Annotated in this window: 35 protein-coding genes and 1 other annotated feature; of the genes, 17 read left to right on the top strand and 18 right to left on the bottom strand. The window is 44.5% G+C overall.

Annotated features, from left to right (window positions below; genetic code table 11):
• Positions 1-588: 588 nt before the first annotated feature.
• From clpB to rluD, 3 genes are all read right to left on the bottom strand, one after another.
• Positions 589-3,162 carry an ATP-dependent chaperone ClpB gene (clpB, locus tag R7R78_RS21385; protein ID WP_005381873.1) on the bottom strand — a complete coding sequence of 858 codons (2,574 nt, stop codon included), beginning with the start codon at positions 3,160-3,162 and terminating at the stop codon, positions 589-591.
• Positions 3,163-3,306: 144 nt separating this feature from the next.
• Entirely contained in the window at positions 3,307-4,035 is a 729-nt protein-coding gene (gene pgeF, locus R7R78_RS21390) for a peptidoglycan editing factor PgeF (protein ID WP_005381874.1), read from the bottom strand.
• Between the two features lies 1 nt (position 4,036).
• Positions 4,037-5,014, bottom strand: a complete 978-nt coding sequence (rluD, locus tag R7R78_RS21395; protein WP_005381875.1) for a 23S rRNA pseudouridine(1911/1915/1917) synthase RluD — start codon at positions 5,012-5,014, stop codon at positions 4,037-4,039.
• Between the two features lie 136 nt (positions 5,015-5,150).
• Between rluD and bamD the strand changes: the two genes are divergently transcribed.
• From bamD to yjjX, 5 genes are all read left to right on the top strand, one after another.
• On the top strand, positions 5,151-5,879 hold the full coding sequence (gene bamD, locus R7R78_RS21400) for an outer membrane protein assembly factor BamD (protein WP_005381876.1): 729 nt from the start codon (positions 5,151-5,153) through the stop codon (positions 5,877-5,879).
• Positions 5,880-6,027: 148 nt separating this feature from the next.
• Positions 6,028-7,509 carry a lytic transglycosylase F gene (locus tag R7R78_RS21405; protein ID WP_309474001.1) on the top strand — a complete coding sequence of 494 codons (1,482 nt, stop codon included), beginning with the start codon at positions 6,028-6,030 and terminating at the stop codon, positions 7,507-7,509.
• Between the two features lie 325 nt (positions 7,510-7,834).
• Entirely contained in the window at positions 7,835-8,161 is a 327-nt protein-coding gene (gene hpf, locus R7R78_RS21410) for a ribosome hibernation-promoting factor, HPF/YfiA family (protein ID WP_005381889.1), read from the top strand.
• Between the two features lie 108 nt (positions 8,162-8,269).
• Positions 8,270-8,391: a sequence feature (Phe leader region), on the top strand.
• Between the two features lie 12 nt (positions 8,392-8,403).
• A complete protein-coding gene (gene pheA / locus R7R78_RS21415; protein WP_017636154.1) occupies positions 8,404-9,582 on the top strand; it encodes a prephenate dehydratase in 1,179 nt (392 codons plus the stop codon).
• A 24-nt stretch (positions 9,583-9,606) separates the two neighbouring features.
• Entirely contained in the window at positions 9,607-10,140 is a 534-nt protein-coding gene (yjjX, locus tag R7R78_RS21420) for an inosine/xanthosine triphosphatase (RefSeq protein ID WP_005381891.1), read from the top strand.
• 111 nt (positions 10,141-10,251) lie between these two features.
• Here yjjX and trpR read toward each other — a convergent pair whose 3' ends face one another.
• Complete coding sequence (gene trpR / locus R7R78_RS21425; RefSeq protein ID WP_005381892.1) at positions 10,252-10,560, bottom strand: trp operon repressor; 309 nt, start codon at positions 10,558-10,560, stop codon at positions 10,252-10,254.
• Between the two features lie 13 nt (positions 10,561-10,573).
• On the bottom strand, positions 10,574-12,520 hold the full coding sequence (gene sltY, locus R7R78_RS21430; protein ID WP_406707385.1) for a murein transglycosylase: 1,947 nt from the start codon (positions 12,518-12,520) through the stop codon (positions 10,574-10,576).
• A gap of 364 nt (positions 12,521-12,884) precedes the next feature.
• Here sltY and ettA point away from each other — a divergent pair, with 364 nt between their 5' ends.
• From ettA to R7R78_RS21445, 3 genes are all read left to right on the top strand, one after another.
• Positions 12,885-14,552, top strand: coding sequence for an energy-dependent translational throttle protein EttA (gene ettA / locus R7R78_RS21435; protein WP_005381894.1), 1,668 nt, complete (start codon positions 12,885-12,887; stop codon positions 14,550-14,552).
• Between the two features lie 230 nt (positions 14,553-14,782).
• Positions 14,783-15,142, top strand: a complete 360-nt coding sequence (locus R7R78_RS21440) for a PilZ domain-containing protein (protein WP_031781006.1) — start codon at positions 14,783-14,785, stop codon at positions 15,140-15,142.
• 39 nt (positions 15,143-15,181) lie between these two features.
• Entirely contained in the window at positions 15,182-16,183 is a 1,002-nt protein-coding gene (locus R7R78_RS21445) for a M23 family metallopeptidase (protein WP_005381900.1), read from the top strand.
• A gap of 77 nt (positions 16,184-16,260) precedes the next feature.
• Here the strand turns inward: R7R78_RS21445 and tyrA are convergent, their stop codons facing one another.
• The 3 genes from tyrA to nagZ all read right to left on the bottom strand — a co-directional run bounded on the left by tyrA (position 16,261) and on the right by nagZ (position 19,677).
• The gene (gene tyrA / locus R7R78_RS21450) at positions 16,261-17,388 is read right to left on the bottom strand and encodes a bifunctional chorismate mutase/prephenate dehydrogenase (protein WP_138938943.1); all 1,128 of its coding nucleotides are present in this window, start codon (positions 17,386-17,388) and stop codon (positions 16,261-16,263) included.
• Positions 17,389-17,409: 21 nt separating this feature from the next.
• The gene (locus R7R78_RS21455) at positions 17,410-18,486 is read right to left on the bottom strand and encodes a 3-deoxy-7-phosphoheptulonate synthase (RefSeq protein ID WP_005381904.1); all 1,077 of its coding nucleotides are present in this window, start codon (positions 18,484-18,486) and stop codon (positions 17,410-17,412) included.
• Between the two features lie 207 nt (positions 18,487-18,693).
• The gene (nagZ, locus tag R7R78_RS21460) at positions 18,694-19,677 is read right to left on the bottom strand and encodes a beta-N-acetylhexosaminidase (protein WP_064369000.1); all 984 of its coding nucleotides are present in this window, start codon (positions 19,675-19,677) and stop codon (positions 18,694-18,696) included.
• Between the two features lie 99 nt (positions 19,678-19,776).
• Between nagZ and R7R78_RS21465 the strand changes: the two genes are divergently transcribed.
• Positions 19,777-20,889, top strand: a complete 1,113-nt coding sequence (locus R7R78_RS21465) for an anhydro-N-acetylmuramic acid kinase (protein WP_225474216.1) — start codon at positions 19,777-19,779, stop codon at positions 20,887-20,889.
• A gap of 36 nt (positions 20,890-20,925) precedes the next feature.
• Positions 20,926-21,855, top strand: a complete 930-nt coding sequence (murQ, locus tag R7R78_RS21470) for an N-acetylmuramic acid 6-phosphate etherase (RefSeq protein WP_225474217.1) — start codon at positions 20,926-20,928, stop codon at positions 21,853-21,855.
• Between the two features lie 51 nt (positions 21,856-21,906).
• On the opposite strand, the gene R7R78_RS21475 is transcribed toward murQ, so the two are convergent.
• Positions 21,907-22,179: a hypothetical protein gene (locus R7R78_RS21475; RefSeq protein ID WP_005381911.1), complete on the bottom strand. Its 273-nt coding sequence runs from the start codon at positions 22,177-22,179 to the stop codon at positions 21,907-21,909.
• A gap of 114 nt (positions 22,180-22,293) precedes the next feature.
• The gene (locus tag R7R78_RS21480; protein WP_047103915.1) at positions 22,294-22,635 is read right to left on the bottom strand and encodes a DUF2799 domain-containing protein; all 342 of its coding nucleotides are present in this window, start codon (positions 22,633-22,635) and stop codon (positions 22,294-22,296) included.
• A gap of 280 nt (positions 22,636-22,915) precedes the next feature.
• Here R7R78_RS21480 and R7R78_RS21485 point away from each other — a divergent pair, with 280 nt between their 5' ends.
• The 4 genes from R7R78_RS21485 to R7R78_RS21500 all read left to right on the top strand — a co-directional run bounded on the left by R7R78_RS21485 (position 22,916) and on the right by R7R78_RS21500 (position 27,569).
• The gene (locus R7R78_RS21485; protein WP_225474218.1) at positions 22,916-24,400 is read left to right on the top strand and encodes a carbon starvation protein A; all 1,485 of its coding nucleotides are present in this window, start codon (positions 22,916-22,918) and stop codon (positions 24,398-24,400) included.
• A gap of 193 nt (positions 24,401-24,593) precedes the next feature.
• Positions 24,594-26,264, top strand: coding sequence for a sensor histidine kinase (locus R7R78_RS21490; RefSeq protein ID WP_225474219.1), 1,671 nt, complete (start codon positions 24,594-24,596; stop codon positions 26,262-26,264).
• A 31-nt stretch (positions 26,265-26,295) separates the two neighbouring features.
• On the top strand, positions 26,296-27,024 hold the full coding sequence (gene btsR, locus R7R78_RS21495) for a two-component system response regulator BtsR (RefSeq protein ID WP_005381917.1): 729 nt from the start codon (positions 26,296-26,298) through the stop codon (positions 27,022-27,024).
• A 71-nt stretch (positions 27,025-27,095) separates the two neighbouring features.
• Positions 27,096-27,569: a low molecular weight phosphatase family protein gene (locus R7R78_RS21500; RefSeq protein WP_017636163.1), complete on the top strand. Its 474-nt coding sequence runs from the start codon at positions 27,096-27,098 to the stop codon at positions 27,567-27,569.
• 46 nt (positions 27,570-27,615) lie between these two features.
• Here the strand turns inward: R7R78_RS21500 and ispH are convergent, their stop codons facing one another.
• The 6 genes from ispH to murJ form a co-directional block, all read right to left on the bottom strand.
• Positions 27,616-28,581, bottom strand: coding sequence for a 4-hydroxy-3-methylbut-2-enyl diphosphate reductase (ispH, locus tag R7R78_RS21505; RefSeq protein WP_005381920.1), 966 nt, complete (start codon positions 28,579-28,581; stop codon positions 27,616-27,618).
• A gap of 24 nt (positions 28,582-28,605) precedes the next feature.
• Positions 28,606-29,037 (bottom strand): FKBP-type peptidyl-prolyl cis-trans isomerase, encoded by a 432-nt coding sequence (gene fkpB, locus R7R78_RS21510; protein WP_005381922.1) that lies wholly within the window; start codon positions 29,035-29,037, stop codon positions 28,606-28,608.
• A 144-nt stretch (positions 29,038-29,181) separates the two neighbouring features.
• On the bottom strand, positions 29,182-29,688 hold the full coding sequence (gene lspA, locus R7R78_RS21515) for a signal peptidase II (RefSeq protein WP_005385948.1): 507 nt from the start codon (positions 29,686-29,688) through the stop codon (positions 29,182-29,184).
• A gap of 73 nt (positions 29,689-29,761) precedes the next feature.
• Positions 29,762-32,590 (bottom strand): isoleucine--tRNA ligase, encoded by a 2,829-nt coding sequence (gene ileS, locus R7R78_RS21520; RefSeq protein ID WP_154204833.1) that lies wholly within the window; start codon positions 32,588-32,590, stop codon positions 29,762-29,764.
• Between the two features lie 64 nt (positions 32,591-32,654).
• Complete coding sequence (gene ribF, locus R7R78_RS21525) at positions 32,655-33,590, bottom strand: bifunctional riboflavin kinase/FAD synthetase (RefSeq protein WP_005381933.1); 936 nt, start codon at positions 33,588-33,590, stop codon at positions 32,655-32,657.
• Between the two features lie 69 nt (positions 33,591-33,659).
• Positions 33,660-35,222 carry a murein biosynthesis integral membrane protein MurJ gene (murJ, locus tag R7R78_RS21530; protein ID WP_213868501.1) on the bottom strand — a complete coding sequence of 521 codons (1,563 nt, stop codon included), beginning with the start codon at positions 35,220-35,222 and terminating at the stop codon, positions 33,660-33,662.
• Between the two features lie 305 nt (positions 35,223-35,527).
• Here murJ and rpsT point away from each other — a divergent pair, with 305 nt between their 5' ends.
• The gene (rpsT, locus tag R7R78_RS21535) at positions 35,528-35,788 is read left to right on the top strand and encodes a 30S ribosomal protein S20 (RefSeq protein ID WP_005381938.1); all 261 of its coding nucleotides are present in this window, start codon (positions 35,528-35,530) and stop codon (positions 35,786-35,788) included.
• 304 nt (positions 35,789-36,092) lie between these two features.
• On the opposite strand, the gene R7R78_RS21540 is transcribed toward rpsT, so the two are convergent.
• Positions 36,093-36,401, bottom strand: a complete 309-nt coding sequence (locus R7R78_RS21540) for an ArsR/SmtB family transcription factor (RefSeq protein ID WP_005381940.1) — start codon at positions 36,399-36,401, stop codon at positions 36,093-36,095.
• 288 nt (positions 36,402-36,689) lie between these two features.
• Positions 36,690-37,580, bottom strand: coding sequence for a transcriptional activator NhaR (nhaR, locus tag R7R78_RS21545; RefSeq protein WP_005381942.1), 891 nt, complete (start codon positions 37,578-37,580; stop codon positions 36,690-36,692).
• A gap of 386 nt (positions 37,581-37,966) precedes the next feature.
• On the opposite strand from nhaR, the gene R7R78_RS21550 reads away from it, so the two are divergent.
• A complete protein-coding gene (locus R7R78_RS21550) occupies positions 37,967-39,112 on the top strand; it encodes a Na/Pi symporter (RefSeq protein WP_025768431.1) in 1,146 nt (381 codons plus the stop codon).
• A 147-nt stretch (positions 39,113-39,259) separates the two neighbouring features.
• Positions 39,260-40,402, top strand: coding sequence for a flavohemoglobin expression-modulating QEGLA motif protein (locus tag R7R78_RS21555; protein WP_025768430.1), 1,143 nt, complete (start codon positions 39,260-39,262; stop codon positions 40,400-40,402).
• Positions 40,403-40,571 lie beyond the last annotated feature (169 nt).

Genomic DNA, 40,571 nt, shown 5'->3' on the forward strand with positions numbered 1-40,571 from the left:
AGCGTTCAATCTGAGCCATGATCAAACTCTTCAATTTAAGATTTTGTTCGGCTCAATGAATACTGAACATTACATAAGTAATGTTTGAATTGACTGTGCTCTTATTGGTTTTCACTTTTGAAAAGTAAAACAAAACAGCTCAAGGCTGCTTCCCAATTCGAATGGTCACTTCGTATCATTGAAACCTAATTTTAAGCCGAAGCTTCTAATTGGATTATCATCAACGAGTGCCCACACAGATTGATAGGTCTATATTTTTAAAGAGCACACTTCGAAGTTACCTTCAAAGTGGACGGCTATTTTAGCTAGATAACTTATCGTGTCAAACACTTTTTTAAGTTATTTATCTGCGAGTTAATTTTAACTCACTAACCGTAGTTGTTTAGGTTCCGCTTCACTTGCTTTCCCGTGACAACGGAGGCGCATTATAGGGAGTTCATTAAAGAACACAAGTGCATTTTTTAAAAAAACTCACCTTTTTAGTTTATTCGTATAGAAAACAGACAAAAGACTCTAAAAAACTACAGAAAAGGGGCCAAACGGCCCCTTTAGTGTGATTTTTATCTCAATTTTACTGTATCCATACAATTATTGATGAGCACAAATTTGGTCATTAGTAACAATTAGCTGCACTGTCTTGTCTGGAACGATTTCACCAGAAAGAATTGATTTGGCTAACGGGTTCTCGACATTCTGCTGAATTGCACGTTTTAAAGGACGCGCACCATACACAGGATCGAAACCAACTTGAGCGATCAAATCGAGCGCTTTGTCGGAAACTTCTAGTTGATAGCCTTTTTCCTCTAGTCGTTTCGCCAAACGTTCCAATTGAATAGAAGCAATGGACTTAATGTGCTCTTGACCAAGTGGATGGAACACCACGATTTCGTCAACACGGTTCAAGAACTCTGGGCGGAAGTGTTTGCTAACCACATCCATCACTTCACTCTTGATACCTTGATAGTCTAATGTTGCGAAATTCTCTTGGATACGAGATGAACCCAAGTTAGATGTCATGATCACAACCGTATTACGGAAGTCAACAGTACGACCTTGACCATCCGTTAAACGCCCATCATCGAGAACTTGCAGCAGAATGTTAAATACATCCGGATGCGCTTTCTCTACTTCGTCTAACAAAATTACCGAATACGGCTTGCGACGAACCGCTTCAGTTAAGTAACCACCCTCTTCATACCCGACATAGCCTGGAGGTGCACCAACCAACCTTGCCACTGAGTGTTTCTCCATGAACTCAGACATATCGATACGGACCATCGCATCTTCACTGTCGAACATAAAGCTCGCAAGTGTCTTACAAAGCTCTGTTTTACCCACACCAGTTGGACCTAAGAATAAGAAGGAGCCAATTGGTCGGTTTGGATCAGAAAGCCCAGCTCGACTACGACGAATGGCATTCGATACAACAGAGACCGCTTCGCTTTGACCTACTACACGATTATGCAGCACGTCTTCCATGCGAAGTAGTTTCTCTTTTTCCGCTTCTAGCATCTTGGATACCGGAATACCGGTTTGCTTAGAAAGTACTTCTGCAATCTCGTTGTCGGTTACTTTATTACGCAATAGCGTCATTTCCTGCATTTCAGCTTGGGTTGCAAGATCTAACTGCTTCTCAAGTTCAGGAATACGACCATATTGAAGCTCCGACATACGGTTTAGATCGCCAGCACGGCGAGCAAACTCCATGTCCATACGAGCTTGTTCAAGCTCAGACTTAATATGTTGAGTACCAGAAAGAGCTGCTTTTTCTGTATTCCAAACCTCTTCTAGCTCAGCATACTCTCGCTCTTTTTCATTGAGTTCTTCATTAAGCGCTTTCAAACGCTTTTCACTCGCTTCATCGTGCTCGTTACTTAGTGCTTGTTGCTCAATTTTGAGTTGGATAATTTTACGCTCAAGCTTATCCAAGGACTCTGGCTTAGAGTCAATTTGTAAACGAATGCTTGAAGCCGCTTCGTCGATTAAGTCGATCGCTTTATCCGGCAACTGACGGTCGGAGACATAGCGATGTGACAAGCTCGCCGCAGCAACAATCGCTGGGTCAGTAATTTCGACGTGATGATGAAGCTCATAACGCTCCTTCAAGCCACGTAAAATCGCCACGGTATCCTCAACGGTCGGCTCATCCACCAGCACTTTTTGGAAACGACGTTCTAATGCTGCATCTTTTTCGATGTACTGACGATATTCATCCAATGTTGTTGCGCCAACACAGTGCAGCTCACCACGAGCTAATGCCGGTTTTAGCATGTTGCCCGCATCCATTGAGCCTTCACCTTTACCAGCACCGACCATAGTGTGTAGTTCATCAATGAAGAGGATGACGTTGCCTTCTTCTTTAGCAAGTTCATTCAATACTGATTTTAAACGCTCTTCAAATTCACCACGGTACTTAGCACCAGCAACCAGTGCGCCCATGTCTAATGACAGCACACGGCGACCACGCAGACCTTCAGGTACTTCGTTGTTAACTATGCGCTGCGCTAAGCCTTCAACAATTGCTGTCTTACCTACGCCTGGTTCACCGATAATCACAGGGTTGTTTTTAGTACGACGCTGCAATACCTGGATAGTACGACGGATTTCATCATCACGGCCGATAACCGGATCCAATTTACCTTGCTCTGCACGTTCGGTAAGGTCTATGGTGAACTTTTCCAATGCTTGACGAAGCTCTTCTGCATTCGGATCATTGACCTTTTGACCACCTCTGATCTTTTCGATTGCCTGGCTGACTTTTTGCTCTGTTAAGCCGATCTCTTTGAGCAATTGCCCCAATGGTCCGCGATCTTCTAAAGCGGCAAGCAGGAAGACTTCAGACGAGATATAGGAGTCTTGACGCTTTTGCGCCACTTTGTCACACAGGTTAAACAATGTGCCCATCGAGCTAGAGAGCTGAACATCCCCACCGATGCCACTGACTTTTGGTAATCGATCTAACATTTCACTCAATTTAGAGCGTAAATGCGTTACGTCCACATCCAGCATAGTAAGCAATGGACGAATTGGACTGCCATTTTGATCAAGCAAAGCCACCATGAGGTGAACTGGCTCGATATATTGATGATCGCGCCCTAACGCTAGTGATTGAGCATCAGAGATAGCGATTTGAAACTTACTTGTGAATCGATCAAGACGCATATCTACCTTCCTAACCTCAACTAAAGGAAATTCTTTTGACAGTTAGAAAGATGGATACTCGGGTGGGGAATTTCAAGGGAGTGAATGAATAAAGATAGCTTTGCAAAAATAGTAGTATGCATCTTAGCACTTTGGTGCTTATAGCTAGTCTTCGATCCAAATAAAGGTTGCTTGTCGACCAGTCTTACCATCACGGCGATAAGAGTAAAAAGAGGCTTTATCTTGGTAAGTACAAAGTCCAGAATCAAACACTTGTGTCACACCAGCCCGGTTTAGACGTTGCGTTGCCAGCACCGACATGTCAGCAAACCATTTACCGTCGATATCGCGTGGAGCAAATGCTTGATTCGCCTGTGAATCAAAATCAACAAAAGCTTGCAGAACATCTTCACCCACTTCGAAGGCTTGAGGGCCAATGGCAGGGCCAAGCCACGCTATCACTTCACCAGAAAACAACGCTAACGCATTTTCGACAATGCCATTTGCTAAGCCGCGCCAACCTGCGTGAACAGCGGCTACTTGCGTACCTTGTGTATTAGTCAATAATACAGGTAAACAATCGGCGGTCATCGCTGAACAAACAACATGGCTTGAAGAAGTAAATACACCATCCGCATCAAGCACCTGTGTTGTTGGTTCATTTGCTTGAGCCACAACGGTTGAATGCGTTTGGTTTAACCAGATTGGCGCATTTGGCATGCTTGCCTGTTGCGCCAACCAAGCTCGGTTCTTCTCTACTAAAGACAAATCATCCCCAACGTGAGTACCTAAATTTAGCCCTTGGTAAGGGCCTGTCGAAAATCCGCCTATGCGTGTTGAGGCGAAAGCTTTGACATTTTTAGGCGCTGGCCAATTCGGAATGATCGTCTTCATATTAGAATTCTTCCGGTAAGCCGTGCTCTTCTGTATCTTGACGAAGCGCTTCAGTCATCACAACCATGTCATCAGGCACTGGAGCATGAAACTCAAGAACTTCGCCCGTAATTGGGTGCTCAAAGCGCAGCATTACTGCGTGCAATGCTTGGCGATCGAAGCCCCGGATCATTGCCGTTAGCTCTTCAGACGCACCTGTCGGGATGCGAGCACGTCCACCATATGCAATATCACCGAGCAGCGGATGCTGAAGATAAGACATGTGCACACGAATCTGGTGCGTACGACCCGTTTCTAGACGCAAGCGAATACGCGTGTGTTCGCGGAAGCGTTCAGCAACACGGTAGTGCGTTACTGCTGGTTTGCCCATTGGTGCTACCGCCATAAGCGTGCGCTTAGTAGAGTGACGACCAATAGGTTGATCCACTTTACCGCCCGCAGTCATACGACCAATAGCGATCGCTTCGTACTCACGAGTAATATTACGTTTTTGCAGTGCGCGAACCAGACGAGTTTGTGCAGGAACGGTTTTCGCCACCACCATCAAACCCGTTGTGTCTTTATCCAAACGGTGCACGATACCTGCACGAGGTACTTCTGCAATATCAGGGTAATGATGCAACAACGCATTAAGTACAGTGCCATCAGGCGTACCAGCGCCCGGATGAACCACAAAGTCACGAGGTTTGTTGATAACGATAATATCTTCATCTTCATAGACGATATCTAGCGGGATATCTTGCGCTTCCCAGCGTTCTTCATCTTCTAACTCGGCTTGCAATGTAATTTCCTCGCCACCCATTACTTTGGTACGAGGTTTAGTGACAACTTCACCATCAACTTGAACTTTCCCATCAAGCAGCCACTCTTTTAGGCGCGAGCGAGAGAAGTCCGCGAATAATTCGGCGATAGCTTGGTCTAAACGTTGACCTAACTGGCTATCTTTTACGGTATTTGTTAATACAATCTGCTGAGCCATATCGAACTTTTTTAAAAACTGTGAGACTAATGCTCACGACTGTGAAAAAATAGACTATTACGTCATTGTATCTGTTACTGGAAAGAAAGTAACGGCAGCTTAAGAAATATTTAGATTCAAGGAACAGACTCCTGATATGAAACGTCAGACTTTAACAGGCCTTTTAGCGGTATCCCTTCTGTTTGGATGTGCAAGCAAAGAAGAAATCGTTCCTGATGTGCCGCCTTCGGAACTGTATGCAGACGCACAGATTTCTCTTCAAAGTGGTAATTGGCTTTCTGCAATTGAGAAACTGGAAGCATTAGACTCACGTTACCCATTCGGTGCCTACTCAGAACAGGTGCAGCTTGACCTAATCTATGCGTACTACAAAAACGACGACCTTGCTTTGGGCTTGGCAACCATTTCTCGCTTTATGCGTTTAAACCCAACCCATGAAAAGATGGATTGGGTGCTGTACATGCGAGGTCTAAGCCACATGGCGCAAGATCGTAACTTTATGCATGATTTATTCAGCGTAGATCGAAGCGATCGCGATCCTGAACCGGTAAAAAAAGCGTTTGATGACTTCAAAAAACTACTTCAACGCTACCCGAATAGCCCATATGCAGAAGATTCACAAAAACGTATGGTTGCGCTGAAAAACCGTCTAGCGAACTATGATTTAGCGACTGCTGACTTCTACCTTCGCCGTGAAGCTTGGGTCGCTGCTATTAATCGCAGCCAAGAGCTACAAAAAGCGTATCCAGACACAGAAGCTGCACGTAAGTCACTGACTATCCAGCTAGAGGCCTACAAGCAACTTGGTTTGGAAGACGCCGTAGCAAGAACCGAAAAGCTTATCGAGCTCAACCCTGTGAAGTAATTGAACTTGCTTTAAACTGAACCGCCACCGTTTTTACCGTGGCGGTTTTTTATTACTCTCAATAGTGTATTCAGCCCTTTCTTGATGATCTTCCTAGCTCCACATATGCTTAAAGTTCTCCTCCCCCCTTTATAAAAAGGATGTGAACGTGACGATATCTAAGCTTTGCGCAGTTATGCTGCTCCTATTGTCTGCTTCCGTTTGCGCACTGCAAATCTCGCCGCTCAAACAGCCTCCTTATACTGGGGACCTCGACGTCATCAAGGAGAAGAATGTACTGCGCGTCTTAGTTTCTGCTGATTTAGGCTTTTACTACATTGAGGGCGGCACACCAAAAGGCATAGGCGCGGAATTGCTGGCGCATTTCGAAAAAGACCTTCGTAAACTCAAACCAAAGCTTAACGTACAAATTATTCCTGTTGCCCGCGACCAGCTACTGCCAGCCTTAGAAAACGGTTCAGGTGACTTAGTTGTCGCCAACCTGACTATTACCGACACGCGCAAACAGAAAGTGGAGTTCAGTTCACCCATCCTCACTGGTATTCAAGAGTGGGTAGTGACAAACAAAAGCACACCAACGATGACGAAAATCGAACAATTGAGCGGCAAAGAGATTTGGGTGCGCGCCAGTTCTAGCTACTTTGAAAGCATTCAGACACTAAATAAGAAACTAAACAAAAAAGGCTTACCGCCTGTTATCGTGCACTTTATTGAAGAAACACTTCAAGATTATGAGCTGGTCGGAATGCTCAACAATGGTTACGTCAAAGCCATTGTTCTCGATAGCCATAAAGCCAAGCTTTGGCTGAAAGTGATGGATGATATTCGGGTTCACAAAAAAATCCCTATCCGCAAAAATGGCAAAATTGCTTGGGCAATGCGAGAAAATAGTCCCAAATTAAAAGCCGTCGTGAATAAGTTCATCCAGAAGTCTCGCTCTGGGACACTACTCGGTAACGTTATTTACGGTAAATACATCGATAATACGGGATGGTTGAACAGAGCTCTTAACCCTAAGAAAATTGCTCAACTAGAAAAACTCGCGGCGCTATTTTCACGCTATGGTGAGAAATACGATATCGACTATTTACTGATCGCTGCAATCGCTTACAAGGAATCAGGATTTAATAACGACCTAGTTGGAAGTCGAGGTGCCGTTGGCATAATGCAAGTCCTACCTAGCACCGCTCAAGATCCGAATATCAATATCAAAAATGTTCGACAATTAGAAAACAACATTCATGCTGGAGTGAAATACTTAGCTTTTTTGCGTAAGCAGTACTTCAGTGATCCTGATATTACTGCACAAAATAAACTCTACTTTACATTGGCGGCTTACAATGCGGGCCCCGGCAATGTAGAGCGTATTCGTAAGCGTGCAGCCCAACAAGGTTACGATCCTAATGTTTGGTTTAATAACGTTGAAGTCGTTATGCGGAAAAGTTTAAGCTCAACGGTTGGGTACGTCACAAGCATTAATCGCTACTACATAATATACAAACAACTAGAAAGTTTGGACCAAGTCAAAAGTCTAGAAAGGGTTTCACTAGCCCCAAAAGACCCCATTTTCATGATACCGCTACGAAAAGTCAGCCAAATGCCAGACAGTAAAAAGCCGCTTGTACAGTAAGCGGCTTTTTAAATGGATTCATTGGAGAGACTCAGTGATCGTCATCACACCTTACGTGTAGTTAAATTTTAACCACCTCAAATATTAGGCCGTAAAACTTCCCTAAAAACGAGGCCGTTTTCAGCTGAGTACTCTATCCAATCTACGGATTTACTAACCGATAACAAGCAATTTCACGATAAATCTCAGAAGTTCTTGAGTGAGATCACATTCATTTTTCATCATAAAAAACCCGAGCAAAATAATGATCTGAATCACATTTTTTTATGCTTAAAGCGGTAATCTGAACTCAACCCATGAGGGATGCAACAGAGGAAAAACACTTATGACAATGAATATCACTGGCAAAAACATCGAAATCACCTCTGCAATCCGAGCTCATATTGAGAGCAAATTTAAAAAACTGGAGAAATGGCAAGTAGACCTAATTGGTTGCCAAGCAACTTTCAGTGAGGAACCAAACAAACAGAAGAAATTCGAAGCGGTTATCAAAGTTCCTAAAGGCCAGCTCATTGCCTCAGCAACTCACGAAGATCTTTACGCAGCTATCAACGAAGTGGAGCAAAAACTAGAACGACAATTGAACAAGCTGACCCACAAACCTGAAGCTCGACGTGCAAGTAAGCCTGAGCTAGTGGAAGAAGAAGAGTAAACTGAACAGATTGAGGAAATAGCGCCGAAAGGCGCTATTTTTTTGCTTGACGCTCTCCCCAGCCTTGCTTATTGTGTTTAAACACTCATAAATTAAGCACTATTTATGCATTTAACCTCACTGTTTATTTTTGACTTCTTTTTCCTCCCATAGTTGGAGGGGCGAACTCGTTTGTGAAAGAAAAGTCAAAAACAAACAGAAAGCCTCCCAAATCGGGAGGCTTTTTTATAAGGAAAGAATTGATGACTGACCAACCTATTTCCCTCGAAGAAATTCGTTTACGCTTGAATGAGTTGGATGACCAACTTCTCAGCTTATTGTCTGAGCGCCGTAAACTCAGCATTGAAGTAGCCAAAAGCAAAGTACAAACCTCAAAGCCTGTTCGCGACGCCGTCCGTGAACAGCAATTATTGGTCAAGCTGATTTCTAATGGCCAAGATAAATACGAACTTGACGCGCAGTACATCACCAAACTTTTCCATACCATCATTGAAGACTCAGTTCTGCTTCAACAAAGTTATCTGCAAAATCTCGTTAACCCACAGCAAAGCCGTAAGCCACTTGCTCGCGTCGCTTTTTTAGGAGCCAAAGGCTCTTATTCGCACTTGGCAAGTCGCGAATACTTCAGTCGTAAAAATACGGAGCTTATCGAGCTCAACTGCGAGCACTTTAAAGAAGTGACTCAAACGGTTGAATCTGGCCATGCTGATTATGGCGTTCTGCCAATCGAAAACACCAGCTCAGGCTCTATTAATGAAGTGTATGACTTACTACAACACACGACGCTTTACATCGTTGGAGAGCTAACTCAACCAATCGAACACTGCTTGGTTGCGAAAAAAGACATTCGTCTGGAAGATATTAAAACGCTGTATTCACACCCTCAGCCACACCAACAGTGCAGTGAGTTTTTAAGCCGTATGAAAGGAGTAAAGCTGGAGTCCTGCGCGAGCACAGCAGATGCAATGCAGAAAGTCCAAGAGATGGATCGTGATGATGTAGCTGCAATTGGTAATGCATCAAGCGGTAAGCTATATGGCTTGCAAGCAATTCAAGGCAACATCGCAAACCAAACCGAAAACCATACTCGCTTTATCGTGGTTGCTCGTAAACCGGTTGAAGTTTCTACTCAGATTCCAGCAAAAACCACATTGATCATGTCGACCTCCCAAGAGGCAGGCTCATTGGTTGAAACACTATTAGTGCTGCAACGTTACGGCATCAATATGACCAAGCTAGAATCACGCCCAATTATGGGGAACCCGTGGGAAGAGATGTTCTACGTAGACTTGACATCACATCTTGCTTCGACAGAAATGCAACAGGCACTTGAAGAGCTAACAAAAATCACTAAGCACTTGAAAGTATTAGGCTGTTACCCGAGTGAGAACGTAAAGCCTACGCAAGTAAAATTGAGTTAATAGACACCAGTGAGTAAAAAGATCATGGCAACCCAAAAAGTCGTAATCGCATCGCTAAACCCAGCCAAAATTAATGCAGTTCAAAGTGCATTTCGTAATGCATTTCCGCATCAAGAGTTCAACTTCGTTGGCATCAGTGTACCGAGTGAGGTCGCAGATCAGCCCATGACGAATGAAGAAACTCATCGTGGTGCGCTAAACCGCGTTAAAAACGCAAAAGTAGAGATGCCAAACGCGGATTACTATGTCGGTCTCGAAGCGGGAATTGAAGCAAACGTGACGTTTGCTTGGATGGTGGTTGAATCAGAGACTCACCGCGGTGAATCTCGTTCTGCAAGCTTAATGTTGCCGCCAAAAGTCTTGGAAAAACTCAAGGATGCGAATGAGTTGGGAGATGTAATGGACGAAGTGTTTGGTACTGATAACATCAAACAGAAAGGTGGCGCTATTAGCCTGCTAACCCAAAACCAGCTAACTCGAAGCTCAGTCTATCACCAAGCCTTGATTCTGGCTTTAATTCCATTCACAAACCCTGAGCACTTTCCTTCAAATTTATAACACTCAGCCTAGTCTCTAGATACGCAAAAAGGGCGGATATTTCCGCCCTTTGTAATACGTTATCTTAGTCACTTGTAACACCAAGGCCTAAAAGCAAATTGGATATACTGTCTACTTAGATACCGCAACTTGTTCTAACAAGACTTTCAACTTGTCTTTTTCTTCATCAGATTTCGACTTTAGTTCGTTAGAGCCTCGAGTAATGGTGGCAATGCCCACACCAAGCATCTGACTGATCTGACGTTGAGATAATTCTCCTTTAAGAAGTTCGTTAATTATATTAACGCGTGATATTAATGACTCTCTCTCATCACGTGACATCAGCATAGTTAACAGCATGTCATCTTGCTGGGTGCCCATACTTGTTCGAATTAGCTCAATAATCTGTTGCCAGTCTTTGTACTCGGGTTCGTGCGACATCAAGTTACCTCACTCAATACTTGGTATTGATCTCATGTTGATTCAAGAACGCGCCATCGATACCCAAAAGATCACGATAGTATGTTTCAAACATCAAGATGTTTTGCACATAACCGCGCGTCTCTTTAAATGGAATTGCCTCAATAAAGGCATAAGCATCCACTTTTCCTTGGGTACGCTCTCGCCACGTTTTTACTCTGTTAGGACCTGCATTATAAGCAGCAAGAGCAAAAATACGATTATTATCGTAATCCTCTAATAAACCTTGCAAATAATGGCTACCAATTTCGATATTTTTTCCTACATTGTAGAGATCCTGCGTACCTTGATAACTCAACTTATATTTACGTGCCGTGTACTTCGCCGTCGCAGGCATGATCTGCATAAGACCACGAGCGCCAACTGGAGAGCGGGCTTCAACATCTAACGCACTTTCCTGTCGAGCGAGAGACATCATCGTGACGGGATCAATGTTGTGCTTTTTCGCATAAAAGTTAAACCACCAGCGGTGTGCTATTGGGAACCTAAGTTCGATATTATCCCACATCTGCGCTTGAATACTCGCGGTCACCGTTAGGTGATGCCAACGTTTAAATGATGCATAAGCCGCCAACATCGCCTTTTCATCTTTCCCTACGCGGCGCAGTAAGTGTGCCCATTCACTCTTCGCTGCTGCGATTTTATCCGTCGCGATCAACTCTTCGATACGAGCTAACGAGTCTTGATAGGGTTGAACAACTTTCTTATCCAACTTAACCGTATGCGTTGGGTATTTGATTGATTGCCCGATTGCATTGGCGGCAGCCACACTGTAGAAGTTTCGTTGCCCAAGCAGAGTTGCTAAACGCTGTTTCCCCGCGATGTCATCACCTAACGCTATTTCACTTCTTCCAAGCCAATATTGCCAGCGTAGCGTGGCTTGTTCTTCTTTATTTAGAACAGCAATCCACTCTTGTACGCCTTTCCAATCTGCATTTTGAATCGCTAAGCGGATGCGCGTTTCAATCAACGGTAAGTACTGACTGGTTTTCGTTTTATCATCGCGCCATTTAGCTAATGACTCAGACTCCGTACGAGTCAATCGAAATGCAATATAGTCGGCAAGTTCTTGCGCTTTTTCTGGAGAAAACTTCTGTCCTTTAATGACAGCATCGTACGCACCTTGTGCTTGGCTAGTGTTCATGCGAGCCAACTTTTCTAACGCATATTCACTTTGCGCTCGATTAAAATCATTCGCAGGTTTTTTCTTCGCGAATTCCGCAACACTTGAAGGATTATCAAACAACGCTTTCATTTCTTTGGCTTGTTGCTTTGCCTGCGCTGATTTAGGCAGTTTGAGCAAGTAACTCATCAAACCGCCATTACGAGCATCAAACGCCAGTAACATACGCTGTAGAATCAGTTCATCGGTACGCTCACCCGCCTTGTCCCATGCTTCAAATAATGGGTCACACTCATAAGCAATGCTGATGCCACGTAACCACATATGTTCAGCCCCTTTAAACGCCGCGACTTTCTTGCCTTGCTTTAATTGAGCGACGTAGAAAATACATTGGTAACGCTCACCACTAGGAATGACTTTTTGAAACTCAGTAATGGTTTTCCAATCTTTTTGCTTATAAAGATGATTGAGGTATGGAGCGCGAACTCGACGAGAAAATGGAAAAGACTCGTGCTCAGAAATAAACTCGTTCACCTGTTGTGGTGACTTTTCCGGTAACTGTCTAATAAAAGTGCGGTAATCCACATAAGGCGTTAGTGGATAGTCAGAAATTTTAGGACGAATCGAAAGGTATCCGTCGATGTCATTTTTATCTAATAAATCTTGAGCTTGCTCATATACTTCGCGCTGCTTTTCCAAACTCAGCGCGGCATTAGCACTCAAACTCATAGCACACAACGCGGCGGCGCAGCATACGTTTTTAGCCAATTCAGATACGTTGAATCTCATTTGTGTCATTTTCCCCAGACATATACTGCCCTAAAGCCTAGTTTTGTTAGAGTTCATGTGATGTTAAGGCAATTTTCACACATGCATCTATTTACACAGAATGCAGATGTCCATGTAAAGCAACTTAGTGTATTAAAAATTGTACTCGTCAAACTTTTAAGACGATGGAGACAAAGCGTTTCTAACTCGCATAGAAAACACTTCGTCATTCTTAACGAATAACAAAAGTGTATACCCTAACCGTGTAAGTTTCCGGTCAGCTCAAAATAAGAAATCCATTCGTTAGGGAAATTCTTGCAATGCGGTAACAAAAACAAAGCACTTGGTATAAAATGATGGGTTTGAATGACAGTTAATTTAGGAACGATCGGCAATGGCTGAATACGTATATACCATGTCGCGGGTGAGCAAAATTGTGCCACCTAAGCGTCAAATTCTTAAAGACATCTCTCTGAGCTTCTTCCCTGGTGCGAAAATCGGTGTTTTAGGTCTGAACGGTGCAGGTAAATCTACACTGCTACGTATCATGGCAGGTATCGACACGGATATCGACGGTGAAGCGCGTCCACAACCTGGTCTAAACGTAGGTTACCTACCTCAGGAACCAGTATTAGACGAATCAAAAACCGTTCGTGAAGTTGTTGAAGAAGCGGTTGCTGACGTTGCTGACGCTCTGAAACGTTTGGACGCAGTCTACGCAGCATACGCTGAACCAGATGCAGACTTCGACGCACTTGCAAAAGAGCAAGGCGAGCTAGAAGCCCTTATCCAAGCGAAAGATGGCCACAACCTAGAAAATGCGCTTGAGCGTGCGGCAAACGCACTTCGTTTACCTGAATGGGACCAAAAAATTGCGCACCTATCAGGTGGTGAACGCCGACGTGTGGCTATTTGTCGCTTGCTACTTTCTAAGCCAGACATGCTACTGCTTGATGAACCTACCAACCACCTAGATGCAGAATCAGTGGCTTGGCTAGAGCGCTTCTTAGTGGATTACACAGGTACCGTAGTAGCCATCACCCACGACCGTTACTTCCTAGATAACGCTGCGGGCTGGATCTTAGAACTGGACCGTGGTGAAGGTATCCCATGGGAAGGCAACTACACCTCATGGCTGGAGCAAAAAGACGCTCGTCTACAACAAGAAGCCTCCCAAGAGAGTGCTCGCCAAAAGACTATCGAGAAAGAGCTTGAGTGGGTACGTAAAAACCCTAAAGGTCGTCAAGCGAAGTCAAAAGCACGTATGGCTCGCTTTGAAGAACTGCAAAGCTCTGATCATCAAAAACGTAATGAAACCAATGAACTATTTATCCCACCAGGTGAGCGTCTAGGTGATAAGGTTATTGAAGTGAAGAACCTGACCAAGTCATTTGACGGTCGAGTTCTAATTGATGACCTGTCATTCAGCATCCCTAAAGGTGCAATTGTTGGTATCATCGGTGCTAACGGCGCAGGTAAATCGACGCTATTCAAGATGTTAAGTGGTACTGAACAACCAGACTCGGGCACAATTGAGATGGGCGATACAGTAAAACTAGCATCTGTCGATCAGTTCCGTGACAGCATGGACGATTCTAAAACCGTATTCCAAGAGATCTCTGAAGGTGCTGATATCATTAAGATCAACAACTTCGAAATCCCAGCTCGTGCATACTGTTCACGCTTTAACTTTAAAGGCAGTGACCAACAAAAGATTATTGGTGAACTATCGGGTGGTGAGCGTAACCGTGTCCACCTTGCGAAGCTTCTTAAAGCGGGCGGCAACGTGTTGCTACTCGACGAACCAACCAACGACCTTGACGTTGAAACACTGCGTGCTCTAGAAGAAGCATTACTAGAGTTCCCTGGTTGTGCAATGGTTATCTCGCACGACCGTTGGTTCCTTGACCGTATCGCGACCCACATCATTGACTACCGTGACGAAGGCCAAGTTAACTTCTACGAAGGTAACTACACAGAGTACATGGATTGGTTGAAGAAAACATTGGGTCCTGAAGCCGCAGAACCACACCGTATCAAATACAAGCGTATTGCGAAGTAATCGCAACCCACAAAGTTTGATTGTAATTTGTACAAAGGCCGCTATCATAGCGGCCTTTGTTTTCTTTGTTATAAAAAGAGCTCATTAGCCCGTCTCGTTCGTTAAGAACATGACATTGCACTTACGTCACTCTGTAGCGACCTCGACACTTTTCAAACAACAATCGAACACTTTTTGTTCGTATTGATATACTATTCAATTCTGTTTGACGACCTGACGAGAATATTCATATGACAGAGAGACGACGCTTTTCACGTATTCTCCATCAAGCTCCAGCTAAGATAGAACAACGTGACTTGGCAATTGAAGCTAGGATTCAAGATCTTTCCTTGCATGGTTTACTCATGAAAGTGGAAGAGACTGAGGCTTTGGATCCAACCCTTCCAGTCCATGTGACTTTTTCATTTGATCAATCCGAACAAGTGATTACGTTAAAAGCGCAAATTGTGAATGTCTCTAAGTGTGAGATTAGGTTGAAGATCGCTAAGGTAGACATCGAAAGCATTAGCCAACTAAAACGATTTATAGAATTGAATGTAGGCAATAACGACCTTCTGAATCGAGAGTTAGAGCACCTCTCTGGTTTTTAGGAGAAAAATAAATGAACGCCTATTTAAGTAACAATAACTATGTCTAAAAAAATCATCATGCAGATCCCGACGAAAGACGGCGATCAGCAGTTCTATTTGGGCCGCAGTTCGGTCCTAGCAGTATTTGCTTCAGTATTGGCATTACCCGCCGTCGTTGGTGGCGCGTGGTACCTTAATCAGCAGCAGATGCACAATAAAGACGAACTAACACAAATCATCGCCAAACTGGAAAGTGAAAAGGCCGAAGTGACGGCTCTTTACGAAGAACAGCTTGATACCAATCATTCGCTTTCCCAGTCTTTGACGGACAAAAACAATCAAATTCAGCTATTGGGCAAACGGGTATTCGACGTTGAATCGGTTTTAGGTCTCGCAGACGAAGAGTTGATGATCGATGAGAACAGCATGGGGTTAGAGGAGCGAATTGACGCAGCCGCTATCGATTCTGCTGTTCGAGCGACGATGTTCCGTTTGATACCAAATGACAGCCCAGTCACATACCAACGTATTTCTTCTTCTTACGGCAGTCGTATTAATCCGATTTCAGGTAAGAGGCATGTTCATACTGGTATCGATCTGACTTGTAAAAGAGGAGAAGAGATCCTGGCACCGGCTGACGGTGTGGTGGAAACCGTTCGCCCGAGCAATCGTGGTTATGGTAACTATGTCACCATTCGTCACTCATTTGGCTTTATGAGCTCCTTTGCTCATCTACAACGCTTCAAAGTGAAAAGCGGTCAGTTTGTTAGTAAAGGCGACATCATTGCTCAATGCGGTAACTCTGGCAACTCCACAGGGCCACACTTGCACTATGAAGTACGCTTCCTCGGACGAGCACTCAACCCTCAATACTTAATGGAGTGGACGCCAGAAAACTTCAATGACGTCTTTGAAAAAGAGAAAAAAGTGAAATGGGGACCTTTGGTTCAATTGATTGATAACGTTGTACGCCTGCAAGTCAATTTAACCAATTCACCCTATCGCGATACCAGTATCAACACAGTATCAAGTGAAGATACGAGTAATACTGCGACGAACTGATTTGTCCATCAACACGAAAAAGAGCAGCTTACGCTGCTCTTTTTGTTTCGGACTCTGCACGGCTAAATGACCCGTGATTAGCCGCGATGAATATTATCATTCGCCTGTTTGAGTAAGTTTTGGCTCTCATTCATAAATTGTTGAGAATAAGTACCAAACCAATCACTCACCTGCTTAAAGCTTTCGATGAATCGCGCTTTGTCTCTGCTATCCAGAATCGCTACCGCATCACCTAAACACTGATGGAATCGCTTGATCATATCGATATTCTCTTGAGAAGAGAAAATGATATCACCGTACAAGTTCGGATCCTGACCAAACAGTCGTCCCACCATCGCCAATTCAAGGCGGTAGATTGGCGAGCTTAACTTCAACAACTGATCGATGTTCGGATTCTCTTTGCTAAGGTGCATACCGTAAGCAAACGACGTGAAGTGGCGCAACGCCTGAATCAACGTCATGCCATGATCGTGCTCTTGTGCATCGATTTGGCACAAGCTTGCGCCCCAAATCCCAAACTGTTGCAATAGCCATTGGTAATGCTCGTGACCACGGCCATCACAGTACACAATAACCTGCTTGGCAAGGCTCGGAACATCTGGGCCAAACATTGGGTGCAAACCAACCACAGGACCTTGGTGCACATTCAACATTGCTTGCAGAGGCTTCGACTTGATAGAAGTCAGGTCACACAGAATGCAGTCTTGCGGCAAGTTCCCCAGTTTTTCGATCACCCCTTCCGTTAGATGAATCGGCACCGTGACCACGACTAAACCCGCGTTGTCTAGAATCTCATCCGCATGATCCCAGTCTTTACTGCCGAGAACTTTGACCCGGTAGCCCGACAATTTGAACATACGCCCAAACAGGCCACCCAATTGACCATTACCACCAATAATAACAACTGAGCGTAAATCAGGGTTCAAACACTTAAAACCGGAATCTTTCTCGCTGGCATAAGACTCACGCATTGTTCGACGCAGAATATCTTCAATAAGCTGTGGAGGAATTCCCATTTTTTCAGCTTCAGCGCGACGAGAAGCTAACATCGCCGCTTCGCGGTCTGGAGCATAAATTGGCAAACCATGTTCGCTTTTTACTTCCCCAACTTTCTCTACGAGCGCTAAACGCTGAGCCAATAGCTCCAACATTTGCTTGTCGACTGCATCAATCTGATCGCGTAATGCGTTAAGTTCAACTGCCATTGATGTTCCTTAAATCCTGTATTAATTAGCCTTTAGACGATTTTCTAAGAAAGGCACTAGCTCTTCATGTGCATGACGTAATAGTGCCTCAGTTGAATCCCAATTGATACATGCGTCAGTGATAGATACACCGTATTTCATCTCTTCAAGAGCTAAGTCAGAAGATTGATTTCCTTCATTGATATGGCTTTCAATCATAAGACCGATAATAGATTTATTGCCTTCACGGATTTGATGAATCACATCCTCCGCGACTAATGGCTGGCGACGGTAATCTTTACGTGAGTTGGCGTGACTGCAATCCACCATTAATGAAGCATCAAGACCAGATTTCGCCATCTCTTGCTCACACTCAGTGACTGATACCGAATCGTAGTTAGTTTGCTTACCGCCACGTAAGATCACATGTCCATTAGCATTGCCCTGGGTGGTTAACAGTGCGACTTGTCCCTCACGGTTAATTCCCATAAAACGGTGACTAGAGGACGCAGCTTGCATCGCGTTAATTGCGGTTGCCAAACTGCCATCGGTGCCATTCTTAAAACCGATTGGCATAGACAGGCCGCTTGCCATTTCACGGTGAGTTTGTGACTCCGTCGTACGTGCGCCGATTGCAGCCCAGCTAAAAGTATCCGCCAGGTATTGTGGGCTAATTGGGTCTAGAGCCTCAGTCGCGAGCGGGATTTCCATCTCTGCCAACTCCACCAGAAGTTCGCGTCCAACATGCAGACCGTGTTCAATATCGAAACTGCCGTCTAGGTGTGGGTCATTGATCAGGCCTTTCCAGCCGACCGTGGTGCGTGGCTTCTCAAAGTAAACACGCATAACAATATACAGTTGGTCACTTAGTTGTTCAGAGAGTGCTTTAAGGCGCTTTGCGTAATCCTTCGCCGCTTCTACGTCGTGGATAGAACATGGACCGCATACAACAAGCAGGCGGTGATCCTTCTTGTGAATAATATTAGCGATAGTTTGACGAGACTCTTGAATAAAGCGACGTGCTTTTTCACTCAAAGGAAGCTTGGTTTTTAGTTCCTCCGGAGTAATAAGAACCTGTTCTTCGATAATATTAATATTGCTCAACTCACTTTTCTGCATAACTCTAACCTGTATATTTATTTTTACACCCAACCAAACCCTTGGTGAGACAACTAAGCTTTAACGACAAGATAACAGGCTAAAAAAGAAAAACAAGCGTACATAATAAAAAACATTTAGTGTAAACTAAAGTTTACAGTTAAATAAAAAGCCAAAGCATAATTAACTTTGGCTTCTCATCGCTGTTTTGAATCTTTTACAAGAGGTTTAGCTAGTCAAGCGTTTCATCGCTTCACTCGCCGCTTTCCACTCTTGAGATAGCTTAAGTTCGCTTGGAGAAAATGACTGTTTTTTCAGTAATGCATCCGCGAGTGGCACGGTTGAAACCGGTAAGTTGTCTAATACTTCAACGTGCGCTTCTCGTTTATTACACATTAACAACATATCGCAGCCAGCTCTCAATGCTTGAGCACCTCGCTCGGCTGGGCTGCCCATAATCGCAGCGCCTTCCATGGTCAAGTCATCCGAAAAAACCAAACCTTTAAAACCCAATTGCTGACGCAGAACCTGTTTTAACCAGTATTCAGAACCGCTGGCTGGTTGAGCATCATAATGTGGGAAAATCACGTGAGCAGGCATCATGGCATCTAAAATACCGGCATCAATTTGCGCTTTGAAGATCGCCATATCTTGTTCAAAAATATCACTGCGCTCGTCGTATGGTGTTTCTAGATGTGAGTCTGCAATCACGCCACCATGTCCAGGGAAGTGTTTGCCTGTCGTTGCCATGCCAACACTCTTCATTCCTTGCATATAAGCAGTGCTATAGCGAAGAATGGTATCGGCATCTTCACCGAATGCACGGTTACCGATCGCTTTACATTGATGGCCTTGGTCAAGTACCGGGGCAAAGCTTAAATCAATATCATGGGCAATCAGCTCTGCTGCCATTAACCAACCGCCCATACGAGCAAGCTCTTCACCATTTTGATGTTTAGCGTACTCATCAGCAGCAGGAATTAATGAGAAACCTTCACGAAAGCGCTGCACTCGGCCGCCTTCTTGATCCACACCGATCAAAAACGGGCGCTTAGCCGCCTTTCGGATGGATTGAGTAAGTGCTTGAAGCTGTTCGCTATCATGATAGTTGCGAGCAAATAGAATTAAGCCACCAACCGTAGGATGCTCCAAGATTTCTTTGTCTTCAGCGGTCAGTTCATACCCCGCAACGTCAACCCATAACGGTCCCATGTTTTCTCCTCAAAATCGGCTGAATATCTCGTATTCGATGAGGTTATTCGCTTCAGATTTGCTTTACAATAAGTGAATGAAGAATTGACGAGATCGGCTATGAAATTTAACGAACTGTACATTGGTGTGATGTCTGGAACGAGTATGGATGGTGTTGATACCGCTCTAGTTGAAATAAGCGATGAGCACGTTCGTCTGATTGCGCACGACGACTACCCAATGCCCGCAGCACTAAAAGACATGCTGTTATCTGTTTGTATCGGTCAAGCAACAAATTTAAAAGCCATAGGTGAACTTGACCACCAGCTCGGCCACCTATTTGCAGATGCCGTGTTACAGCTGCTCAATAAGTCTGGTTACGTCGCAGAGCAAATTCGTGCGATTGGTAATCACGGTCAAACAGTGTTCCATCAGCCTACCGGAAACTTGCCGTTTACCACTCAATTAGGCGATGCCAACATTATCGCGGTCAAGACAGGCATTGATACGGTAGCGGATTTTCGTCGTAAAGACATGGCGCTGGGTGGACAAGGTGCCCCACTCGTCCCTGCTTTCCATAAAAGCATTTTTGCGATGCAGGATTCCACAACTGTGGTACTTAACATTGGAGGCATTGCCAATATCTCGGTACTGCATCCAGAACAACCAGTCATTGGCTATGACACAGGCCCGGGCAATATGTTGATGGACGCATGGTGTGCGCTGCATACTGGGCAAAGCTTCGACGAAGATGCACAATTTGCACTTAAAGGAACGGTAAACGCTACTTTGTTGACTCAATTACTCAAAGAAGCTTACCTCGCCATGCCTGCCCCTAAAAGTACCGGGCGAGAACTGTTCAATATTGACTGGCTGCATCAACAACTGGCCCATCACAATTTACCAATCGAAGACGTACAACGTACACTTTGCGAGTATTCTGCAATTACCATTGCCAACGAAGTCGACAAGTTTTCTCATGGCATCACACCTCAACTATTGGTCTGTGGCGGTGGAGCAAGAAACCCACTTTTGTTGCAGCGACTAGCCAAGTTATTGCCACAATGGAGCGTTGCGACAACGGCAGAAAAAGGCGTTGATGGCGATTACATGGAAGCAATGGCGTTTGCTTGGCTTGCGCAGCGCCATATTCACGGCCTCCCTAGCAACTTACCGGAAGTTACGGGGGCAAGTCGTCTCGCTTCACTGGGTGTACTCTATTCAAAAAATTAAGGGCAATAGATCCTAAACAAAAAGGCTTAATTCATTATGACAAACGATGCACTTATCGCAGCTTTATCCCATCTGGTATCTGAAGGGCGAAACCCAGACACCATGGACATCGACTTGCTGCCTTCTCTCGATATTGTTCAACGCATCAACCAACAGGACAAACTCGTTCCTCTTGCCGTTGAAAAAGTATTGCCTGAGATCGCTGAAGCCGTTGATAAGATCACGGAAGCATTGAAGGTCGGAGGTCGGTTGTTTTACATCGGTGCGGGTACCAGTGGTCGACTTGGCGTTTTGGACGCTTCAGAATGCCCACCAACTTTTGGCACAGATCCAGAGATGGTCGTTGGTATTATTGCCGGTGGAAAAGAGGCAATGTTCCGTGCAAAAGAAGGGGCGGAGGACGACCCTACATTAGGCGAGCAAGATCTTAAAGAGAATACGCTAACACAACGCGATGTCGTCGTTGGTATTGCGGCAAGTGGACGAACACCTTACGTGATTGGTGGCTTAGAGTATGCGAACGAGCTTGGTGCCACCACTGTAGCACTATCTTGTAACCCTGACTCTCCGATTGCAGATATTGCTGATATTGCGATTAGCCCCGTTGTTGGACCTGAAGCGTTAACGGGATCCACTCGCTTAAAATCAGGGACGGCACAAAAACTCGTACTGAACATGCTCACTACCGCAAGCATGATTCGCCTGGGCAAAAGTTATCAGAACTTAATGGTAGATGTGAAAGCGACGAATGCAAAGCTAGTTGCAAGAGCGGCTCGTATTGTTATGCAAGCAACAGATTGTACTAACCAAGAGGCTAAAACGGCGCTCAAAGAAACAGACTACGACGCCAAGTTAGCGATTTTGATGATTTTAACCGGGCTGGATAGAGAAAGCGCGACTGAGCAACTGAACGCCAAGCAAGGATATTTAAGAAAAGTCGTGATCGCGCAAACTTATCAATCTTAATCAATAAAGCGCCTCACTTATTTAAAAGTCAGGCGCCTTTTATGGCTTAATTTAGTAGTTCAATCGTTCAATGTGAGTAATACCGACTTTACCTTCAAGGTCACTGAACATATGAACCATTGCTGGGTATGGTTGTGCTCCAGGGTAGACAACTTCTGCATTACAGAAAAACGCATAGTTTTGTCCGGCTACGACTTGAGTAGCCACAACCAAAGGGGAGTATTTGACACCGACAAACCCCTCGATACCTTTAGCAAATACTTCTTTATTCTCTGCTGTGAGTTCATGAAATGGACTCCAGCCACCAGCCATTTGCGTTGACATAATGTGATTCCTTTTTTTCTGTGCTCACTATCAAGCAATATGAACATGGTTTAATAAGGAGAATTTTGCCACATTTATGTGATGCAGACAGTGTAACAACGGCTTTATTGACTATTAATTTGAGTATTCATTCCAACCACGTTGCCATTCCATGCGGAATTTTTGCGCTTGCTCAGTACCTTCACAAACCCCTTCGTAATACTGACCAGATAACCCCATTTGATACGCAAAAGCAGGATTACAGTACTCACGTAAACCTTCTAAATAACCTTGGTCGTAGTCACTTTGCTTAACACTACCCAACTCACGAAGCTCGCTCATCGTGCGCGATGTGTGTCCGGTTATGCCATCTTGATATCCGATCTGATGCCAATCTCCCGACTTGGCAAGATCTGCTGTCGTCGCTGTGCATCCTACAAGTAAAGCCAGTGCCAGACCTACCGTTACCTTTTTCATGGTTCTTCCTTAAGTAATTGTTTTCAAAAATAAGCTTACCACTAATTATTGGCGCTTGCCGCTGAGCTTGCAGATTTAACCACTGATGACTCAAATCAGCCGCTCAAGACTGTCATCAACCTTTCGCCATTTTTAAAAACCGCTCAAGCAGCATATCGACCACTCAGTGCTCTATTCGACCACTCATCTACTAACCGAATGCATTTAACACAAGTGACGCATAACATGCATCCTGAGATTAAAAAATTACCCTACCCAACTAAGACCAAGGACAATTGCTATGATGTGGTTTCTAACCTGTGTCGCAGCCCTAATCGGCGGATACTTCATCTACGGCGCTTTCGTCGAGAAGATTTTCGGCATCAATGAAAAACGCCAAACGCCAGCTCACACCAAATCGGACGGTGTTGACTTCGTTCCAATGTCAACAAAGAAAGTTTACCTAGTTCAACTACTTAACATCGCAGGTGTTGGTCCAATTTTTGGCCCGATCATGGGGGCACTATACGGTCCTGCGGCGATGCTTTGGATTGTAGTCGGTTGTATTTTTGCTGGTGCAGTACACGATTACTTCTCAGGCATGCTTTCAGTGCGTAACGGCGGTGCATCTGTACCTACCATTACAGGTCGCTACCTAGGTAATGGCGCAAAACACTTTATGAATATTTTTGCCATTGTCCTATTGCTTCTAGTTGGCGTAGTGTTCGTTTCAGCCCCTGCTGGCATGATTACTAACCTCATCAATGATCAAACAAGCTTGAGCGTAAGCATGACTACAATGGTTATTGCTATTTTTGCTTACTACATCATTGCGACGATTGTTCCTGTCGATAAAATCATTGGTCGTTTCTACCCACTGTTTGGCGCCCTACTTATCTTTATGTCTGTTGGTCTAATGACAGCCATTGCTTTCTCTAGCGAACACACAGTAATGGGTGACTTCCAAGTTTCGGACATGTTCTCTAACCTCAACCCAAATGACATGCCGTTATGGCCTGCATTGTTCATCACTATCGCATGTGGCGCTATCTCTGGCTTCCACGCAACTCAGTCTCCACTGATGGCGCGTTGTATGGAAAATGAGAAAAACGGTCGCTTCGTATTCTACGGTGCAATGATTGGTGAAGGTGTTATCGCGCTAATTTGGTGTGCTATCGCTCTGTCTTTCTTCGGCTCTCTAGACGCTCTATCCGAAGCTGTGAAAAACGGTGGTCCTGGTAACGTGGTATACAGCGCATCATTTGGTCTGCTAGGTGTGTTCGGTGGTATCCTTGCGTTCCTGGGGGTGGTTATCCTACCAATTACGTCTGGCGATACAGCGTTCCGTTCAAGCCGCTTGATCCTTGCTGAATACTTCAACATGGAACAAAAAACGCTACGTAACCGTCTACTGATGGCACTTCCACTGTTCGTTATCGGCGGTATCTTAACTCAAGTAGACTTCGGCATTATCTGGCGCTACTTCGGTTTTGCAAACCAAACAACAGCGGTAATGATGCTTTGGACTGCGTCCGCTTACCTACTGCGTCACAACAAGCTGCACTGGATTACCACTATCCCAGCTATCTTCATGACCACGGTATGTGTCACGTTCATCTTAAACAACAGCTCGCTAGGTTTTGGTCTGCCAATGCAACTATCAACTATCGTAGGTATTGTGTTTGCCCTAGCTGTGACAGGTTACGTTATCAAAACCTCTAAGGGTAAAGGTGAAACTGAACTGGCTGACGAAGAGAAACCACAAGCCGTATCAGAAACAGCGTAATACTCGTCACATCTGAGTGACTAAGATAGGAGCCTGCCAATTGCAGGCTCTTTTTGTTTTATACCCAAGTCACTTTAAGACTCAGAAAGCACAGCGCAGCATCATTTACTTAGCTGTTCTTATCTATCTGAGCCAAGCATCTTGAGGTTACTTAGGTATACAATAACAACATTGATTCTAGGTTAGGTTCACTATGGAACTGGTCATCTCCCTTTTACAACAGATGTGTGTGTACTTAGTTTTGGCTTACATGCTAAGTAAAACGCCAATCATCTTACCTTTGCTGAGTATTTCTTCGCGCTTAAGCCACCGCCTAATTTGTTACGTACTCTTCTCTGGCTTTTGTATTCTCGGCACCTATTTCGGTCTGCACATCAACGATGCTATTGCCAATACTCGTGCGATCGGCGCAGTTATGGGCGGGCTGTTTGGTGGACCTGTTGTAGGTTTCGCCGTCGGATTTACTGGTGGCATCCATCGATACTCTCTTGATGGCTTTACCGACCTAGCCTGCGCAATTTCAACCACCGCCGAGGGCGTAATTGGTGGCTTGCTCCACGTTTACCTTATCAAGCGAAATAAAGGCGCATTGCTGTTTAATCCAAGCGTCGTATTCAGCGTCACGTTTGTTGCAGAAGTGGTGCAAATGATTTTGCTGCTCGCCGTCGCGAAACCTTTTGATCAAGCCTATGAACTGGTGTCCGCTATTGCAGCGCCTATGATCATCGCGAATTCATTTGGTGCGGCGTTGTTCATGAGTATCCTGCAAGACAGAAAAGCAATCTTTGAAAAGTTTTCTGCGACGTTTTCGCGTCGAGCGCTCACCATTGCTGATCGCTCAGTGGGAATTCTAAGCAACGGCTTCAACACCGAAAACGCAGAGAAAATCGCGCGTATTATTTACGAAGAAACCAAAGTGGGCGCTGTCGCGATTACTGACCAAGAAAAAATCTTAGCGTTTGTGGGCATTGGCGATGATCACCATAAACCAAACACGCCGATTTCATCGCAAAGCACATTAGACTCCATGGAGAAAAACGACATCATTTATCTTGATGGCGCGGAGCGTCCATACCAATGCTCCATTGCAAAAGATTGCAAGCTCGGATCTGCGCTGATCATCCCACTGCGTGCAGGGAAAGAGGTCATTGGTACCATAAAGCTGTATGAACCGAAGCGTAAATTGTTCTCGACGGCCAACATGTCGATGGCGGAAGGAATAGCCCAGCTTCTATCTAGCCAAATCCTTTATGGCGATTACCAACAACAACAAGCCTTACTCGCCCAAGCAGAAATCAAATTGCTTCACGCTCAGGTGAATCCACACTTTTTGTTTAATGCTCTCAATACTATTAGTGCGATTACTCGTCGTGACCCTGACAAAGCGCGCGAGCTAATCCAAAATCTATCGCACTTCTTCCGCAGCAATTTAAAGCAGAACATTAATACCGTGACGCTAAAGGAAGAGCTTGCACATGTGAACTCGTACTTGAGCATCGAAAAAGCGCGTTTTACGGACCGCTTAGAGGTTGAAATCGATATTCAACCTGAATTGCTGGACATCAAATTACCAAGCTTTACACTCCAGCCTTTGGTTGAGAATGCCATTAAGCATGGCATTTCAAACATGCTTGAAGGTGGTAAAGTTCATATCTACAGCGAAGCACACCCACAAGGTCACTTGATTACCGTCGAAGACAACGCAGGCAGTTTTGAACCGCCAAAAGAAAACCACTCAGGGCTAGGTTTAGAAATTGTCGACAAACGTCTCACTAATCAATTTGGACGTGATGCAGCGCTAAAAATTACGTGCGAGCCACATCAATTTACTAAAATGAGCTTTATCATTCCCCCAAAATCATAAAAGCACGCTGAAGCAATAAAGGTAATGTTGGATGTTAACCGCACTCGTCATTGATGATGAACAGTTTGCTCGTGAAGAGCTAGCAGAGTTACTGGATGAAACAGGCCAAGTTGAGGTCGTGGGCGATGCCTCAAACGCAATCCTTGGCCTAAAAAAAATCAATGAACTCAAGCCTGATGTGGTGTTTCTCGATATCCAAATGCCTCAAGTCACGGGGATTGAATTACTAGGGATGCTTGATCCAGAAACCATGCCTTATGTGGTTTTTGTCACGGCTTATGATCAGTATGCGATTCAAGCATTTGAAGACAATGCCTTTGATTACTTGCTCAAACCTGTCGACCCATGCCGGTTAACTAAAACGGTCAAACGACTAAACAAAGTCATTAGCCAATCCGCCCTAACGCAACAACTGTCTGCTATTACACCTGACACGTTGGATCAGATACCGTGCATCGGACACAACCGCATCGTTATCATGGCCACCGACACGGTGGAATGTGCTTACAGTGATATCAGCGGCGTACATGTACGCTCCACCAGCCAAACCGCGAGCACCCAACTGACATTAAAAACGTTGGAAGAGAAAACCCCTCTAGTCCGCTGCCATCGTCAATACTTAGTCAGTATTAAAGCGATTAGCGAAATCAAGTTACTGGAAAATGGGTTAGCGGAAATCATCACCAAAACAGGCTTTGAGATACCAGTAAGCCGCCGCTACTTAAAGGTGCTCAAAGAGATGCTCGGCATTAGCCACTAACACAAAAACTTCACACATCATCGCTGAGTTTCCGCTAGCGTATAAATAGGACGCTCTGAAAAGACGAGGCGATGATGTATAAAGTTTTATTCATATGTAAGCACAACGCTGGACGAAGCGTCCTCGCGGAGTCAATCGCAACCAATATCCTGCCAGCAGATTTTAGTGTCACCAGTGGAGGCTCACATCCCACAGGCAAGGTGCACCCAGTGGTGCAAAAATATTTAGATGACCACCAACTCCCCATTCCGCATATCCACACGCATTCATGGGAGGAGCGAACTCAATTTCTTCCCGACATCGTTATTATTCTCTGTGATTCTTTACATCAAGAAACCGCTCCTCAGTGGCTTGCAGGTGGTGTTCGAGTAAACTGGCAAGTTGATGCTTTTCCGACCGATGGTTCTGATGAAGACATGTACGCACATTGCGAAAAGGTTGCTCAATCGCTTGAGCGAAGAATCACGAAGATGTCTGATATGATTATCGATGGTTTAGGAAAAGACCAAATTCGTGATTACCTAAATGAGTTAAGAGAGATGTAAAAAAGGCGACCCACAGGTCGCCTTTTGAATATTCGATAAATGGAGACTAATCCACTTGCTTGATTTGAAGTTCTTTAGGTACTTCAAAGAACATATTCTCTTCACGGCCAAGTACTTCATCAACCGCTTCGGCACCAACGAGTTCTTTGATTCGCTCTAGAATCTGATTAACGAGCTCTTCCGGAGCAGATGCTCCCGCAGTCACGCCGACCTTTGTTTTGCCTTCGAACCACTCAGGTTTGATATCTTCCGGACAGTCGGTTAAGTAGCCAGGTGTCCCTAGCTTTTCAGCTAGCTCTTTAAGACGTGTAGAGTTTGATGAGTTTTTAGAACCCACCACAACCATCACATCTACGTCACCAGCTAATTCACGTACGGCATCTTGGCGGTTTTGTGTCGCATAACAGATATCGTCTTTACGTGGACCTTGGATATCTGGGAACACGCGGCGTAGCTCTTCGATAACATCGGCAGTTTCATCGACAGAAAGCGTCGTTTGGCTTACGTAATGAAGATCGGATGGATCTTTCACAATCGCCTTCAGTTTCTCAACATCGGCTGGAGTTTCAACCAAGTACATACCACCGGTTTCACTGGCGTATTGCCCCATCGTACCTTCGACTTCAGGGTGACCTGCGTGACCAATCAGAACCACTTCCATATTACGACGGCTCGCACGCGCCACTTCCATATGCACTTTGGTTACTAAAGGGCACGTTGCGTCAAATACGGTCAAATCACGCTGCTTGGCTTCCTGACGAACTGCCTGCGATACACCATGAGCGGAGAAAATCACAATGTTGTTGTCTGGCACTTCGTGCAGTTCTTCAACGAAGATAGCACCACGCTGTTTTAGACCTTCAACCACAAAACGGTTATGCACCACTTCATGTCGAACATAGATAGGTGGCTGATACATCTCTAGCGCACGCTCTACGATGCTAATCGCGCGGTCAACACCAGCACAGAAACCACGTGGGTTAGCTAACAGGATTTTCATTTCATTGCTCATGGAAGTTATCTTTTATTTGGTTCGCTATTCTACTGACAAAATTTCGACTTCGAAAGTCACGTCTTGTCCCGCGAGTGGATGGTTGAAGTCCACAGTTACTGAGTCGCCAGCAATCTCAGTAATGATGCCTGGGATTTCCATGCCATCAGGGCCACTGAAGGCCATGATTGTACCAACTTCCACTTCTGCATCACCTACAAATTTAGTGCGATCCATATAGTGAATATGATCAGGGTTTGGCATACCAAACGCGTCTTCTGCCTTTAGCTCAATCGCTTTTTGTGCGCCTGTTTCGAGGCCGATCAAGCATTGCTCAAAGTTTTCACTCAAGCTGCCATCACCCATAACAAACTTCGCTGGTTTACCCATGTTATGAGTACTATCTGCAACCGATCCGTCTTTCATTTTAATCGTAAAGTGAAGGGTTACTACCGATTCATTGGTTATTGTTGTCACGTTAATGCTTCCTTGTTCTTGGGTTATTACGCTGTCAGCTTGGTCTTTTTATACATTGAAATGCTGATTGGCGCTCCAACATAATAAAAAGCGTCGCTCGAATCAACGGACGACGCTTAGGGTTATTCGATATACCGCAAAAGATTACTTGTCAGCGTCTTTTTTACGGAAGCCATCCAGAATAATCATTGCCGCACCAATACAGATCGCCATGTCAGCAAGGTTGAATGCTGGCCAGTGGTAGTTACCCCAGAAGAAGTCTAGGTAATCAACAACAAAGCCATGAACGACGCGGTCAAACACGTTGCCCACTGCACCACCAATAATCAATGCGTAAGCGATGTTGTTCCATTTTTCTTTAGCTGGAAGCTTGCTCATCCAGTAGGTCAAAAGACCCGTCACAACAAACGCGATACCTGTAAATAACCAACGCTGCCAACCGGCTTGATCGCTCAAGAAGCTGAATGCAGCACCGTAGTTATGAACATAAAGTAGGTTGAAGAATGGCAACACCTCAATTCGGTTTGCCCATCCGTAGCCCATGTTGTCCATCACCACCAATTTGATGCCAATATCTGCAATAAATACCAGAATTGCTAACCACAGCCAGCGAACTCCAGATTGCTTTAACGTCAGTGCTTTTTCACTCATTACTTTACCTACAAACAGCCCCAGTAAATACTGGGGCTGTTAATTTTAAAAAAAGTTCAGTCGTTCTAGGCAATTACGCGAATTTACGTACTTCACCTTCGCCGTCTACGTTAGACACACAACGACCACAGATCTTCTCGTGACCTTCGATTGTGCCTACGTCTGGCGTGTGATGCCAACAACGGTCACACTTCTCGCCTTCAGCTGCTGCTACTTCAACAAACAAGCCTTCGATATCTGTCGCTTGTGCTGCATCCGTCTTCTCACCTAGAGGCTTAACTTTCGCCGCAGAGGTTAGTAGAACAAAGCGCAGTTCATCTTCAAGTTTGTTGATCTTCGCCGCTAGTGCGTCATCAGCAAATAGAGTCACTTCAGCTTGTAGTGCACCACCAATGGTTTTCTCTTTACGCGCATCTTCTAGAAGTTTGTTAACCGCACCACGAACCGCTTGGATCTCAGTCCAGAATTCGTTGTTCAGCTCTTCACCTTCAGCAAGACCGAATAGGCCGTCGAACCACTCACCAGTGAATACGAACTTGTCGCGTTGACCTGGCATTTCGTTCCAGATTTCATCTGCAGTGAACGACATGATTGGCGCCATCCAACGAACTAGCGCTTCTACGATGTAGTAAAGTGCAGTCTGACAGCTACGTTGAGCGTTGCCGCCACGTTTTGCTGTGTACTGACGGTCTTTAATTACGTCTAAGTAGAAAGAGCCCATTTCGATTGAACAGAATTGCATTAGACGCTGAGTTACACCGTGTGTGTTGTACTCTTCGTATGCTTTAACAATCTCTTCTTGTGCTGCTAGTGCACGACCAACCGCCCAGCGATCTAGCGCAACCATCTCTTCAACAGGAACGATGTCTGTTTCAGGGTTGAAGCCGCTCAAGTTAGCTAGGAAGAAACGCGCTGTGTTACGGATACGACGGTACGCATCTGCGCTGCGTTTTAGGATTTCATCAGAAACCGCAACTTCACCAGTGTAGTCTGTAGAAGCAACCCATAGACGAAGAATGTCAGCACCTAGCTTGTTGGTTACGTCTTTTGGCGCAACCACGTTACCGATAGATTTAGACATCTTACGACCCTGACCATCAACCACGAAACCGTGTGTCAGTACTTGTTTGTAAGGCGCTTCGTCTTTCATCGCGATAGATGAAATTAGAGAAGACTGGAACCAACCACGGTGTTGGTCAGAACCTTCTAGGTATAGGTCTGCACTATTGCCGTTGTACTCTTCACGAGCATCAACAACAGAGAAGTGAGTAACACCTGAATCGAACCATACGTCTAGCGTATCTAGCACTTTTTCGTATTGGTCAGCGTCAGCACCTAGTAGTTCAGCAGCATCTACATCCCACCATGCTTGAATGCCTTTCTCTTCAACCAGCTTAGCGACTTTCTCGATCAGCTCTAGCGTGTTTGGATGAAGTTCTGCTGTTTCTTTATGAACAAACAGAGCAATTGGCACACCCCAAGTACGTTGACGAGAGATACACCACTCAGGGCGACCTTCGATCATACCTTCGATGCGGCTTTGACCCCACTCAGGCATCCACTCTACATTCTTGATTGACTCTAATGCTTTAGCACGTAGGCCAGCTTGGTCCATAGAAACGAACCATTGAGGTGTAGCACGGAAGATGATTGGAGTCTTATGACGCCAACAGTGTGGGTAGCTGTGCTCGTAAGCGTGGTGGTGTAGTAGTGCACCTTTTTCTTTTAGTACTTCTACTACTGCATCGTTCGCTTTAAATACGTGCTGACCAGCAAATAGCTCTGTATCTGGTAGGTAAACACCGTTTGAGCCAACTGGGTTTGCTACTTCTAGGTTGTACTTGTTACCAACCGCGAAGTCTTCTTGACCGTGACCAGGAGCAGTGTGAACAACACCAGTACCTGAATCAGTCGTAACGTGATCACCAAGGATCGCCGGTACAGTGAAATCGTAGAATGGGTGTTGGAATTGAGAAAGCTCTAGGTCCGCACCTTTAGCAAAGCCAAGGTTGTGGAAGTGCTCGATACCCGCACGGTCCATTACGTCTTTCGCTAGCTCAGCAGCAACGATGATACGCTCAGCATTGTCGCCTTCTGTTTGGATAAGCACGTACTCTAGATCATCACGTAGACATACTGCGCGGTTTGCAGGCAGTGTCCAAGGTGTTGTTGTCCAGATAACGATAGATACGTCACCGTGACCTTCATGACCTTCTGTCAGTTCAAATTTAGATAGCAGTGCCGCTTCGTCAGCCGCTTTAAAACGAACGTCGATAGATGGCGATACTTTATCTTTGTATTCTACTTCCGCTTCAGCAAGAGCAGAACCACAGTCTGTACACCAGTGAACAGGTTTGAAACCTTTTAGCAGGTGACCATTGCTTGCGATCTTACCAAGAGCACGAATAATGTTCGCTTCAGTTGCGAAATCCATAGTGCGGTATGGCTTGTCCCACTCACCCATGATACCAAGGCGTTTGAAGCTCTCTTTCTGACCTTCAACCTGACCTGCTGCGTATTCACGACATTTCTCGCGGAATTCCGCTGCTGTCACTTTTTGGCCTGGCTTACCTACTTTCTTCTCTACCATTAATTCGATTGGTAGACCGTGGCAGTCCCAGCCTGGGATGTAAGGTGCGTCAAAACCTGAAAGTGTTTTGGATTTAATAATAATGTCTTTAAGAATCTTGTTTAGTGCGTGACCAATATGAATGTCACCATTTGCGTAAGGAGGGCCATCGTGCAATACGAATGACTTTTTGCCTTTCTTAGCTTTACGGATTTCACCGTAAAGATCTTCTTTGTACCAACGCTTAAGCATTTCTGGCTCACGATTGGCCAGGTTGCCGCGCATTGGAAACCCTGTTTCAGGTAAGTTCAGGGTATCTTTATACTCACTCATCGATTCTTAATTCCGTTATATTGGGCGAAAATTAGACATTATGTTGAACGGTGGAATAAACCGCTCAACGCTTAAGCTGACGCAGCCACACCCTTGCTGCTTCAGCATCCAATTCGATTTGTTGTTTAAGTGCTTCAAACGACTCAAACTTTTGCTCATCTCGAAGTTTATGCAAAAGTTCCACTTCTAGTTGCTTGCCATATAAATTGGCATGAAAGTCGAATAAGTGCACTTCTAACTGTTGGCGAACACCATTGACGGTTGGTCTTTGACCAATATTAGCAACACCACCAACTGGCTTATTTCCTAAGCCAAGCGCTTGAACAACATAGACTCCGGAAACCGGAGAAACACAGCGTTTCAAAGGAATATTTGCAGTAGGGAACCCAATGGTTCGACCTAGCTTTCTTCCGTGAGAAACACGACCGCTGATGCTGTAGTTTCTTCCCAGCATCTGTTGCGCGGAATGCAAATCGTCACGCGCCAGCGCTTGACGGATAGCCGTACTGCTGACACGTAATTGTTGTAAACAAAAGCTCTGGGTACTTACGACATCAAAGCCGTATTTTTCCCCTGCTTCCTGCAGCATTGCAAAGTTACCTGTACGGCCTTTGCCAAAGCAGAAATCATCACCAACGACAAGAAACTTAACACCCAAACGCTCGACCAACAAGTCACGGATAAACTCTTCCGCGGTTAAACTTGCAAAATGGCGATTGAAATTGACACACAGTAAGCGGTCAATATCGAGCTTACTCAATTGCACGAACTTATCGCGTAATCGCGTCAACCTTGCAGGTGCCTTGTCTTTGGCAAACAGCTCCATCGGCTGAGGTTCAAAGGTCATCACAACAGAAGGCAAGGATAGCCTGTCCGCTTGCTCAGACACTTGCTGCAATACTTGTTGATGGCCTTTATGGACACCATCGAAATTGCCAATAGTCAGCACACAACCATGATGTCGCGGGTTGATATTGTGAATGCCTCTAATCAGTTCCATTGGATACTGCTTTCTGCCTCTGTTTTACTTTACACTGTGTGAAACTGACGGATTATATACTAATCACCCTCAGTCTGTCCCAGCTTTTAGGTCTTTTAAACGCGCACCAGTTAAAAATAGAACCACTAGGTAAACTACGGCTCCTAAACCGATCAACATCCCTAGCACCGCGCTTCGGTGAGCAAAGCTCCAGCCCAGCCATACTGACATATCTTCCAGTTGCCATAAGATTGCCGCCACCATCGCCGCGCCAGCAATAGCTAAACGTATAATAAAGAAGACGGTTCGCTTAGTGATTTGGTATACCTCTGCGATGTGCAGGCCACGATACAGCAGTGCCATATTCACAAATGCCGATAGTGCTGTCGCGATAGCCAAGCCAACGTAGCCATAGAAGTACGCAAAAATTGCATTAAATACCATGTTGGTCACCATCGCAATGATGCCGTATTTCACTGGCGTTTTGGTGTCTTGACGCGAGTAATACCCCGGAGCAAGCACTTTAATCAGCATAAAGTTCAACAAGCCTGAAGCGTAAGCAAAGAGTGACAATGATGCTTGATGTACGTCTTGTGGCGAAAACTCACCTCGCATGAATAACACCATCAACATAGGTTTTGCCAGTACCATCAAACCAAGCATTGCAGGAAGGCCAAGTAAGATCACCATGCGCACCCCCCAGTCCATGGTTTGTGCGAATCCTTCATTTTGTGCGTCAACATGTTTGCGTGATAATGCTGGTAAAATCACCGTTGCAATAGCAATACCAAACAGACCTAACGGGAATTCCAACAAGCGATCTGAATAGTACAACCAACTGATCGAACCGGTTTGCAGAAAGCTGGCAATAAAAGTATCAAACAACAAGTTGATTTGGCTTACCGACACACCGAACAAAGCAGGAATCATTAAGGTTCGGATCTTCACCACGCCCGGATCGCGCCAGCCCCATTTCGGCTTAACCATAACCCCCGCTTTAATAAGGAAAGGGATTTGAAATAAGAACTGAACCAAACCACCAAGGAAAACACCGATGGCAAGACCAATCTCTGGCTGTGACATCTGCGGCGAGATAAACCATGCTGCCAAAATGATCATTACGTTGAGGAAGACGGGAGTAAACGAAGAAACCGCAAACTTACCTAGTGTATTGAGAATGGCTCCCGATAGGGCAACAAAAGTGATGAACCATAAATAAGGAAAGGTAATCTTGAGCATCACGCTAGCAAGTTCGAACTTCTCAGCCGCGGGACCACCATGCATCCAGTCTAGGAACCAACCAAAACCAAACAGTGCAGTCACCACTCCGGAACCTAGAACACCTAAGACGGTAACAATTGAGACTATCACCCCTAATGTACCCGCCGCACGAGCAATGAGCTCCCGAGTTTTATCCATGTCGCCTTGAGCATGGCTTTCCGTTAAAACAGGTACAAACGCTTGGGAAAAAGCACCTTCAGCAAACAAACGTCGTAAAAAATTAGGAATTTTATTGGCGAAGAAAAAGACGTCTGCGCTTGCTCCTGCCCCCATTAAATTTGCCACTACAACATCACGAACTAGGCCAAGAACGCGGGAAATAAATGTCATAGCACTGACGATCATGCCAGACTTGAGTAGTCGTTTACTCACTGTAACCTCGGAATATCACCATAAGACAGCTAACCCTATACTGTTTCTCTGACAGGTGCTGTAAATAGACGTCAAAAATCTATCCGCGGGTTGTAAGGAATAAGTGTGCCTTTCGCGGATAATTATTAGCATTGGTATAAAAATGCTGTTAGAATCCCCGCCATCTTAACCGCGATAACCTCTCTTACCAAAATTTGTTTTGGCTTAGATCGGTTTTTGCACAAATCATTTGACATTTAAGCGCAAATGAGGGATATTCCTCGCCCTTAAATTGTCACAGAACTAAGTTTTTGGGAGTTAGACCCTTGGCAAATAGTAAATCTGCTAAGAAGCGCGCTATCCAAGCTGAGAAACGTCGTCAGCACAATGCTAGCCGTCGCTCAATGATGCGTACTTACATGAAGAAAACTGTTGCTGCTATCGAAGCAGGCGACAAAGAAGCTGCAACTGCTGCATTCGCTGTAGTTACACCTATCCTAGACCGCATGGCAACTAAAGGCCTTATTCACAAGAATAAAGCAGCTCGCCATAAGTCTCGTTTCGCTGCACAAATCAAAGCTCTTTAATAGAGTCCTGATTTTACAGTGAAGAAAAAACCGACCTTGTGTCGGTTTTTTTATATCTACAAAATTTTCTTAATAAAAAAAGCTGGCAATGCCAGCTTTTCTTTTTCTGAATGTCCCATTTAAAGACATCAGCTTATTCATTACCCATATAACGCTCAAACTAGAAAGCACTAATAAAACACTTGAGAACAAAGCAAATTGGTCGATGAGTAGTACCCTATCATCAAAAGTTTAACGCCACTCTCAAATATTCCAACAAGTTAGATTCACACTCTAAGATGAGCAGTATATTAGGACTATTTAATTAATGTTGAGCACTCTCAGCACAATAAAGACTATGCAGTGTTTTTATTAACGCTTTCACTTCATCACTCTTTAATGTGTAGTACACCGTTTGTGCTTCTTTCCTTGTCGTGACTAACTCATCACGGCGAAGCCAAGCAAGATGCTGAGATAATGCCGACTGGCTTAGCTCTAACTTTGCACACAGCTCTCCCACGGACAGCTCTTGGTTATGCAGCATACAAAGGATTTGTAGGCGTCTCTCGTTTGCCATCGCTTTGAGCAACACGACGGCTTTTGCGGAGTTCTGCTCCATTTCTTGTAGATTCATGTGTTGGACCTCTAGCTACAACTTACTTATTCCAACCCTGGCCAGCTTGTTGTGTTGCACTGATTTATATATCTAAGAAAATCAAGATACACTTCCAGAGTCTTCATTATTAGAACCTCTAATTTAGTTGTTAGTGATACACCAATATTATCCACCAAGGATTTTAATTGGTGCGCTATCAATAATTAATAGTTTTGCTCACTAAAACAAGTATCTTGCTTACTTAGATATTATTTAGAATTATATTTTTATTGATAGTAATCTATTTATTTACGCAACGATACGGGTTTACTCAAACATTTGACTGAAATCAGCATCACAAACATTTTTTACCGCGGGGTGTTGGATCATTCGTTCCGCAAAAATCACGTAGTACTCTTCTTTTAGCCCATCGACATGGCCAATTAGCTGTAAATTTCGGTCGTCTTCAATCTCCGACATGTATACGGTCGGTGCCAAGAAAATCACATCATCGTGGTACCGAGCAAAAGCTTTCATCAACGCAACATCATCAAACTCCCCCAGCACATTGGGTTGAAGGCCTTGACGATCAAACCATTGAATAACTTTACGCCCCATAGCCGTTCGGCTCGCGGGAATCAGAAGTTTTTTTTGTTCCAAGATCTCAGGGAATCGCACATTTTCAATTTCAGAAGAAGCAAAAAAGCTCATGCTACTTTCACCCAACTTTTTGCTATAAAGGCCAGGACTTTGAGTAGAATCAACGGGACAATCCGAAAGGATCATATCTAGCTTGTGCTGAGAAAGGCGTTCAAGTAGCAGTTCGTGGGTCGATTCATAACAGCGTAAATGAATACTGTTATCTTCCGGGACGGTCGTCATCAGTACTTTACTGACCAAGCGTTTAGATAATGCATCGGCTACACCAACTTCAAATAGAATGTTCGAGTGCTGGCTGTAATTGACGATATCTAACATCTCATAACTCAAACCGAACATCCGGTCGGCGTACTTAAACACAAGCTGACCTAACTCAGTGGGCTCAACTGTACGACCATTGCGCTTGGTTAACTTTCCTTTCATGCGCTCTTCAAGCGCTTTAATCTGTCCTGTCACGGTTTGCGGTGTCAGGAAGAGCGCGTCAGCCGCCTTAGTTACAGAGCCCTGTTTGCACACCATCCAGAAATAATAGAGATGGTTGTAGTTTAGATGTGACATGATCGAGTCCCGAAAAGAAAGTGATACTTTTTATACCAAATGTGACAGAGACAAACAATAAACTCGACAAAACCATACAATACCTTACAAAAGCATAAGTTTTACCGAAAGTATAAAGTCAATACTGTCATAAAAGTTGAACTGAGGCGCATTTTCTCTACAAAAAAAACACAAAAACCAAACAAAACGAAATCAAAATTTAACCATTAAAATCAACAGGTTAAAAATTAATTTTCTTCCTCTTTTACGCCATTATCAAAAAGAACAATAAAAATCTCTCACAGCAAGAAATCTGTAATATTACTGAAATATTTGTTCTCTAACATCGCCCGCAGATTCAACTACAGACCGAAAAATGAACTGAAAGGTCAACGGAGAAAATTATGATGAACCAAGCTACTTCAACAGTGGCACCAATTTCGAGCACAGCTCGTTGGTTACGCTGGGCTAACTTGGCATTCATGTTATATCTGCTTCTTCTAGCAGTATCTATGGTTGGTAGTGGCTTTAAATGGGCAACTGGCGATCAAGCTAAGGTGCTATTTGAATTTGCCGCACACCCAGTTGCAGGTCTAATGATCGGCTTGGTGGCAACAGCCTTAATTCAGTCTTCAAGTACTGTAACGTCTATTATTGTAGGCTTGGTTGCAGGTGGCTTACCTGTAGAAACCGCTATCCCTATGGTGATGGGTGCTAACATTGGTACCACAGTGACCAATACGCTTGTGTCTCTTGGCCACGTGCGCTGTAAAGAAGAGTTCAAACGTGCATTTGCAAGTGCAACCATTCACGACTTCTTCAACTTGCTTGCTGTCGCTATTTTCCTTCCGTTGGAAATGATGTTCGGCATTTTAGAGAAAGTTTCTCACTGGCTTGTTTCTCCACTGCTTGCTACTGGTGATATGAGCATTAAAGGCTTCAACTTTATTAAACCAATTACAAAGCCAGTCGTAGGCGCAATTAAAGAGCCACTTTCTACCTTCGGTGATACTGTTGGCGGCGTCATGCTTATTGCTTTGGGTATTGCGACTATCTTCGTTGCAATCACAGTGATGGGTAAATTAATGAAGAGCCTAATGGTTGGTCGTGCACGTGAAATTTTGAAAAACGCCATCGGTCGTGGTCCTATTCACGGCATCGTATCAGGCTCAATCGTGACCGTTCTAGTACAATCTTCCTCAACCACGACAAGTTTAATGGTTCCGTTGGTTGGTACTGGCGTGTTGAAAGTACGAGATATCTACCCTTTCACTCTGGGTGCTAACATTGGTACTTGTATTACGGCACTACTAGCAGCGACAGCGGTATCTGGAGAGTTCGCAGTATTCGCACTTCAAATCGCTCTAGTCCACTTAGTATTTAACATCATGGCGACGCTGTTTATCTTTGGAATTCCATTCCTACGTGAGATTCCGGTTAAAGGCGCTGAAATGATTTCTGAAATGGCTATTAAGAATAAAGCCGTTGTTGGTGGCTACCTAATGTCAGTATTCGTTATTCTACCAGGTGCGATTCTAGCCCTAACAACGTAACAACAACGACATACCATCGCTTATTGTTTAGGCTCCACATCGTGGAGCCTTTTTTATGAGAATTAAACTGTTCAAATCGATTGTCCGGTGATAATTTGAGCCACATCAGCATGCTTATGCTGAGCTATCTCATTTGGAGTCGACAACATGACGCAGCTTAATGACGCTATTTCTGATCAGCTACTCGCAATAGACGAAAACCTAACCCAACTGGTTGCTGATATTGATATCCTCAGTAGCGTGAATCCTCTTAATTATGCTCAAGAAAGAGAACGTTTCATTAAAAACAAATATTCTCAAGAGCCTAATTTTCAATATTCAATTACTAATGTAGATACCCACAGCGCAAAGCGACGTCTATATGAGCTACCTCTAGAAAACATTCAAGACACCCAACTGCAGAGGCTGTACGCGGATGTAATTCAGTCTTATGCAGATAAACTGGATCAAGTGAATACCATCGGCACGCAAGAGTTTCTTTATAACTCCTTACGCTATTATGGGGAACCGAGCGCCAAAGATATTGCCAACGCCCATTTCATATTGCACCTTCCTACAGAAGAAGAAAAAGAACCTCAGCACGATAGCCGTGCAATAGCACGTTTCATGCAAAATTTTGCTCAACGCAATGGGTATGAATGTGAAATACAGGTGTTGGACGGGATGTTAGCAAACGCACTAGTTTCAGGGTCTCGAGTCAAAATTAACCACGCGGCGTACATCACCACTGATGAGCTGGAGGCTCTTGCACATCATGAAATGGGAGTACATCTCCTGACTACGCTTAACGGTCGTCAACAACCGCTAAAAGTCCTGAGCTTAGGTTGTCCTGCCAATACCAACACTCAAGAAGGGCTGGCTATATTATGTGAGTATCTGTCAGGACATTTCAGTATCAAGCGCCTAAGAACCTTAGCCTTACGAGTTCTGGCAGTAGAGTCGATGATCAAGGATCGCGATTTCCGCCATACGTTCATGCTATTAAAAGAACAGTATAAAGCTTCTGATCTTCAAGCATTTACAACGACTGCCCGAGTGTATCGAGGTGGAGGTTTAACGAAGGATTACTTGTATCTTAGAGGATTCCGAGAGGTGCTCAATGCCTATGATAGATTGGGCGATGACTTTTCACTATTGTTGTGCGGGAAAACAGAGCTGAAGTACTTTGAGCTTATCCGTTCATTAGTGAGTAAAGAAATATTCACTCAACCTAAGTTTATTAGCCCGGCACTGTCCACACCGATGCAGACCAACCCAATTCACCGTTATATTGTCAGTGCACTAAAATAATACCTTCTAAGTACAAAAAAGAAAAAAGCTCCATTCGGAGCTTTTTCTATATCTTGAATGTGCCGTCCTAAATAAGGTTGACACTTTCCACCCCCAAAATTGGAGAGTGTTATGAAATCAACAACTAAAAGAACTCAGCGCGATTACTCCCTCGCTTTTAAACTCACTG

The sequence above is a fragment of the Vibrio sp. 2134-1 genome, from assembly GCF_033339495.1.

Coding starts and splice junctions, on each gene's coding strand:
- clpB (WP_005381873.1), bottom strand. CDS start 3,162: ATGCGTCTTGATCGATTCACAAGTAAGTTTCAAATCGCTATCTCTGAT.
- pgeF (WP_005381874.1), bottom strand. CDS start 4,035: ATGAAGACGATCATTCCGAATTGGCCAGCGCCTAAAAATGTCAAAGCT.
- rluD (WP_005381875.1), bottom strand. CDS start 5,014: ATGGCTCAGCAGATTGTATTAACAAATACCGTAAAAGATAGCCAGTTA.
- bamD (WP_005381876.1), top strand. CDS start 5,151: ATGAAACGTCAGACTTTAACAGGCCTTTTAGCGGTATCCCTTCTGTTT.
- hpf (WP_005381889.1), top strand. CDS start 7,835: ATGACAATGAATATCACTGGCAAAAACATCGAAATCACCTCTGCAATC.
- pheA (WP_017636154.1), top strand. CDS start 8,404: ATGACTGACCAACCTATTTCCCTCGAAGAAATTCGTTTACGCTTGAAT.
- yjjX (WP_005381891.1), top strand. CDS start 9,607: ATGGCAACCCAAAAAGTCGTAATCGCATCGCTAAACCCAGCCAAAATT.
- trpR (WP_005381892.1), bottom strand. CDS start 10,560: ATGTCGCACGAACCCGAGTACAAAGACTGGCAACAGATTATTGAGCTA.
- sltY (WP_406707385.1), bottom strand. CDS start 12,520: ATGACACAAATGAGATTCAACGTATCTGAATTGGCTAAAAACGTATGC.
- ettA (WP_005381894.1), top strand. CDS start 12,885: ATGGCTGAATACGTATATACCATGTCGCGGGTGAGCAAAATTGTGCCA.
- R7R78_RS21440 (WP_031781006.1), top strand. CDS start 14,783: ATGACAGAGAGACGACGCTTTTCACGTATTCTCCATCAAGCTCCAGCT.
- R7R78_RS21445 (WP_005381900.1), top strand. CDS start 15,182: ATGTCTAAAAAAATCATCATGCAGATCCCGACGAAAGACGGCGATCAG.
- tyrA (WP_138938943.1), bottom strand. CDS start 17,388: ATGGCAGTTGAACTTAACGCATTACGCGATCAGATTGATGCAGTCGAC.
- R7R78_RS21455 (WP_005381904.1), bottom strand. CDS start 18,486: ATGCAGAAAAGTGAGTTGAGCAATATTAATATTATCGAAGAACAGGTT.
- nagZ (WP_064369000.1), bottom strand. CDS start 19,677: ATGGGACCGTTATGGGTTGACGTTGCGGGGTATGAACTGACCGCTGAA.
- R7R78_RS21465 (WP_225474216.1), top strand. CDS start 19,777: ATGAAATTTAACGAACTGTACATTGGTGTGATGTCTGGAACGAGTATG.
- murQ (WP_225474217.1), top strand. CDS start 20,926: ATGACAAACGATGCACTTATCGCAGCTTTATCCCATCTGGTATCTGAA.
- R7R78_RS21475 (WP_005381911.1), bottom strand. CDS start 22,179: ATGTCAACGCAAATGGCTGGTGGCTGGAGTCCATTTCATGAACTCACA.
- R7R78_RS21480 (WP_047103915.1), bottom strand. CDS start 22,635: ATGAAAAAGGTAACGGTAGGTCTGGCACTGGCTTTACTTGTAGGATGC.
- R7R78_RS21485 (WP_225474218.1), top strand. CDS start 22,916: ATGATGTGGTTTCTAACCTGTGTCGCAGCCCTAATCGGCGGATACTTC.
- R7R78_RS21490 (WP_225474219.1), top strand. CDS start 24,594: ATGGAACTGGTCATCTCCCTTTTACAACAGATGTGTGTGTACTTAGTT.
- btsR (WP_005381917.1), top strand. CDS start 26,296: ATGTTAACCGCACTCGTCATTGATGATGAACAGTTTGCTCGTGAAGAG.
- R7R78_RS21500 (WP_017636163.1), top strand. CDS start 27,096: ATGATGTATAAAGTTTTATTCATATGTAAGCACAACGCTGGACGAAGC.
- ispH (WP_005381920.1), bottom strand. CDS start 28,581: ATGAGCAATGAAATGAAAATCCTGTTAGCTAACCCACGTGGTTTCTGT.
- lspA (WP_005385948.1), bottom strand. CDS start 29,688: ATGAGTGAAAAAGCACTGACGTTAAAGCAATCTGGAGTTCGCTGGCTG.
- ileS (WP_154204833.1), bottom strand. CDS start 32,590: ATGAGTGAGTATAAAGATACCCTGAACTTACCTGAAACAGGGTTTCCA.
- ribF (WP_005381933.1), bottom strand. CDS start 33,590: ATGGAACTGATTAGAGGCATTCACAATATCAACCCGCGACATCATGGT.
- R7R78_RS21540 (WP_005381940.1), bottom strand. CDS start 36,401: ATGAATCTACAAGAAATGGAGCAGAACTCCGCAAAAGCCGTCGTGTTG.
- nhaR (WP_005381942.1), bottom strand. CDS start 37,580: ATGTCACATCTAAACTACAACCATCTCTATTATTTCTGGATGGTGTGC.
- R7R78_RS21550 (WP_025768431.1), top strand. CDS start 37,967: ATGAACCAAGCTACTTCAACAGTGGCACCAATTTCGAGCACAGCTCGT.
- R7R78_RS21555 (WP_025768430.1), top strand. CDS start 39,260: ATGACGCAGCTTAATGACGCTATTTCTGATCAGCTACTCGCAATAGAC.